General features: G+C 68.9%; 64 protein-coding genes (2 of these 64 only partly in view). 35 read left to right on the top strand and 29 right to left on the bottom strand.

Annotated elements, in window-relative coordinates:
* Positions 1-1,087: the 5' portion of a methylmalonyl-CoA mutase gene (scpA, locus tag IG04_RS0121740; protein ID WP_030478518.1), read on the bottom strand. It extends 1,049 nt beyond the left edge of the window; only the first 1,087 of its 2,136 coding nucleotides appear in the window; it begins with the start codon at positions 1,085-1,087; its stop codon lies beyond the left edge, outside the window.
* On the bottom strand, positions 1,084-2,880 hold the full coding sequence (locus IG04_RS0121735; RefSeq protein WP_036015342.1) for a methylmalonyl-CoA mutase family protein: 1,797 nt from the start codon (positions 2,878-2,880) through the stop codon (positions 1,084-1,086). The genes scpA and IG04_RS0121735 overlap by 4 nt, the downstream gene beginning before the upstream one ends.
* 90 nt (positions 2,881-2,970) lie before the next feature.
* Here IG04_RS0121735 and IG04_RS0121730 point away from each other — a divergent pair, with 90 nt between their 5' ends.
* The 3 genes from IG04_RS0121730 to IG04_RS0121720 are packed head-to-tail and all read left to right on the top strand — an operon-like array spanning position 2,971 to position 7,032.
* On the top strand, positions 2,971-4,608 hold the full coding sequence (locus IG04_RS0121730; protein WP_051770340.1) for a serine/threonine-protein kinase: 1,638 nt from the start codon (positions 2,971-2,973) through the stop codon (positions 4,606-4,608).
* Between the two features lie 34 nt (positions 4,609-4,642).
* On the top strand, positions 4,643-5,434 hold the full coding sequence (locus IG04_RS0121725; protein WP_030478515.1) for a purine-nucleoside phosphorylase: 792 nt from the start codon (positions 4,643-4,645) through the stop codon (positions 5,432-5,434).
* A complete protein-coding gene (locus tag IG04_RS0121720) occupies positions 5,431-7,032 on the top strand; it encodes a phospho-sugar mutase (RefSeq protein ID WP_030478514.1) in 1,602 nt (533 codons plus the stop codon). The genes IG04_RS0121725 and IG04_RS0121720 overlap by 4 nt, the downstream gene beginning before the upstream one ends.
* Here the strand turns inward: IG04_RS0121720 and IG04_RS0121715 are convergent.
* Together IG04_RS0121715 and IG04_RS0121710 are read right to left on the bottom strand one after the other, a co-directional pair.
* The gene (locus IG04_RS0121715) at positions 7,025-7,369 is read right to left on the bottom strand and encodes a hypothetical protein (RefSeq protein WP_245815910.1); all 345 of its coding nucleotides are present in this window, start codon (positions 7,367-7,369) and stop codon (positions 7,025-7,027) included. The two genes, IG04_RS0121720 and IG04_RS0121715, sit on opposite strands and share 8 nt — an antisense overlap.
* 21 nt (positions 7,370-7,390) lie before the next feature.
* The gene (locus IG04_RS0121710) at positions 7,391-8,017 is read right to left on the bottom strand and encodes a class I SAM-dependent methyltransferase (protein WP_245815908.1); all 627 of its coding nucleotides are present in this window, start codon (positions 8,015-8,017) and stop codon (positions 7,391-7,393) included.
* A 20-nt stretch (positions 8,018-8,037) separates the two neighbouring features.
* Between IG04_RS0121710 and IG04_RS0121705 the strand changes: the two genes are divergently transcribed.
* Positions 8,038-8,505 (top strand): hypothetical protein, encoded by a 468-nt coding sequence (locus IG04_RS0121705; protein WP_144065200.1) that lies wholly within the window; start codon positions 8,038-8,040, stop codon positions 8,503-8,505.
* Complete coding sequence (locus tag IG04_RS0121700) at positions 8,505-8,957, top strand: flavodoxin family protein (RefSeq protein WP_030478510.1); 453 nt, start codon at positions 8,505-8,507, stop codon at positions 8,955-8,957. Before IG04_RS0121705 ends, IG04_RS0121700 begins: the two co-directional genes overlap by 1 nt.
* A 70-nt stretch (positions 8,958-9,027) precedes the next feature.
* Here the strand turns inward: IG04_RS0121700 and IG04_RS0121695 are convergent, their stop codons facing one another.
* Genes IG04_RS0121695 through IG04_RS0121680 form a run of 4 tightly spaced genes read right to left on the bottom strand, consistent with a single transcriptional unit; the run spans position 9,028 to position 11,027 of the window.
* On the bottom strand, positions 9,028-9,942 hold the full coding sequence (locus tag IG04_RS0121695; RefSeq protein ID WP_051770378.1) for an aldo/keto reductase: 915 nt from the start codon (positions 9,940-9,942) through the stop codon (positions 9,028-9,030).
* A 47-nt stretch (positions 9,943-9,989) separates the two neighbouring features.
* Positions 9,990-10,367, bottom strand: coding sequence for a MerR family transcriptional regulator (locus IG04_RS0121690; protein ID WP_030478508.1), 378 nt, complete (start codon positions 10,365-10,367; stop codon positions 9,990-9,992).
* 34 nt (positions 10,368-10,401) lie between these two features.
* Complete coding sequence (locus IG04_RS0121685) at positions 10,402-10,788, bottom strand: type II toxin-antitoxin system death-on-curing family toxin (protein ID WP_030478507.1); 387 nt, start codon at positions 10,786-10,788, stop codon at positions 10,402-10,404.
* Positions 10,789-10,820: 32 nt separating this feature from the next.
* Complete coding sequence (locus tag IG04_RS0121680; RefSeq protein WP_030478506.1) at positions 10,821-11,027, bottom strand: ribbon-helix-helix protein, CopG family; 207 nt, start codon at positions 11,025-11,027, stop codon at positions 10,821-10,823.
* Positions 11,028-11,082: 55 nt separating this feature from the next.
* Here IG04_RS0121680 and IG04_RS0121675 point away from each other — a divergent pair, with 55 nt between their 5' ends.
* Positions 11,083-11,682 (top strand): TetR/AcrR family transcriptional regulator, encoded by a 600-nt coding sequence (locus tag IG04_RS0121675; RefSeq protein WP_030478505.1) that lies wholly within the window; start codon positions 11,083-11,085, stop codon positions 11,680-11,682.
* Between the two features lie 91 nt (positions 11,683-11,773).
* On the opposite strand, the gene IG04_RS0121670 is transcribed toward IG04_RS0121675, so the two are convergent.
* Both IG04_RS0121670 and upp read right to left on the bottom strand, forming a co-directional pair.
* Positions 11,774-13,072: a glycoside hydrolase family 18 protein gene (locus IG04_RS0121670; RefSeq protein ID WP_030478504.1), complete on the bottom strand. Its 1,299-nt coding sequence runs from the start codon at positions 13,070-13,072 to the stop codon at positions 11,774-11,776.
* Positions 13,073-13,186: 114 nt separating this feature from the next.
* Positions 13,187-13,810: a uracil phosphoribosyltransferase gene (upp, locus tag IG04_RS0121665; RefSeq protein WP_030478503.1), complete on the bottom strand. Its 624-nt coding sequence runs from the start codon at positions 13,808-13,810 to the stop codon at positions 13,187-13,189.
* A 139-nt stretch (positions 13,811-13,949) separates the two neighbouring features.
* Here upp and IG04_RS0121660 point away from each other — a divergent pair, with 139 nt between their 5' ends.
* The 9 genes from IG04_RS0121660 to IG04_RS0121625 all read left to right on the top strand — a co-directional run bounded on the left by IG04_RS0121660 (position 13,950) and on the right by IG04_RS0121625 (position 20,564).
* Positions 13,950-14,942, top strand: coding sequence for a Gfo/Idh/MocA family protein (locus IG04_RS0121660; protein ID WP_030478502.1), 993 nt, complete (start codon positions 13,950-13,952; stop codon positions 14,940-14,942).
* A gap of 79 nt (positions 14,943-15,021) precedes the next feature.
* A complete protein-coding gene (locus IG04_RS0121655) occupies positions 15,022-15,633 on the top strand; it encodes a winged helix-turn-helix domain-containing protein (RefSeq protein WP_030478501.1) in 612 nt (203 codons plus the stop codon).
* A 28-nt stretch (positions 15,634-15,661) separates the two neighbouring features.
* On the top strand, positions 15,662-16,096 hold the full coding sequence (locus IG04_RS0121650; protein WP_030478500.1) for a hypothetical protein: 435 nt from the start codon (positions 15,662-15,664) through the stop codon (positions 16,094-16,096).
* A gap of 112 nt (positions 16,097-16,208) precedes the next feature.
* Positions 16,209-16,406, top strand: coding sequence for a hypothetical protein (locus tag IG04_RS0121645; RefSeq protein WP_030478499.1), 198 nt, complete (start codon positions 16,209-16,211; stop codon positions 16,404-16,406).
* Positions 16,407-16,425: 19 nt separating this feature from the next.
* Complete coding sequence (locus IG04_RS0121640) at positions 16,426-17,070, top strand: DUF1707 SHOCT-like domain-containing protein (protein WP_030478498.1); 645 nt, start codon at positions 16,426-16,428, stop codon at positions 17,068-17,070.
* A gap of 49 nt (positions 17,071-17,119) precedes the next feature.
* Positions 17,120-17,263, top strand: a complete 144-nt coding sequence (locus IG04_RS46620; RefSeq protein WP_157512965.1) for a hypothetical protein — start codon at positions 17,120-17,122, stop codon at positions 17,261-17,263.
* Positions 17,264-17,319: 56 nt separating this feature from the next.
* A complete protein-coding gene (deoC, locus tag IG04_RS0121635) occupies positions 17,320-18,276 on the top strand; it encodes a deoxyribose-phosphate aldolase (protein WP_030478497.1) in 957 nt (318 codons plus the stop codon).
* Between the two features lie 4 nt (positions 18,277-18,280).
* Positions 18,281-19,708 carry an aldehyde dehydrogenase family protein gene (locus IG04_RS0121630; protein WP_030478496.1) on the top strand — a complete coding sequence of 476 codons (1,428 nt, stop codon included), beginning with the start codon at positions 18,281-18,283 and terminating at the stop codon, positions 19,706-19,708.
* Complete coding sequence (locus IG04_RS0121625; RefSeq protein ID WP_030478495.1) at positions 19,701-20,564, top strand: aldehyde dehydrogenase family protein; 864 nt, start codon at positions 19,701-19,703, stop codon at positions 20,562-20,564. The genes IG04_RS0121630 and IG04_RS0121625 overlap by 8 nt, the downstream gene beginning before the upstream one ends.
* Positions 20,565-20,569: 5 nt before the next feature.
* On the opposite strand, the gene IG04_RS0121620 is transcribed toward IG04_RS0121625, so the two are convergent.
* From IG04_RS0121620 to IG04_RS0121610, 3 genes are read right to left on the bottom strand one after another with little or no spacing between them, the layout of a single operon-like run.
* Entirely contained in the window at positions 20,570-20,776 is a 207-nt protein-coding gene (locus IG04_RS0121620) for a helix-hairpin-helix domain-containing protein (protein ID WP_030478494.1), read from the bottom strand.
* A complete protein-coding gene (locus IG04_RS0121615) occupies positions 20,773-21,399 on the bottom strand; it encodes a response regulator transcription factor (protein ID WP_030478493.1) in 627 nt (208 codons plus the stop codon). The genes IG04_RS0121620 and IG04_RS0121615 overlap by 4 nt, the downstream gene beginning before the upstream one ends.
* Positions 21,396-22,526, bottom strand: coding sequence for a sensor histidine kinase (locus IG04_RS0121610; protein WP_051770338.1), 1,131 nt, complete (start codon positions 22,524-22,526; stop codon positions 21,396-21,398). Before IG04_RS0121610 ends, IG04_RS0121615 begins: the two co-directional genes overlap by 4 nt.
* A 108-nt stretch (positions 22,527-22,634) precedes the next feature.
* Between IG04_RS0121610 and IG04_RS0121605 the strand changes: the two genes are divergently transcribed.
* The 4 genes from IG04_RS0121605 (at position 22,635) to IG04_RS0121590 (ending at position 26,595) form a co-directional block, all read left to right on the top strand.
* On the top strand, positions 22,635-23,321 hold the full coding sequence (locus tag IG04_RS0121605; protein WP_030478491.1) for an ABC transporter ATP-binding protein: 687 nt from the start codon (positions 22,635-22,637) through the stop codon (positions 23,319-23,321).
* The gene (locus IG04_RS0121600) at positions 23,318-25,489 is read left to right on the top strand and encodes an FtsX-like permease family protein (RefSeq protein WP_030478490.1); all 2,172 of its coding nucleotides are present in this window, start codon (positions 23,318-23,320) and stop codon (positions 25,487-25,489) included. The genes IG04_RS0121605 and IG04_RS0121600 overlap by 4 nt, the downstream gene beginning before the upstream one ends.
* Positions 25,490-25,566: 77 nt before the next feature.
* Positions 25,567-26,088 (top strand): VanZ family protein, encoded by a 522-nt coding sequence (locus tag IG04_RS0121595; RefSeq protein WP_051770337.1) that lies wholly within the window; start codon positions 25,567-25,569, stop codon positions 26,086-26,088.
* A 48-nt stretch (positions 26,089-26,136) separates the two neighbouring features.
* Positions 26,137-26,595, top strand: coding sequence for a hypothetical protein (locus tag IG04_RS0121590; RefSeq protein ID WP_030478488.1), 459 nt, complete (start codon positions 26,137-26,139; stop codon positions 26,593-26,595).
* A gap of 227 nt (positions 26,596-26,822) precedes the next feature.
* Here IG04_RS0121590 and IG04_RS0121585 read toward each other — a convergent pair whose 3' ends face one another.
* Entirely contained in the window at positions 26,823-27,359 is a 537-nt protein-coding gene (locus IG04_RS0121585) for an SMI1/KNR4 family protein (RefSeq protein ID WP_084400905.1), read from the bottom strand.
* Between the two features lie 92 nt (positions 27,360-27,451).
* Between IG04_RS0121585 and IG04_RS0121580 the strand changes: the two genes are divergently transcribed.
* From IG04_RS0121580 to IG04_RS0121550, 7 genes are all read left to right on the top strand, one after another.
* Positions 27,452-27,778 carry a type VII secretion target gene (locus IG04_RS0121580; protein ID WP_030478486.1) on the top strand — a complete coding sequence of 109 codons (327 nt, stop codon included), beginning with the start codon at positions 27,452-27,454 and terminating at the stop codon, positions 27,776-27,778.
* Positions 27,775-28,947 (top strand): C40 family peptidase, encoded by a 1,173-nt coding sequence (locus tag IG04_RS0121575; RefSeq protein ID WP_030478485.1) that lies wholly within the window; start codon positions 27,775-27,777, stop codon positions 28,945-28,947. The genes IG04_RS0121580 and IG04_RS0121575 overlap by 4 nt, the downstream gene beginning before the upstream one ends.
* 85 nt (positions 28,948-29,032) lie before the next feature.
* Positions 29,033-29,386: a YbaB/EbfC family nucleoid-associated protein gene (locus tag IG04_RS0121570; RefSeq protein WP_051770372.1), complete on the top strand. Its 354-nt coding sequence runs from the start codon at positions 29,033-29,035 to the stop codon at positions 29,384-29,386.
* Complete coding sequence (locus tag IG04_RS0121565) at positions 29,374-29,820, top strand: YbaB/EbfC family nucleoid-associated protein (RefSeq protein WP_030478483.1); 447 nt, start codon at positions 29,374-29,376, stop codon at positions 29,818-29,820. Before IG04_RS0121570 ends, IG04_RS0121565 begins: the two co-directional genes overlap by 13 nt.
* Before the next feature lie 54 nt (positions 29,821-29,874).
* Positions 29,875-31,089 (top strand): hypothetical protein, encoded by a 1,215-nt coding sequence (locus IG04_RS0121560; RefSeq protein WP_030478482.1) that lies wholly within the window; start codon positions 29,875-29,877, stop codon positions 31,087-31,089.
* Between the two features lie 87 nt (positions 31,090-31,176).
* The gene (locus IG04_RS0121555) at positions 31,177-31,920 is read left to right on the top strand and encodes a GntR family transcriptional regulator (protein WP_030478481.1); all 744 of its coding nucleotides are present in this window, start codon (positions 31,177-31,179) and stop codon (positions 31,918-31,920) included.
* A gap of 2 nt (positions 31,921-31,922) precedes the next feature.
* Positions 31,923-32,897 (top strand): dTDP-glucose 4,6-dehydratase, encoded by a 975-nt coding sequence (locus tag IG04_RS0121550; RefSeq protein ID WP_030478480.1) that lies wholly within the window; start codon positions 31,923-31,925, stop codon positions 32,895-32,897.
* Here IG04_RS0121550 and IG04_RS0121545 read toward each other — a convergent pair.
* On the bottom strand, positions 32,887-33,975 hold the full coding sequence (locus IG04_RS0121545) for an adenosine deaminase (RefSeq protein ID WP_030478479.1): 1,089 nt from the start codon (positions 33,973-33,975) through the stop codon (positions 32,887-32,889). The genes IG04_RS0121550 and IG04_RS0121545 overlap by 11 nt on opposite strands.
* Before the next feature lie 359 nt (positions 33,976-34,334).
* Here IG04_RS0121545 and IG04_RS0121540 point away from each other — a divergent pair, with 359 nt between their 5' ends.
* Both IG04_RS0121540 and IG04_RS0121535 read left to right on the top strand, forming a co-directional pair.
* Positions 34,335-35,780 (top strand): coiled-coil domain-containing protein, encoded by a 1,446-nt coding sequence (locus IG04_RS0121540; RefSeq protein WP_063758298.1) that lies wholly within the window; start codon positions 34,335-34,337, stop codon positions 35,778-35,780.
* A 182-nt stretch (positions 35,781-35,962) separates the two neighbouring features.
* Positions 35,963-37,411, top strand: a complete 1,449-nt coding sequence (locus IG04_RS0121535) for a serine/threonine-protein kinase (RefSeq protein ID WP_030478477.1) — start codon at positions 35,963-35,965, stop codon at positions 37,409-37,411.
* On the opposite strand, the gene IG04_RS0121530 is transcribed toward IG04_RS0121535, so the two are convergent.
* The 6 genes from IG04_RS0121530 to IG04_RS0121505 all read right to left on the bottom strand — a co-directional run bounded on the left by IG04_RS0121530 (position 37,408) and on the right by IG04_RS0121505 (position 44,190).
* Positions 37,408-38,682, bottom strand: coding sequence for a thymidine phosphorylase (locus IG04_RS0121530; RefSeq protein WP_030478476.1), 1,275 nt, complete (start codon positions 38,680-38,682; stop codon positions 37,408-37,410). The two genes, IG04_RS0121535 and IG04_RS0121530, sit on opposite strands and share 4 nt — an antisense overlap.
* The gene (locus IG04_RS0121525) at positions 38,679-39,068 is read right to left on the bottom strand and encodes a cytidine deaminase (protein WP_030478475.1); all 390 of its coding nucleotides are present in this window, start codon (positions 39,066-39,068) and stop codon (positions 38,679-38,681) included. Before IG04_RS0121525 ends, IG04_RS0121530 begins: the two co-directional genes overlap by 4 nt.
* The gene (locus IG04_RS0121520; protein ID WP_245815905.1) at positions 39,061-40,314 is read right to left on the bottom strand and encodes an ABC transporter permease; all 1,254 of its coding nucleotides are present in this window, start codon (positions 40,312-40,314) and stop codon (positions 39,061-39,063) included. Before IG04_RS0121520 ends, IG04_RS0121525 begins: the two co-directional genes overlap by 8 nt.
* Positions 40,311-41,384 (bottom strand): ABC transporter permease, encoded by a 1,074-nt coding sequence (locus IG04_RS0121515; RefSeq protein ID WP_030478473.1) that lies wholly within the window; start codon positions 41,382-41,384, stop codon positions 40,311-40,313. The genes IG04_RS0121520 and IG04_RS0121515 overlap by 4 nt, the downstream gene beginning before the upstream one ends.
* Positions 41,384-42,964, bottom strand: a complete 1,581-nt coding sequence (locus IG04_RS0121510) for an ABC transporter ATP-binding protein (RefSeq protein WP_030478472.1) — start codon at positions 42,962-42,964, stop codon at positions 41,384-41,386. The genes IG04_RS0121515 and IG04_RS0121510 overlap by 1 nt, the downstream gene beginning before the upstream one ends.
* 92 nt (positions 42,965-43,056) lie before the next feature.
* Complete coding sequence (locus tag IG04_RS0121505) at positions 43,057-44,190, bottom strand: BMP family lipoprotein (protein WP_030478471.1); 1,134 nt, start codon at positions 44,188-44,190, stop codon at positions 43,057-43,059.
* A 545-nt stretch (positions 44,191-44,735) separates the two neighbouring features.
* Here IG04_RS0121505 and sdhC point away from each other — a divergent pair.
* From sdhC to IG04_RS0121485, 4 genes are read left to right on the top strand one after another with little or no spacing between them, the layout of a single operon-like run.
* Positions 44,736-45,158, top strand: a complete 423-nt coding sequence (sdhC, locus tag IG04_RS0121500) for a succinate dehydrogenase, cytochrome b556 subunit (RefSeq protein ID WP_030478470.1) — start codon at positions 44,736-44,738, stop codon at positions 45,156-45,158.
* A gap of 2 nt (positions 45,159-45,160) precedes the next feature.
* A complete protein-coding gene (locus IG04_RS0121495) occupies positions 45,161-45,568 on the top strand; it encodes a succinate dehydrogenase hydrophobic membrane anchor subunit (protein ID WP_030478469.1) in 408 nt (135 codons plus the stop codon).
* 22 nt (positions 45,569-45,590) lie between these two features.
* Entirely contained in the window at positions 45,591-47,345 is a 1,755-nt protein-coding gene (sdhA, locus tag IG04_RS0121490; RefSeq protein ID WP_030478468.1) for a succinate dehydrogenase flavoprotein subunit, read from the top strand.
* Positions 47,345-48,127: a succinate dehydrogenase iron-sulfur subunit gene (locus tag IG04_RS0121485; RefSeq protein ID WP_030478467.1), complete on the top strand. Its 783-nt coding sequence runs from the start codon at positions 47,345-47,347 to the stop codon at positions 48,125-48,127. The genes sdhA and IG04_RS0121485 overlap by 1 nt, the downstream gene beginning before the upstream one ends.
* Positions 48,128-48,321: 194 nt before the next feature.
* Here IG04_RS0121485 and IG04_RS0121480 read toward each other — a convergent pair whose 3' ends face one another.
* Together IG04_RS0121480 and IG04_RS46615 are read right to left on the bottom strand one after the other, a co-directional pair.
* Positions 48,322-49,236, bottom strand: a complete 915-nt coding sequence (locus IG04_RS0121480) for a hypothetical protein (protein ID WP_245815903.1) — start codon at positions 49,234-49,236, stop codon at positions 48,322-48,324.
* Between the two features lie 39 nt (positions 49,237-49,275).
* Positions 49,276-49,410 carry an LPXTG cell wall anchor domain-containing protein gene (locus IG04_RS46615; protein WP_084590025.1) on the bottom strand — a complete coding sequence of 45 codons (135 nt, stop codon included), beginning with the start codon at positions 49,408-49,410 and terminating at the stop codon, positions 49,276-49,278.
* Between the two features lie 4 nt (positions 49,411-49,414).
* Here IG04_RS46615 and IG04_RS0121470 point away from each other — a divergent pair, with 4 nt between their 5' ends.
* Entirely contained in the window at positions 49,415-49,621 is a 207-nt protein-coding gene (locus IG04_RS0121470) for a hypothetical protein (RefSeq protein ID WP_030478465.1), read from the top strand.
* Positions 49,622-49,633: 12 nt separating this feature from the next.
* Entirely contained in the window at positions 49,634-49,852 is a 219-nt protein-coding gene (locus tag IG04_RS46610) for a hypothetical protein (RefSeq protein WP_157512959.1), read from the top strand.
* Positions 49,853-49,949: 97 nt separating this feature from the next.
* On the opposite strand, the gene IG04_RS0121460 is transcribed toward IG04_RS46610, so the two are convergent.
* Complete coding sequence (locus tag IG04_RS0121460) at positions 49,950-50,300, bottom strand: hypothetical protein (RefSeq protein ID WP_030478463.1); 351 nt, start codon at positions 50,298-50,300, stop codon at positions 49,950-49,952.
* 8 nt (positions 50,301-50,308) lie between these two features.
* On the bottom strand, positions 50,309-50,536 hold the full coding sequence (locus tag IG04_RS0121455) for an SCO4848 family membrane protein (protein WP_030478462.1): 228 nt from the start codon (positions 50,534-50,536) through the stop codon (positions 50,309-50,311).
* Positions 50,537-50,597: 61 nt separating this feature from the next.
* Here IG04_RS0121455 and IG04_RS0121450 point away from each other — a divergent pair, with 61 nt between their 5' ends.
* Positions 50,598-51,854, top strand: a complete 1,257-nt coding sequence (locus tag IG04_RS0121450) for a D-alanyl-D-alanine carboxypeptidase family protein (protein WP_030478461.1) — start codon at positions 50,598-50,600, stop codon at positions 51,852-51,854.
* A gap of 57 nt (positions 51,855-51,911) precedes the next feature.
* Here IG04_RS0121450 and yhjD read toward each other — a convergent pair whose 3' ends face one another.
* The 4 genes from yhjD to IG04_RS0121430 all read right to left on the bottom strand — a co-directional run.
* Positions 51,912-52,898: an inner membrane protein YhjD gene (gene yhjD / locus IG04_RS0121445; RefSeq protein ID WP_030478460.1), complete on the bottom strand. Its 987-nt coding sequence runs from the start codon at positions 52,896-52,898 to the stop codon at positions 51,912-51,914.
* A 24-nt stretch (positions 52,899-52,922) separates the two neighbouring features.
* On the bottom strand, positions 52,923-53,948 hold the full coding sequence (gene trpS, locus IG04_RS0121440; protein WP_030478459.1) for a tryptophan--tRNA ligase: 1,026 nt from the start codon (positions 53,946-53,948) through the stop codon (positions 52,923-52,925).
* A gap of 27 nt (positions 53,949-53,975) precedes the next feature.
* Positions 53,976-54,167, bottom strand: coding sequence for a hypothetical protein (locus tag IG04_RS0121435; RefSeq protein ID WP_143027658.1), 192 nt, complete (start codon positions 54,165-54,167; stop codon positions 53,976-53,978).
* 123 nt (positions 54,168-54,290) lie between these two features.
* On the bottom strand, positions 54,291-54,399 hold the 3' end of the coding sequence (locus tag IG04_RS0121430) for a bifunctional FO biosynthesis protein CofGH (protein WP_030478457.1). It continues 2,414 nt past the right edge of the window; 109 of the gene's 2,523 nt are visible here — the last part of the coding sequence; the start codon falls outside the window, past its right edge — the gene reads right to left on this strand; it ends in the stop codon at positions 54,291-54,293.

Below are 54,399 nucleotides of genomic sequence, written 5' to 3'. Positions count from 1 at the left end.
TGGGGAGCGCGAGAGCTTCGTCGAGTGCGTTGGTGTGCAACGACTGCGTGTGCCCCTGCGTCGCCGCCATCGCCTCGACGCACGTGCGCGCGACGTTGTTGAAAACGTCCTGCGCGGTAAGGCTCCAACCGGAGGTCTGGCAGTGTGTGCGCAGGCTGAGCGACTTCTGGCTCTTCGGTTCGAAGTCGTTGACCAGCTTCGCCCAGAGCAGGCGCGCGGCCCGCATCTTGGCGATCTCCATGAAGTAGTTCATGCCGACCGCCCAGAAGAAGCTCAGGCGTGGCGCGAACTTGTCGACGTCCAGCCCCGCCTCCCGGCCGGCGCGGATGTACTCGACGCCGTCCGCGAGCGTGTACGCCAGCTCCAGGTCGGCCGTCGCCCCGGCCTCCTGCATGTGGTAGCCGGAGATGGAGATGGAGTTGTACTTCGGCATGCGCTGGGAGGTGAAGGCGAAGATGTCGGAGATGATCCGCATCGACTGCTTCGGCGGGTAGATGTAGGTGTTGCGGACCATGAACTCCTTGAGGATGTCGTTCTGGATCGTCCCCATGAGCTGCTCCGGCTTCACCCCCTGCTCCTCCGCCGCCACCACGAACAGCGCGAGGATCGGCAGCACCGCGCCGTTCATCGTCATCGACACGGACATCTTGTCCAGCGGGATGCCGTCGAACAGCGTGCGCATGTCGTAGATCGAGTCGATCGCCACACCGGCCATGCCGACGTCACCGGCCACGCGCGGGTGGTCCGAGTCGTAGCCGCGGTGCGTGGCGAGGTCGAACGCGACGCTCAGACCCTTCTGCCCGGCCGCGAGGTTGCGGCGGTAGAAGGCGTTCGACTCCTCGGCCGTCGAGAAACCCGCGTACTGGCGCACGGTCCACGGCTGGTTGACGTACATCGTCGGGTAGGGGCCGCGGAGGAACGGCGCCACGCCCGGATAGGTCCGCAGGAAGTCCAGACCCTCCACATCGGACGGACCGTAGACCGGCTTGACCGCGATGCCCTCCGGCGTCTCCCACGACGGCAGGTCGGTCTCGTACTTCGCCTGCGGGAGAGGGCCGAGGTCGATGTCCGCGAAGTTGGGGATCATCGCTCCACTCCCTTAGCTTCTTTTACGGCAAGGAATGCGTAAGTGCTGTTCAGGATTTCGAGCGCCGGGCAGCCCGTGAAGACGAAGCCGTCCACGTCCGCGTCGGTCTTCTTGCCTGCCAGGAGTACCCGCTCGGCACCGGCCTGACGCAGCGCCTCGACGGTGGCGACCGCCTGGTCGGCGTAGCTGGTGTCGCTGCCGCACAGGACGGCGACCTTCGCGCCGGACTCCCTGAACTTCCGCGCCACGTCCTCGGCGGTCCTGGTCGGGCCCGCGTTCGGGGTGGCGAAACCACCGGCGTTGAAGAGGTTCGCGGCGAAGGTGGCCCTGGCGGTGTGGGCGGCGACCGGGCCGAGGGTGGCCAGGAAGACCTGGGGGCGTTCGGGCTGGGCGTCGGCGAGGTCGCGCAGCTCTTCGAAGGCCTGGGCGTAACGGACCCGCGGCAGCCCGAAATTGTCGGACCTGGTTGAGAGAATTGGGATGGGGGGTGCGTCCCCCCAGGGGGCCTGCGAATCGGAATCGATTCCGGGGGCGCGATCGGCTCCGGGGGCGGGGTCGCGGACGACCGGCTTCTCGGCGAGGTTCGGGAACTCGCTCACCCCCGTGATCGGGTCGCTGCGATCCGCGAGCCGAGCCGACCGGGCCGCCCAGGTGGCGGCGATCCGCGAGGCGACCAGCTCCCCCGCCGAGTCGATCCCGCCCGCTCGTTCGATCTCCTGGAACCAGCCCCAGGCCTCGACGGCGAGGGCGTCCGTCAGCTTCTCGACGTACCAGGACCCGGCGGCCGGGTCGATCACCTCACCGAGGTGCGACTCCTCCAGCAGCAGGTTCTGCGTGTTGCGCGCGACGCGCCGGGCGAACTCGTCCGGCAGTCCGATGGCCGCGTCGAACGGCTGCACGGTCACCGAATCGGCCCCGCCGAGACCGGCGGCCAGCGTGGCGATGGTGGTGCGCAGCATGTTCACCCACGGGTCGCGGCGGGTCATCATCGCCGACGACGTCACGGCGTGCTGGACCTGCACGGCCTCGACGCCGGACACCTCGGCGACCCGTGCCCACAGCCGGCGAGCGGCCCGCAGCTTCGCGATCGTCATGAACTGGTCGGCCGTCGCGGCGTACCGGAACTCGAGCTGCGCGAAGGCCTCCGCGTCCGAGAGGCCCGCCTCGGTCAGCGCTCGCAGGTACGAGACCGCCAGCGCCAGAGAGGCGCCCAGCTCCTCGGAGTCGGAGCCGCCGGCGTCGTGGAACGGCAACGCGTCCACCACGACGGTCCGCAGCCCCGGGAACTGCGCGCGTGCCTGCTTGATGACGTCGAGAGCTTCACCCGAAGGTGTCAGAGCCAGGTTGCCGCGCACGTCGGAGGCCAGCACCGGCGCCTGGTCATAGATTCGCAGCATCGTGCGCGCGGCCTCGACGGAACCGTCGAGCACGATCGGCGCGAGGTCGAGGTAGACGCCGTCCAGCAGGCGCTCCAACGACGAGGCCGGCACGGCGAGCCACAGCGACGTGACGCCGCCCTCCAGGTCGTTCATGAGCGCGACCGGGTCGGCGACGGCGTGGCGCTGGCGGATGTCCCAGCCCTGCTTCACCGGCGCGAGCGCGTACGGCTCCAGGGCGTCGTCGAGGGTGTAGAGCGGCTGGAGTTCGATGCCGTCGTACGTCTTCGTGACCAGCGAGTCGAAGCTCGCTCCGGTCTTGGAGAGGACAGCATCGACCAGCTCACGCCATTGCTCCCTCGACGCGGCGGGGAACTCGTTCGGGCGGAATTCGGCGGGCAAGGCCAACTCCATCATGCGTTGCAGTGTTACCGACAGGTACCTACACGGCTATGTGAGGTTCACCGCCGTTAACGATGCAGTCAGTGTGTCAGGAACAATCGAGGCGTGGACAAGGCTGACCTGAAGCGCCTGATCGCGGAGCGGTATCAGTTGCTGCACGTGCTCGGCCAGGGCTCGATGGGCACGGTGTGGGCCGCCCGCGACGAGGTGCTGGGCAGGCAGGTGGCCGTGAAGGGCATCCTGCACACCCCGGGCATGCCCGATGTCGAGGCCGCGCACCTGCGGGAACGGACCATGCGCGAAGCGCGTGCCGTCGCCGCGCTGTCCCACCCGAACCTCGTGACGCTCTACGACGTCGTCCAGCACGACGGCGACCCGTACGTGGTGATGGAACTCGTGCCGTCGCGCAGCCTCGGCGAGGTGCTGCAGGAGCAGGGCTGCCTCACCGAGAAGCAGGGCGCGGCGGTGCTGGACGCGATCGCGGCGGCGCTGGAGTCGGCGCACCGGGCCGGCATCACGCATCGGGACGTGAAGCCCGGCAACGTGCTCATCGCCGACGACGGGCGGGTCAAGCTCACCGACTTCGGTATCGCGCGCAACGTCGCCGAGGCCACCATGACCGCGCGCGGCATCACGCTCGGCACTCCCGCCTACATCGCGCCCGAGGTGGCGCAGGGCGGCGACGTGTCGGCGGCCGCGGACAGGTGGTCGCTGGGCGCGACGATGTGGGCCGCGATGGCCGGCGAGCCGCCGTACGTGGGCAAGAACGTCATGCAGACGATCAACGCGGTGATCAACGGCGACGTGCCGGTGCCGGCCGGTGCCGGTCGGCTCGCGCCGGTGATCAGCGGGTTGATGCGCAAGGAGCCGACCGAACGCCTGTCGCTCGTCGACGTCCGCAAGCAGGTCTACCAGCTGCTGCCGGAGCCTGGCACGGACGCGTTCGAGGTCCGTGCGGCGGTGCAGCCGCCGATCGTCGTGCGGCCCAAGCCCAGGATCGAGCCGGACGCGCCGCTGGCCGACGACCCCGGCCCGCTGCCGTTCCTCGTCACGAAGCCGCTCGGTGCCCCGCGGCGGCGAGGGCGGCTGACCTCGGCGTTCGTGCTGGTCGTGGCCGTGCTGCTGTTCGTCGCGGGTTCCGGCGGAGGGTTCGCACTGACCAGGTTCGCCGCGGGGGCCTCACTGCTGCCACCGACCGAGCAGACCCTGCCCACCCTGCCGACCCTGCCCACGTCGGCGACGCTGCAGCCCCGCACCGCGTCGGCCGTGCTGGCGAACGGCGACCAGGGCGGCAAGTTCACGCTGCACGTCGAGCAGAGCTGGTCGGCCTACGCCGAGCAACGGTCAAGCAACCAGCGCCTGCCGGCCTCGGCGATGGTGCACTTCGTGTCCGGCAGCGGCGCCTACGAGGCGACGGTGCAGCGGTTCCCCGAGTACTACCCGAAGCGCGACATCAAGATGTACGTCGCCGGGGTGCAGGCGCGCTGGCCCGGCAGGTTCTTCGGCGGCGAGATGGTGCCGACCCCGGACCTGGCGGGGCCGCACAGCGAGGCCAGCGTCCAGTTCATCTACCGGACGGTCGAGGGTGACGAGCCGAACGCGCTGCGGAGGTCGCACTTCTCGCGCGTGCTGCCGCACGGCAACGACCTGTGGGTGGTCGAGGTCGTGGTGCCGACCGAGCAGGAGGACGAGGCGCGCGTACGGCTGTTCGACGCGATCGCCTCGACGTTCGCCCCGGTGTGAGCCGTCTCCCCGGGAGACGGCTTAAGCTCTCGCGGTGACTCCAGAAGAGCTGGCCGGCAAGGCCGCGGAAGAGATCCAGAGCCGCACCGGCAACACGAAGCACGACATCGCCATCGTGCTCGGCTCCGGCTGGCGACCCGCCGCCGACGTGATCGGCGAGCCGGTCACCGAGATCCCGGTGGGCGAGCTGACGGGCTTCGAGGCGCCGACCGCGCTCGGCCACGGCGGCACCATCCGTTCCGTCGAGGTCGGCGGCAAGAAGGTCCTCGTCGTGCTCGGCCGCACCCACGGCTACGAGGGCAAGGGCGTCCAGAAGGTCGTGCACGCCGTGCGCACCGTCGCCGCCGCGGGCGTGTCGTCGGTCGTGCTGACCAACGCCGCCGGTGGCCTGCGGCAGGGCATGGCCGTCGGGCAGCCCGTGCTGATCTCCGACCACCTCAACCTGACCACGCTGTCGCCGCTGGTCGGCGCGCGGTTCGTCGATCTCACGGACCTGTACTCGCCGCGGCTGCGCAAGGTCGCGCAGGAGATCGACCCGTCGCTGGAGGAGGGCGTGTACGCGGGGCTGCCCGGCCCGCACTTCGAGACGCCCGCCGAGATCCGGATGCTGCGCACGATGGGTGCGGACCTGGTCGGCATGTCGACCGTGCACGAGGCGATCGCCGCGCGTGCCGAGGGCGTCGAGGTGTTCGGACTGTCGCTGGTCACGAACCTCGCGGCGGGCATCACCGGTGAGCCGCTGAACCACCAGGAGGTGCTGGAGGCCGGTGCCGCCGCCGCTCAGCGCATGGGCACGCTGCTGCGTGAGCTGGTGGACCGGGCATGAGCCTGACGCCGGCACTGCGTGACGCGACGTTCCGGTGGATCGCCGACGACCCGTCCGACGCGACTCGCGCCGAGTTGCAGGGCGTGCTGGCGCGGGCGATGGGCGGCGACCCCGCCGCGGCGGAGGACCTCCAGGACCGCATGGCCGGTCCGCTGACGTTCGGCACCGCCGGACTGCGCGGGCCGGTGCGGGCGGGCACGAACGGCATGAACGTGGCCACGGTCGTCCGCACGACGGCCGGCCTGGCGTCGTGGCTCGGAGCACCCGGTCTGGTGTTCGTCGGGCGCGACGCGCGGCACGGCTCGGAGGAGTTCGCCACCGCCGCCGCCGAGGTGATGGCGGCGGCCGGTTTCGACGTGCGGGTGCTGCCGGAACCGTTGCCCACGCCGGTGCTGGCGTACCTGGTGCGCGCACATGGCGCGGTGGCGGGAATCCAGATCACCGCGTCGCACAACCCGCCCGCGGACAACGGGTACAAGCTCTACCTGACCGGTGGTTCGCAGATCGTGCCGCCCTCGGACGGCGAGATCGAGAAGGCGATCGAGGCGGTTCCGGCCGCGGTCTCCGTGCCGCGGAACGCCACGTACACCACGGTCTCGGACGCCGAGGTCGACGCGTACCTGGAGCGGGTCGCGTCGTTGCCCACCGGTCAGGCGCGTTCGCTGAAGATCGCGCTGACGCCGATGCACGGCGTGGGTGGCGCGTTCGCCGTGGAAGCGTTGCGGCGCGCGGGTTTCACCGACGTGCACGTGGTGCGGTCGCAGGCCGTGCCGGACCCGGACTTCCCGACCGTGGTGTTCCCGAACCCCGAGGAGCCCGGCGCGTCCGACGAGCTGCTTTCCCTTGCGGCGTCGGTGAACGCGGACCTGGCCATCGCGCTGGACCCGGACGCGGACCGGTGCGCGCTGGGTGTCGACGACGGCGGGACGTGGCGGATGCTGCGCGGCGACGAGACGGGCGTGCTGCTCGGCTCGCTCGTGTTGTCGACCACCGAGTCCACGGATCCGTTGGTGGCGACGACGATCGTGTCGTCGTCGCTGCTCAAGTCGATCGCGGCCGCGCACGGCGCCCGGTACGCGGAGACGCTGACGGGCTTCAAGTGGCTGGCGCGCGCGGGCGAGGGCCTGGTGTTCGCCTACGAGGAAGCGCTGGGCAACTGCGTCGATCCCACGCACGTCGCCGACAAGGACGGCATCTCGGCCGCCGTCGTCGCCGCTGACCTGGCCGCCGGCCTGAAGGCGTCCGGCCGCACGTTGCTGGACGCGCTGGACCAGCTCGCGGCGGACCACGGCCTGCACCTGACCGACCAGGTCTCCCTGCGGTACACCGATCTGAGCCTGATCGGCGCGACGATGGCACGGCTGCGCTCTTCGCCGCCTGCCGGCTTCGAGTCGGAGGACCTGCTGCCCAGCGCGGACGTGCTGCGCTGGACGGCGGACGGCGTGCGCGTGATCGTGCGCCCGTCCGGCACCGAGCCGAAGCTCAAGGCGTACCTGGAAGTCGTCGAGCCGGTCACGGACGGACTGGAGTCCGCCCGTGCGTCAGGCCAGGCCCGGTTGACTGAACTGCGGGAACGGGTGACTGGGCTCGTCAGCTAGCTGTCGTCGCCAGCGCGTACGTCAACGCGAGCGCGGCAAGGACGAAAGCCCCGCCGGCCACGAGGTAGGCCCTTCTGGTCGGCGGGGCCACCGCGTTGCGGCGTCCCTCGGTGACCGCCGCGACGGCGATCCGCCCGAAGATGTACGCGATCGTGCAGAGCCCCACGCCGAGTCCGAACAACATCGTGTTGATGTCCCACGGGCTGTGGTCGAACCCCGGCCACACCGACGCGAACAGAGGCCCGATCCCGATCATCCCGATGCTGACCGCAAGGCCGAAACCCCAGGTGATGCGGCGCTGACGAGGACTGGTGTGCATTAGGGCGGTGGTCTTCATGGTCCCTCCTGTGTACACCCTTCAGGACGCGCTTCCGGCTGCGGGGTTCCGTTTGCTGAGCAACAGGAACGCCTGCGGCCCGCCTTCGTCCACACCCTTCTGACGTTGCAGCCGTGCCACTTCGTTGAACCCGGCCCTGGTCGCGTTCGTCACGGTCTCGTCGATGTCGTGCCAGTGGACGTGGAGGTCGACGTCGTGGCCGTACGCGTGGGTGAGATGCCCCTTCCGGTTACCCAGTTTGAAGGCGTGCAAGAGGTACCCGCCGGGCTTCACGACCCGGTGGAACTCCTGCCAGGGCACCTCTTCAGCCGGCATGTGGACCGTGGAGTACCAGACGACGGCGCCGCCGAGGCTGTCGTCGGCGAGGTCGAGCTCTGTCATGTCGCCCTGGGTGAACGTGAGGTGCGGGTACAGCTTCCTCGCCTGTTCGAGCATGCCGTCGGACAGGTCGACGCCGAACGCGTCGAGGCCCAGTTCGTGCAGGTGTTGCGTGATGCGGCCGGTACCGCAGCCGATGTCGCCCACGGGGCCTTCGGTGAGCTCGGCGAACGCGCGCATGATCGCGGCGTCGAGCGGGCGGCCGTCGTGCGCGTCCGGGATGAGTTCGGCGTAGCTGGCGGCGACAATGTCGTAGGAGGCGCAGGTCATGGTCATCTATGTTGCCGCCCATGGACTACACGCGGCGCGATTTCGCGCAGGCGGTGCTCGACGCACACCCCGGCAGCAAGCGCGGCCTCGACATGTTCCGGGACGGGTTCAGCGAGGACATGAAGAAGCACCAGGTCCGAGTGCGCGACGGCCTGTTCAAGGCCTTCGGCGTCGACCCCAAGGATCACGCCGCGCTGAACATGATGCTGCAGGCGACGCTCGAGTCGAACGCGGCGATCAGGGGGCCGATGAGCACCTTCGGCGAAGCCGGCCTGCTCATCCGCAAGCTGGAAGGCACCGGAGTCCTCGACAAGGTGGACGAGATCGGGGCGCTGAACAAGATGTCGAGGAAGGCGCACCTGGACGTCATCGACGAGCTGATCGAGCTCATGGGTCCTACCGTGGACGTGGTGACCTCAGCGGACCTGAAGGCGATCGGCGTGGACGACACCCCGCCGGACAGCCAGGACTACGAGATGGACTACTGATGGCACGCCTGCTGCTGGTCCACCACACGCCGTCGCCCGCCCTGCAGGCGATGTTCGAGGCCGTCGTCGCCGGCGCGTCCACCCCTGAGATCGAGGGCGTCGAACTCGTGCGCAGGGCCGCGTTGTCCACAACCGCGGTGGATGTCCTGGAGGCCGACGGCTACCTGCTGGGCACGCCCGCGAACCTCGGCTACATGAGCGGTGCGCTGAAGCACTTCTTCGACACCATCTACTACCCGTGTCTCGACTCCACGCGCGGCAGGCCGTTCGGGCTTTATGTACACGGCAACAACGACACGACCGGCGCGGTGCGCAGCGTGGAGACGGCCACGACCGGGTTGGGCTGGGAGAAGGCGGCGCAGCACGTGGTCGTCACCGGCGAGCCGTCGAAGGCGGACCTGGAGGCGTGCTGGGAGCTCGGGGCCACCGTCGCGGCCCAGTTGTCCACATGAACCCAGGGTTGTCCACAGCCTGTTGTCCCCAACCTGTGGACAACCCTGAGGATACATTCGAACGTATGTTCTAGCGACCGATCGAGCTCATGTCGGGATACCGGTCCCCTGCCACGGCGGACGCCGGCACAGCGGCCTCGATCGCGGCCAGATCGGCTTCCGACAGCTCCAGGGCGGCCGCCGCCACGTTCTCCTCCAGGTACCTGATCCGCTTGGTCCCCGGGATCGGCACGACGTCCGAGCCGCGGTGCTGGACCCAGGCCAGCGCGAGCTGACCGGCGGTCACGCCGCGTGCCTCGGCCAGGGCGCGGAGCTCGGCGACCATCTTCAGGTTCGCGTCGAGGTTGGCGCCGGAGAAGCGCGGGTTCACGGACCGGAAGTCGCCTTCGCCGAAGTCGGCAGACGACGCGAAACGGCCGGTCAGCACGCCACGGCCCAGCGGCGAGTACGGCACGAGGCCGATGCCCAGCTCACGGGCGGTGGGCACGATCTCGGCCTCGATGTCGCGCGACCACAGCGACCACTCGCTCTGCAGCGCCGTGATCGGATGCACGGCGTGGGCGCGGCGCAGCGTCTGAGCGCCCGCCTCGGACAGGCCGAGGAACCGCACCTTGCCCTCGGTGACCAGCTCGGCCATCGCGCCGACGGTCTCCTCGATGGGCGTGTCCGCCGGCACCCGGTGCAGGTAGTACAGGTCGATCACGTCGGTGCCGAGCCTCTTCAGCGAACCTTCGACCGAGGACCGCACGTACTCGCGGTCGCCGCGCACGCCACGACGTTCGCCGTCACGCACGATGCCGAACTTCGTGGCCAGCACGACGTCGGAGCGACGGCCCGCGATCGCGCGGCCCACCAGTTCCTCGTTCAGGTGAGGCCCGTACATGTCGGCCGTGTCGAGCAGCGTGACACCGAGCTCGAGGGCCCGGTGGATCACCGCGACCGACTCCGCCTCGTCGCCGGCGCCGTAGAACTCCGACATTCCCATGCAGCCGAGGCCCTGCGGCCCGACCTGCAACGATCCCAATGAACGGCTCACGCCGTCGCCTCCAAGTCACGCTCGACCACCGCGTAGTGGTCGATCTTGTAGTCGAGCACCTCCAGGCACGTCTGCAGCTCCGCGATGCGGGCGCGGACGTCGGTGCGGTGCTCGACGAGGATCTGCTTGCGGCGGCCTGCCGTCAGGTCGCCGTGGTGCCTGAGCTGCGCGAACTCGCGCATCATGCGGATCGGCATGCCGGTCGTGCGCAGGCGCGTCACGAAGGCCAGCCAGCCGAGGTCCTCCTCCGAGTAGCTGCGACGCCCGCCCGAGTCCCGTGCGGGCGGGTCGACGAGCCCGATTCGTTCGTAGTAGCGCAAGGTGTCGATGGACAACCCACTGCGCTGCGCGGCTTGGGCTATCGAGTAACTCACGGGCTCGACGCTATGACCTGGAGTGCACTCTAGGTCAAGCGGAATCCTTCGAGATGCCCCACGCTTCGAGATGGCCGGCCATCTCCGGCACGTCGATCTTGTCGCGGCCGAGGGAGCGGACGAGGTCCAGCGCGTCGTCCTCGGCGGCGTCGATCCAGTAGCCGTTGATGTCGCACATCGTGACGGCGGCGATCCAGGCGAGCCGCCAGTTGCCCTCGACGAGAGGGCGGGTCCGGACGATCGAGTCGAGCAGGGCGGAGGACTTCAACCACAGCGTGTCGTAGGCCTCCACGCCGAGCACGGTGGCGCGGGGACGGTAGGCCGCCGTGTCCAGCAGGCCGATGTCCCTGACGAGGAGATCGCCTCCGGTCACGGCCGTGGCCAGCACTAAGAGGTCCCCGGCGTCGAGGTAGGAGATCACGGCATCCAGTTGATCACAGAGGTCTGACAGTTTCAGGAAGATCCGAGCCTATCCAAAAGACCTCGGTACTTGGGCAGGACTCGCCCGAGCACCTCGCCGAGCTTCTCCTCCTGCTGCATGCGCTGGTAACGATCCGCGATCGCCAGCCGCACGACCTCCTGCTTGGAGCGCCCCTCGGACTGCGCCAGTTCGGCGAGCCGCAGGTTCTCCTCCTCGGTCAACCGCAAGGTCATCGCCATGGAGTGACGGTATCAACCTGATACCACACAGGCCAGCGGCCGTTAGGATTGCGTGATGCCCAGGCCCAAGACCCACGACGACGCTCTGCGACGGCGACTGCTCGAACGGGCGGGCGAGTTGCTCAGCACCGAGGGCCCCGCCGCGGTGAGCCTGCGCAAGATCGCCACCGACGTCAACACCTCGACGACGGCGGTCTATTCCCTCTTCGGCGGAAAACCAGCGCTGCTCGAGGCGCTCTACGAGGAGGCGTTCACGCAGTTCGGGACGAGCCTCGCGGCGGTCCCGGTCACCGACGACCCCGCGGAGGACCTGCTGCAGATCGGGCTCGCGTACCGGCGCAGCGCGCTGCGGGACCCGCAGTTCTACTCGGTGCTCTACTCGAAGGTCGTCGAGCACACGTCGGAGATGAGCCGCGCGGCGGGCAGGACGTTCGCGCCGGTGATCAACGCGGTGCGGCGCGCGGTGGAGCAGGGGGTCTATCTCGCGGAGGACCCCGAGCAGATCGCGATGTCCATGTGGGGCATCGCGCACGGCCTGGTGAGCCTGGAGCTCAACGGGAACCTGCCGCCCGGCGTCAACGCGGCCGCCACCTACGAACTGGCGTTGCGCGCGCACGGCAGGGGCTGGCGCACGGAAACCGGGAAATCCCTTTGAACACCACGGAATCCGGGGAGGCGGCCGCCGCGAAACCTCCCCGGACCCGCTGAACTGTCCGGTTAGGACAGTCCGTCTCGGTGGTGCGGCCTTACTTCAGAGCTCCGTCGAGCGCCTTGATCAGTTCACCCTGCGGCGTGTCACCGTCGAGCGACCAGATCATCGCGCCGCCGAGCCTGCGGTCGTTGATGTAGCGAGCCTTCCGCTTCATCTCGGTCGCGTCGTCGTAGGTCCACCAGGTCTTGCCGTCGTAGATCCACGCGAAGCCGGCCTTCCCGTCGCGGTAGATCTTGTACGCGCTGCCGGGCTCGGAGAGCTTCGCCTTGATGCGGTGGAAGTCCTCGTAACCGGCCTCGTACTTCGCGGGCGCCGGCACACCGGTGCCGAACAGGCCGTTGCGCGTGCCGGGGGCGACGCCGTCCCAGCCGCGGCCGTAGAACGGCACACCGAGCACGGCCTTCGACCGCGGGGCACCGCGCGAAAGCCACGCGTTGACCGTCACCTCGGAGCTGAACTCGAACTCCGACGGGTCACCCTTCGGCACCCGCAGCGCGGACTGCTGGTTCGCCGGGGCGTCCCAGGCACCGTGGTAGTCGTAGCCCTGCAACGTGCCGAACGTGAGGTAGCAGAACACCTTCCTGACCTCGAAGCCCGCGTCGACCTGCTTCGGGTCGGCCGGCAGGAACGCGGTCAGGTCGCGGTTCCAGCCCATCTGCCTGCGGTACTCGGCGAGCAGCTTGGTGAAGTTCTGCTTGTCCTCGGGACGCACGACGTTGGGCGGGGCCATGTTGCCGTTGCTGCCGGGCCACTCCCAGTCGAGGTCGATGCCGTCGAAGACGCCCTTCGCGGCACCTTCCGGCAGACCGGGCAGGTCGCCCTTGATCCACATGTCGGTGCACGACTTGACGTGCGCGGCACGCGACTCGGGCGTCAGCGCGGCGTTCGAGAAGTAGCGCGAGCCCGTCCAGCCGCCCAGCGAGATGTTGATCCTCAGCTTGGGGTACTTGGCCTTGAGCTGCTTGAGCTGGTTCAGGTTGCCCGCCAGGACCTGGCCGGCCTCGTCCGCCTTGCCGTTCACGGACTGCTCGGCGGTGTGCGGCATCTGCCAGTCGGCCCACGGGTCGGCGCTGACGCACTTGCCGGCCTCGTCGAGGAAACCGAAGGCGTAGTTCAGGTGCGTGAGCCGTGCGGCGGCCCCGCTGTCCACGAGGTTTTTGACCCGGAAGTTCCGGTCGTACACGCCCCACTGGATGAAGTACCCGACGGTGCGGGTCTTCGAGTAACCGTGGTGCCCATTGGTCTCGACGTCGGCGTTCGCGGGCGCAACGGCCAGCGACGCGGACAGGGCGCCGACCGCGAGAGCGGCGACACCCCATCTCCGTCTGGACATAAAAATGAGCCTCCTAAGTCACGGTGCCAATTTCTGGCGAGCAGCGGCGAGTGTGGTCCACAGCACGATAGGCCTGAGGTCTAGACCACTGCTACGTCCGATCGGAGGTATGTCCTAAACCGCCCCGTACAGACGGTCACCGGCGTCGCCCAGGCCGGGCACGATGAAGCCGGAGTCGTTCAACCGCTCGTCGACCGAGGCCGTGACGAGGCGGCACGGGAGCGTCGAGTCCTCGAGGTGGTTGATCCCCTCGGGCGCCGCGAGCACGCAGATCGCCGTCACGTCGGTCGCGCCGCGCTGGGTCAGCAGGCGGATCGTGTACTCCATCGAACCGCCCGTGGCGAGCATCGGGTCGAGCACGAACACAGGGCGTCCGGCGAGGTTCTCCGGCAACGACTCCATGTACGGCGTCGGCAGCAACGTCTCCTCGTCGCGTGCCAGGCCCACGAACCCCATCTGGGCGTCCGGGATCAGCTTCTGCGCCTGGTCGGCCATGCCCAGCCCGGCCCGCAGCACGGGGACGAGCAGCGGCGGGTTCGCGAGCTTGTAGCCGGTGGTACGAGCTACCGGGGTGTGCGTGCGGTCTTCCTTCAGCGGCGCCTCGCGCATCGCTTCGTAGACCAGCATCACGGTCAGTTCCTGCAGCGCGGCACGGAATGCGGCATTGTCCGTGCGCGCGTCACGCATCGTTGTGAGTCTCGCCTTGGCGAGTGGATGATCGACGACCAGGACGTCCATGCTCGACACCGTAACCGCTGGGGAGGAGCTTGGGGCGAACCGTTCCCGCCTGTCCTGAGTGGACCGTGCACCAGGTGGTCAACAGAGACCGACCTGATGGAGTAAACGCCGTTAACTAGATGGGTGTAGGGTCGACCACGTGACAGACCACGTGCGCATCGGAGTGCTCGGCGCGGCCATGATCACGCCGTCCGCTGTCATCCGCCCGGCCCGCTCTTCGACGGTCGCCGAGGTCGTGGCGGTCGCCGCGCGCTCGGCCGCCAAAGCCAAAGCGTTCGCCGACAAGCACGGCATCGCCCGCGTGCACGGCTCGTACGAGGACCTCCTGGCGGACCCGGCAGTCGACGCCGTCTACAACCCGCTGCCCAACAGCCTGCACGGCAAGTGGACGCTGGCCGCGCTCGAGGCCGGCAAGCACGTGCTGTGCGAGAAGCCGTTCACCGCGAACGCCGACGAAGCCGCGTCCGTGGCCAAGGCCGCCGACGCGTCCGGCCTGGTGGTGATGGAGGCGTTCCACTACCGCTACCACCCACTGGCGCTCCGCGTCGCCGAGATCATGCGGTCCGGCGTGCTCGGCCCGTTGCGCCACGTCGAGGCTTCGGTCTGCTTCCCGCTGCCGATGTTCTCCAACATCCGTTACGACTATTCGCTCGCGGGCGGCGCGATGATGGACGCCGGCTGCTACGCCGTGCACATGGCACGACTGCTGGGCGGCGAAGAACCCGAGGTGCGGTCGGCGAAAGCGTTGCTGCGCGGGCCTTCCATCGACCGCGCGATGCGTGCCTCCCTGCGTTTCCCCTCCGGCCACACGGGTTCCGTGCACGCGTCGCTCTGGTCGTCGACGGTGCTCAAGCTGTCGATGAAGGCGATCGGTGAGAACGGCACGCTGACCGTCCTCAACCCCCTCGGGCCGCAGACGGTGCACCGGTTGTCGTTGAAGCTCAAGGACAAGAGGTCGTCGGAGACGTTCGGCAAGCGCGCGACGTACGCCTACCAGCTCGACGCGTTCACCGACGCCGTGCTGCACGGCAAGCCGTTCCCGACGACCGCGGACGACGCGGTGAAGAACATGACGGTGATCGACTCGATCTACCGGGCGGCCGGTCTGCCGCTGCGCCGGCCGACTCCGTAGAGCAACGGCGAGCAGAGAGTGTCGAGATCGCACCGGAGGCCACTTGACGTTTCGCATAAACCGAAGATATCTTCAGTTTATGCGAAGTAACGCACCCGCGCTGCTTCCCGTCCTGCGGTCCAAGCTGCAGGCAGGCATCCTCGCGGCCCTCCTGCTCAACCCTGACCAGGAACTCTCGCTCACCGACCTCGCAAGACGGGCCGGCGGCTCGCTCAGTGGTGTCCACAACGAGGTCGAACGCCTGCAGCAGGCGGGGATCCTCGCGTCGCGCCAGGTGGGCAGGACGAGGCTGGTCCGGGCGGGCACGAGCGCACTCGTCGAACCCCTGACCAGGCTGGTCGAGCTGGCGTTCGGCCCACAGCAGATCGTCACCGAGGAGTTCGGAGAGCTACGCGGCGTGGCCGAGCTCCTGATCTACGGCTCGTGGGCGGCACGGCTGCACGGCGAACCAGGCCCCGAGCCGCACGACATCGACGTGATGGTGGTGGAGTCGATCGAAGATCCAGTCGATCGGGCGGACGTGTACGCCGCCGCCGATCGTGCGGAGAAGCGTCTCGCGAAGGCGGTCAACCCGACAGTCGTGAGCGCTCGGCGTTGGGCCACCCGATCGCAGGACGATGCATTGCTGCAGGAGATCTCCACCCGACCGGTGGTCAAGATTCCTTTGGGTGCAGCCGAAATCCAGGCGTGAGCATTCCAAGTGGCCAAGAGGCGCTGCCATGATCGACGCGCTGCTGGCGAAGCGTCAACTCGAACGCATCAGCGGTGCCGCAGCGGTCGCGGAACCGTGGCTGCGCCAAGCACAACGCCGACTCGACACGGCTAAGCAGATCGCCGACGACGACCCTGAATCCGCCTTCATCCTCGCCTCTGACGCGGCCCGGTTCGTCGGTACCGCTCTCCTTGCCCAGCAAGGGCTCCGGCCGACACAGGCCGGCGGACATCTGGCGGTGTCGGACGCGACGCGCGAACAGTTCGGCGGCCCCTTTGCCCAACTCGGCACGTTGCGACGGCGGCGGAACGAACTGGAGTACCCCGCGTTTCCCGGCGAGCAAGTCGAAGCGTCGGAAAGCCGAGCCGCGATCACCACAGCGAATTCGCTGGCCGACGCCGCACGCCAACTCATCGATCACCTGGGTATCTACTCGAGTTGAGGCTTCCGACGACCACCTGATCAGGGGGCCGCACAACCCGATCCGGGAGTAAAGAATCGACATAGCGACTCCGAAGAGTCTCATAGCCAGTTGAGACGCGGAGGTACGAACGGTGACGATCGAACAGAAGCCCGTCCAGCAGTTGTGTGAATCCCCGCTGGTCATCCTGGGTGTTTCGGGGTCACTCGCTGTGTTGATCGGTGTGCTCCCGCTGGCGTGGGGCTACAGCCCCGCACTCGCGGCGGCACTCGCCGCACTCCTCTTGATCGCTTTCGCGATCACCGTCAAGTACGCACCGAACCGCAAGTGAGAGCTTTAGACTCGATCGGGTGAGCGACGAGCTGGTACCGGCTGACCAGAGTCACCTGCGCGCCTCGGACGCGGACCGGGAACGGATCGCGCAGGTGCTGCACAAGGCGACCGCCGAAGGCCGCCTCGACATCCATGAACTGGACGAGCGGCTCGGGGCGGTCTACGCGGCGAAGACGTACGGCGAACTCGTCCCCATCACCGCGGACCTGGTGCTGAGCGGGCTGCCGCAGACCCCCGCCGTGCCGCAGTACCAGCCGGCGGTGAGCGACCGCATCGGCGGCCAGCCGGGCAGCGCGGTGTCGGTGGCGTTCTGGTCGGGCGTCAACCGCAAGGGCGGCTGGGTCGTCCCGCGCATGCACAACGCCGTCGCGATCATGGGCGGCATCGAGATCGACCTGACCCACGCCAACTTCGCCGAGGCCGAGGTGACGATCAGCTGCTTCGCGTTCTGGGGCGGCGTGGAGATCCGGGTGCCCGACGACATCAACGTCAAGGTCGACGGGTTCGGGTTCATGGGCGCGTTCGAGGAGCAGCTGCCGAGCCGCCGCCACATCCCAGGCGCGCCGACCGTGCGGATCACCGGACTGGCGATCATGGGCGCCGTGGAGGTGAAGGGCCCCAAGAAAAAGAAGAAGGGCATCCTGCGCGAGTTGCTGGAGTGAGCTGTGTTTTGAACTGTGTTTTGAACGAGTAGGCAGTACAGGCAGGGCGTTGCCCAAGCGAGCGCCGGGGCGCCTGCGGCGGCCCCGCGACGCGTTCGCCGAGCACTCCGAGGAACTGGGTCGCCTGGGCGCGATCGTCCTCGTCGGCAGGAGCGGCGAACAGACCGTCAGGGCGGCCTCTCCTGCCCTCTGAGCTGGGCGAACGTCGTCACTTAGGACGGGCGTCCCATTCCGCTTAGACTCGCGGTCATGGCTGCTCCAACGACACTGCCGTCGGCCCTGGCTGACGCCGTGCGCGACGAATCGTCGCTGCGGCGTTTCCTGCACGGGCTCCCCGGCGTCGACCAGGTCGGCGTCGAGCAACGAGCCGCGGGCCTCGGCACGCGGAGCATCAAGAAGGCCTCCAAGCTGTACGCCATCGACCTGGCGATCAGCATGGTCGACCTCACCACGCTCGAAGGCGCGGACACGCACGGCAAGGTGCGCAGCCTCGCCGCGAAGGCCCGCAGGCCCGACCCCGAGCGGCCCGACGTGCCGAAGGTCGCGGCTGTCTGCGTCTACCCGGACATGGTGAAGACGGCGGCCGACGACCTGGTGGGCACCGGCATCAACGTCGCCAGCGTCGCGACCGCGTTCCCCAGTGGCCGCAGCACGATGGACATCAAGCTGGCCGACACCCGGTTCGCCGTCGAGCAGGGCGCGGCCGAGGTCGACATGGTGATCGACCGCGGCGCGTTCCTGAGCGGCCGGTACGGGCAGGTGTTCGAGGAGATCGTCAAGATCAAGGAGGCGTGCGGGGACGCGCACCTCAAGGTCATCCTGGAGACCGGCGAGCTCGTGACGTACGACAACGTGCGCCGCGCGTCGTGGCTCGCGCTGCTGGCCGGTGGTGACTTCATCAAGACGTCGACCGGCAAGGTGCAGCCCGCCGCGACGCTGCCGGTGACGCACGTGATGCTGCAGGCCGTGCGGGACTGGAAGGACCAGACCGGTGAGCTGCGCGGGGTGAAGCCCGCGGGTGGCATCCGCACGACCAAGGACGCGATCAAGTACCTGGTGGCCGTGCACGAGGTGGCCGGTCCGGAGTGGCTCGACCCGAACCTCTTCCGGTTCGGCGCGTCGACGTTGCTCAACGACCTGCTCATGCAGCGTCGGACCCAGTTGGACGGCCACTACAGCGGCCCGGACTACGTGACGGTGGACTGAAGACATGTGGGAATACGCACCCGCGCCCGAGTCGCGGGACATCGCGAACCTCAAGCCGAACTACCGGATGTTCGTCGACGGCAAGTTCGTCGAGGGCTCCGGCGAGCCGCTCAAGACCATCAACCCCGCCACCGAGGAGGTGCTCGCGGAGGTCTCGACGGCGAGCGAGTCCGATGTGGACACCGCGGTCAAGGCCGCGCGCAGGGCCTACGACCGCGTGTGGTCGAAGATGCCCGGATCCGAGCGGGCCAAGTACATCTACCGGATCGCGCGGCAGATCCAGGAACGCGGCCGTGAGCTCGCGGTGCTGGAGTCGCTCGACAACGGCAAGCCGATCAAGGAGTCGCGCGACGTCGACGTCCCGACGGCGGCCTCGCACTTCTTCTACCACGCCGGCTGGGCGGACAAGCTCGGCTACGCGGGCTACGGCCCGGACCCGAAGCCGCTGGGCGTCGCGGGCCAGGTGATCCCGTGGAACTTCCCGCTGCTGATGGCCGCGTGGAAGATCGCGCCGGCGCTGGCGTGCGGCAACACGGTCGTGCTCAAGCCCGCCGAGACCACCCCGCTGACCGCGCTGGTGCTCGCGGACATCATCCAGCAGTGCGACCTGCCGCCGGGTGTCGTCAACATCATCCCCGGTGCCGGTGACGTCGGTGCCGCGCTGGTCGGGCACGCGGACGTCAACAAGGTCGCCTTCACCGGCTCGACCGACGTCGGCAAGGTCATCCAGGGCCAGCTCGCGGGCACGTCGAAGAAGCTCACGCTGGAACTGGGCGGCAAGGCGGCGAACATCGTGTTCGACGACGCGCCGCTCGACCAGGCCGTCGAGGGCATCGTCAACGGCATCTTCTTCAACCAGGGCCACGTCTGCTGCGCCGGATCCCGGCTGCTGGTCCAGGAGTCCATCGCCGACGAGCTGATCGAGAAGCTGCACGCACGCGTCAGCACGCTCCGGGTCGGCGACCCGCTGGACAAGAACACCGACGTCGGCGCGATCAACTCCCGCGAGCAGCTCACCAAGATCAAGGAGCTGACCGAGTCGGGCGAGGCCGAGGGCGCGACCCGCTGGACGTCCTCGTGCCCGTTGCCGGACAAGGGTTTCTTCTTCGCCCCGACCGTCTTCTCCGGGGTGTCGCAGGCGATGCGCATCGCCCGCGAGGAGATCTTCGGCCCGGTCCTGTCCGTCCTGACCTTCCGCACGCCGGAAGAGGCCGTGGCCAAGGCGAACAACACGCCGTACGGCCTGTCCGCCGGTGTCTGGACCGACAAGGGCTCGCGCATTCTCTGGATGGCACAACGCCTGCGCGCCGGCGTCGTCTGGTCCAACACGTTCAACCGCTTCGACCCGACCGCCCCGTTCGGCGGATACCAGGAGTCGGGCTTCGGCCGTGAGGGCGGCCGCACCGGTCTGGAGGCCTACCTCGATGTCTGATCGCATCACGGTCGCGAAGACCTACAAGCTCTACATCGGCGGCAAGTTCCCGCGCTCCGAGTCGGGCCGCAGCTACCCGGTGACGGACGCGAAGGGCACGTTCCTCGCGAACGCCGCCCAGGGCTCCCGCAAGGACGCCCGGGACGCGGTCTCCGCCGCCCGCAAGGCTTTCGCGGGCTGGTCCGGCACCACGGCCTACAACCGGGGCCAGGTCCTGTACCGGGTGGCCGAGGTGCTGGAAGGCCGCCGCGAGCAGTTCATCGCCGAGGTCGCCACCTCGGAGGGCGTCCCGGCGAAGAAGGCGCAGTCCCTCGTGGACACCGCCATCGACCGCTGGGTCTGGTACGCGGGCTGGACCGACAAGATCGCGGCCGTGCTGGGTTCCTCGAACCCGGTGGCGGGCCCGTACTTCTCGTTCTCCACCCCGGAACCGACGGGCGTGGTCGCCGTGCTGGCCCCGCAGCAGTCGTCGTTGCTGGGCCTGATCTCGGTGATCGCACCGGTGATCGCCTCCGGCAACACGTGCGTGGTCATCACCTCGCAGGACCGCCCGCTCCCCGCCATCACGCTGTCCGAGGTGCTGGCCACGAGTGACGTCCCCGGCGGCGTGGTCAACATCATCACCGGCCGCACGGCGGAGATCGCCCCGTGGCTCGCCTCGCACGGCGACGTGAACGCGCTGGACCTGACCGGGGCGCCGGAGTCGATCCGCGCGGACCTGGAGCGGTCGGCGGCGGGCACCGTGAAGCGCGTGCTGCGCAACAAGCAGAACGAGGACTTCGCGGTCACGCCGGACATGTCCCGCCTGCGCGCGTACCTGGAGACGAAGACGGTCTGGCATCCGATGGGTGTCTAGGGAACCTAGTCGGCGGCGTAGGCCTTGCCCTGCGCCGCCAGCTCCTCCCCCAGGATCCTGACGGCCTTCGGGCCGATGCCGTGGATCTGCAGCAGCGTCCTCGCCGACGCCTCGGTCAGCGAGTCGTACGTCGTGTACCCGTTCGCGACCAGCTCACGGTTGGCGACCTTGCCGATGGCGCGCGGGAACTCGGATCCCGGTTGCTCGCTCACGAGTGCACCAGCCCTGCCCTCCACGCCCACGAGGCGATCCCGACGCGGTTGCGCACGTTCAGCTTCGTCTGCACCGACGCCAGGTGGGTCTTCACCGTGGACAGCGACAGGAACAGCGACGACGCGATCTCCTGGTTGCTGAGGCCACGAGCCACCTCCCGGACCACGTCCTGCTCCCGAGCCGTCAGCAACGACAGGTCGGGCCGCTGGGCGGGCCGGGCGAAGTGCTCCAGCATCCGCACGGTCACCTGGGGCGAGATCAGCGCGTTCCCCGCGGCCGCGGCCCGGACGGCCTCGACGAGCAACGCCGGACCGGCATCCTTGGTCAGGAACCCGGACGCCCCGTTCTCCAGCGCCGTGTGGACGTACTCGTCCAGGTCGAACGTCGTCACCACGACGACCTTCGTGGTCGGCGACAGCTTCTTGGTCACCTCGAGCCCGTCGAGCCCCGGCATGCGGATGTCCAGCAACGCCACGTCGGGCTTGAGCTCACGGGCGGCGGTGACGGCCGCGATTCCGTCGGGGACGTCCGCGACGACGGTGATGTCCGGCTGCTTCTCCAGGATCATCCGAAATCCGACGCGGACCATCTCCTGGTCGTCGGCGATGAGAACCGAGATCACTTCGTCCTCTCCAGGGGTAGCTCGGCGAGCACCTGCCAGCCGTTCTCACGCGGGCCTGCCGAGAACAGGCCGCCGAGCAGGTCGACCCTCTCACGCATGCCTACGAGACCGTAGCCACCCTGGTTCAGCTCGTGCAGCTGACCGTCGTCGGCCACGATCACGCGCAACGCCCCACTGGACGTCCGCGAGATCTCCACGTCGATCATGGTGGGCGACACGGCGTGTTTGTGCACGTTGGTGAGCGACTCCTGGACCAGGCGCAACACCGAGCGGCCGAGCTCGGGGGCCACGTCGTCGGGCAGGTCGATGCGCAGGCGGGTCTCGAAGCCGAGTTCGCGGGTGCGTTCGACGGCCGCGATGACGTCGGCGGCGAGGTCGGTGGTGGCCGCGTCGTTCTCGCCCTGGCGCAGCGTGCCGACGAGGCGGCGCATCGCGCCCAGAGCTTCGGTGCCCGAACGGACGATGCCGGGCAGCAGGCGGTGGGCGGCGTGCGGGTCGTCGTCGGAGACCTCCAGCGCGGCCTGGGCCTGCACCAGCATGCCCGTCACGTGGTGGGCGACGACGTCGTGCAGTTCGCGGGCCAGGGCGATGCGTTCTTCCTTCTGCGCGTCGGTGACGGCGGCGGCGATCAGGCGGCCGCCTTCGGTGTCGCGGGCGCGGAAGTACAGGCCTGTGCCGACGGCCGTGAAGCCCAGGACGAGCGAGCCGAGCATCTCGTTGTAGTTGCTGCCGGAGATCCAGTTGTCGCGGACGATGGCGGCGAAGAAGCTCACGGCGACCAGCGAGCCCACCGACCACGTCGCGGACCGGCGCGGTTCCTCCCGCACGACGACCGCCGTGATGACCAGGCACGCGGCGGTCTCGGCGACGGTCAGCGGGCTCAGCAGCGTCGGCAGGTCCACGCTGAACGTCCGGATGACGAACGACGACACGAAGATCGACGCGACGGCCACCGGGATCGTGAAGGCACGCGACTTGAACGAGGTGACGGCCACGATGCACACCGGCACGCTCAACAGCCACACGAGCGCCTCGGCGCTGCCTCCCCCGCTCATCAGAAGGAGCTCGCCGAGCATCAGCAAGGCGAGAACGGCGGCGATCGGCCATTGGCCCCGATGACTGTCCACGGGAGACAACGGTAGGACCACCACACCTCTACGGCCTCGGTCATCCGGCTGATCCGGTGTGTCGTCAAGGCTGAGGTTTTACGGCTCCGCGCACGGCACCTTGAGGACATGAATTCGGTTCTGGCCGCTCGTGGCCTGGTCAAGACCTACGGCGACGTGCACGCGCTCGCCGGGGTGGACATCGACATCAAGGCCGGGGACGTGCTGGCGGTCGTCGGTCCGTCCGGATCCGGCAAGACGACGCTCCTGCACGTGCTGTCCGGCATCCTGCGCGCCGACGGCGGCGAGGTGTTCCTCGACGGGCGCGCGATCGGCGAACTGAACGAGACGGGACGCAGCGCGTTGCGGCGCACGGCGTTCGGGTTCGTCTTCCAGTCGGGGATGCTCGTGGCCGAGCTGACCGCCGAGGAGAACGCGGCGCTGCCGATGCTGCTCGCCGGCGGCTCACGCGAGGAGTCGCTCGGCGCGGCCAGGCTGTGGCTCGCGCGGCTCGGTCTGCAGGGCCTGGAGAAGCGGCTGCCGAGCCAGCTCTCGGGCGGGCAGGCTCAGCGCGTCGCGATCGCGCGGGCCCTCGCCCACAGGCCGCGGGTGATCTTCGCGGACGAGCCGACCGGCGCCCTCGACACGCGCACCGGCCAGGAGATGATGACCGCGCTCCTGCAGGCCGCGGAGGAGACCGGCGCGGCCGTCGTCATCGTCACGCACGACAAGGCGATCGCGGACCGGGCGCTGCGTGTCGTCGAGATCCAGGACGGGCGCATCGCCCAGGGGATCAACACGGGGGTGTCCGCGTGAGGATCGCTCTCGCGGTGCTGCGCAGGGACCGCCGCAGCCAGGTCGCGACCGTGCTGGTCGCACTCGGCGTGATGATCGCGGTGTCGCTGGTGCTGTGGCTCCTCGCCGCACCGAACGGCCTGCAGGCGCGCGCCGACCGCACGGCGTGGCGCGACGTGCTGGGCCAGCACGACAGAGAAGCCATTTCCGTTGCGAAGAACTTGGATTCCTACGACGGCAAGCTGGTCCAACGGTTCGACGTCGCGCGCAGGCACCAGTTCCAGGGCCACATCGAGGTCGCCGCCGGTATCACCCGGTTCCCGGAGGCGGGCGAGGTGCTGCTGTCCCCCGCCCTCGCGGACCTGGTCCGCAGCACCCCCGCGGAGAAGCTCGGCAACCGCTTCCCCGGCAGGCAGATCGCCGAACTCGGCCCGGAGGCGCTCAAGTTCCCCGGAGAGCTCGTCGCGATCATCGGTCACGAGGAGGTCCGGAACGGATTCCCGGCACCAGGTCTGGTAGGTAGCAGCGGCTCGTACCGCGACGACTACAAGGGAATGCTCTACCTCCTCACCCGCGTCGGGCTCGTGGTGCTGGTCGTGCCGTGCCTGGTGCTGGTCGCGTCGGCCGCCCGGCTGACCGCGGCGAAACGGGAACGGCGCCTCGCCGCGCTCAGGCTCGCCGGAGCGTCGCCGCGGCAGGTCGTCGTGATGACCGCGATCGAGACGGCGGTGGGCGCGGTCGTCGGCAGCGCGCTGGGGTTGCTGCTGGCACAGCCGTTCAGCCACCTCACCGCGAGAATCCCGTGGGAGGGCGGCACCTGGTATCCCGGCGACTTCGTGCCGGAGCCCGCGGTCGTGGCGGCGGTGGCCGTGCTCGCGCCCCTGCTCGTCATCGGTGCGGCGATCATGGGGCTGAGGCGCGTGGTGAACCAGCCGCTCGCCACGCAGGAGCGGCGCAAGGTCCGGTCGTGGCGGCTGCTGACGATCGCCGGTGCGCTGGGCGTGTTCTTCCTCGGGATCATGTACGCGCAGGAGGCCGGCGAATCAACCGTGGCGCTCGTCGGCCTCGGCGCGGTGGCGGTCGCGCTGGTGCTGGCGGGACCCGTGATGACCGCGTGGGTCGGCAGGTTCTTCGTCGGGCGCTGGCGTAAGCCTTCGACGCTGCTGGCCGGACGCAGGCTCTCCGGTGACCCGGTGGCGGCGTTCCGCGGCTCGGCGGGTGTCGTGATCGCGGTCTTCACCGGCTCGATGGCGCTCACGATGCTGCCGGGCCTGGAGAGCCAGGTCCCCTACCGCGACAGCACCTGGAACGAGAACGCGATCGTGGCGGACCAGGTGACGCACGACGTCACGCCGTTGCGGCTGACGACCTCGGCGCCGATCGTCACGATGCTGGACGGCACGGTGAAGAGCGGCAACCACAGCAGGTACGTCATCGTCGGGCAGTGCGCGGAGATCGCGAAGGTGCTGACCGGCCTCACCTGTCAGCCGGGACCTGCCGTGTACTCGTCCCGCTCGTTGGGGGGCGACGAGTTCAAGCCGAGCGGGCTGGACGACCTGACCGCGAAGCTGCCGGAGAAGTACGAGACGCGGCCCTTCGAGGCAGGCGGCCAGGTGGACGCGGTCATCGACAGGGAGCTGCTGCCGTCGATCGCCGGTGAGGTGTCGATGGTCGGTGTGCCGACGACGGCCGAGAACCGCGACGCCGTGCAGACCGCGCTGATCGGCACGTTGCCCGGCGTGCGGCTCACGGACGGGGAGCAGCGGGGCCTGTACGGCGACACGTTGATGGCGGATCTGCAGCGGGCCACGATCATCGGCCTCTCCATCGCGGCGGTGCTCGGCGGCATCGGCGCGGCGGTGGCCGCGGCCGGGTCGGTGATCGACCGCAGGCGCACTTTCGGCGCGTTGATCGCGGCAGGCACTCCGATTCGTGTGCTGGCTCACGCTTTGCGCCGAGAAGTGATGCTTCCGGTGTTCGCCGTCACAATCGCGGCATGCGGTGCGGGAATTGTCGTGGGCCTCGGATTGCTCACTCTGGCGCGCGGACTGGTGGGGCACGGCGAAATGCCGATCACGCCGTGGGTCGTCGCCCCGGTGGGCGTGGGCATCACGGTCGCGCTGGTAGCAGCCTTGGCGTGCGGTCCGGTACTACGTGGCATCAGCCCGAGGGATTACGCGGCGGAGTAGTACTCGGCCGGAAGTACGAGAGTGGAACTGGCCCTCAGCGCGATGTGCGCGGAGGGCCATTTTCATACCTTTGATTCATGACGAATGCACAGCTCGCGAGCATCCAGTGGGGCGTTTTCCTCTCGGTCGTTTTCCTGCTCCCGCAGCTGCTGTTCCGTCAGCTGACATTCCGCAACGCCACCATCACCGTCTACGCGAGCATGCTGTTCGCGGCGACGTTCCTGCCGTTGCAGACCGTCGCTCCGCGCCAGTCCGTGCAGCTGGTCCCGTTCCAGTGGATCGCCGACACGTTCCGCGACGGGCAGATCGCGTTCGACCAGATGACGCTGAACGTGCTGCTGTTCGTGCCGCTCGGCGCGATGCTGATGTTCTGGGGCGGGCGCACGATCGGCCAGGCCGCGCTGATCGGTTACGGCGTCTCGCTGCTGATCGAGGGCTCGCAGCTGTTGTGGGCGAACCGGATCTTCGACGTCGACGACCTGATCACGAACACCACCGGCACCGCGCTCGGCTGGCTCGGCGCGCTGGCCGCCGTGAAGGTCTACGCCCGAGTGAAGGCCGCCGCCGTGCCGCAGCGCGAGCTCGCCAGCGTGCGCTGACCTGCGGATTCCAGAAAGTCTGCAAGGGTCGTGTGGATGCTGGGCCGCATGAGAGCCAAGCGAACGATCGCCGTCATCGCCGCGTTTCTCGGCCTGACCGCGATGGCGGTGAGCCCCGCCTCGGCCGCGGCGGGCAGCTGGAAGGCGTACGGCAACACGAACCCGATCACGTCCAGTCCCCACACGTGGGCCTGCGCCGGCAGCAAGACGATCGGGACCGACGTCCTCGCGCAGGTGTGCGCGATCAGGTCGTCCAGCGGGGGCTCGGCGCAGGGCGCGGTGATCGTGCGCAACAACCGGCCCGGCCTCTTCTCCACGACGGCGATGGTGGACCTGTGGACCCAGGGCAGGGGCCAGCTCGGCATCTGGGAATGCCCGTCGTCCGGTGTCGCGGGGAACTCGTGGTCGGTGTGCTTCGGCCGAAGCCAGTCCGTGCCCTCCAGCGATCTGGCGAACTCCTTCGGGTCGGCCCGCGACGTGTACCTCGGCGTTTCAGGACTCGTCTGACCCCACGTGCACCCGGCGGCGTGAGGTGACGCTCGCCGCCGGGCCCTTCACCTGGTCATGGCCTCTAGTGGTGTGGCCCGGGACGTTGCCGGGGGAATTCGCGGTCAGACGGGTGCATCGTGGTGTCGCCCCCACGTCGTCGTACTGGTTGTACGGGGGCGTGGGGGCGGCGCCGCGAGGCGCCCTGCTGAGCGTGGATTACCTCGCCGACGTTCCGGGTCGCGCCACTAGTTGGTCCGCCAGCCCAGTTCGCCCGCCGTGTTGACCTCCGGCAGGCAGTGCCCGACCGCGCTGCGCGTCTCCAGGGCCGTCGCGACCTGGTCGAACATCTCCAGGATCGACGTCCACTCCGGCTTGACCATCTCGTTGCGCTCCTGGTCCCACTCGACCACGCAGCCGCGCAGCACGCCGGGCCGCAGGTCGACCGCGAGCACGTCGCCGGTGCCGTCGAACGCGATGGGGAGCCACTCGGGGTGGAACCCGCTGGTCGGCGCGCCCGCCTCGGAGGAGTCCACGGGCTTGCTCACGTGGGTCTCCCTGAGCACGAACGCGCGGTCGGCGCCCAGCGGCGTGTAGAAGGGCGGCAGGATCTCGGCGAAGAGCCCCTCCTCGGTGCCGCCGTAGACGCTCCACCACAGCTGTAGATCGATCGGAACCCGAAGATCCGGTAGCGCGTCATACCTCGGACGCAACACGGCGCGGGTGGCCGGAGCGTGCTCCGCCAGCCATGCCAGGATCCGGTTCCAGTGCTCGATCACACCCACCGTTCCATGATCTTGGCGGAACGACGGGCGAGGTACCGCCCATCGGGGCAGGATCGACGCGAACAGGTCACTACTGGGGGAAGAGCTTTCAGATGGCGGAAAAGGGTCTCAAGGTCGACCTCGACGCCTTGACCGGATACGCGTCGGCCGTGAGCGGTCTGGCGAGCGAGGTCGGCACGGTCGGCACCGGCACGTTGAGCGGCACGACCAGCCTGCCGGGCGACTGCTTCGGCAAGCTGGGCAACGAGGTCGGGCTCAACGCCGCGTTCCAGGCGGCCGCGCAGGCACAGCTCGACGCGCTGAAGGCCGCGTCGACGGGACTCGCCGGTCTCGGCACCGCGGTCTCGAAGGCCCGCGAGGCCTACATCGCGCAGGAAGACGCGAACAAGGCGTCGATCAACAAGGCGGCGCAGGTATGAGCGTCGAGGGGCTGCTGAGCCAGTTCATCGCGCCCATGAAGGAGAACCTCGCGAAGCTCGACGGTGACACGGGCGGCGCGACGCGTGCGGGTGACGCCTTCGGCCGTGCCCAGACCGCGATGACCGACCTCGGCACGCGGCACGCCTCGGCCTCGACCGCGGTGCTGAACACGTGGTCCGGCGACAAGGCGAACGCCTTCACCGGCCGCGTCTCGACCTTCGCCTCGGCCACGAACCTGTTGTCCTCCAACGCTTCCGCGATCAAAACCGCGGCCTCGACCGGCGTGACCGCGGTGACCGGCGGGCGCACCGCGATCCAGGGCCTCATCGACGAGTTCACGTCCAAGGCGACCCCGAAGCTCGCCGCCGCGCTCGCCCTGTCCCTCGTGGCCGGGCCGGGCGTGGTGCTGGCGGCCGTCGCCGACCTCGCCGGGATGGCCTCCGGCTACCAGAGCAAGACCACCGCCGAACTGCAGAAGGTGCGCGACCAGCTCACGCAGCTCGTCGGGCAGCTCAACGCCCTGCAGAAGCCGGACGCGGGCGCACTGGCGAAGCTCGGCGACCCGCTCGGCGGCGACGAGGGCACCACCTCGACGGCCGGCGCCTCCGACACCAAGAAGCAGGAGTCCGGTCCCAGCTCCAACTCCGGCAACGGTTCCGGTGGTGGCGGCGGCGGTGGTTCGGGCGGCGGTGGCGGCGGAGGATCGGGCGGCGGTGGAGGTGGCGGCGGCTCCGGTCCGCGCCTGCCCGTCGCGATCCCGCCGCAGCCCGGTGAGGGCGTCGGCGTGAACCTGCCGGACGGCAGCAGCGCCGAGGCACCGAACGAGACCGCGGCCAAGGCCGTGCGCAACGCGTTGTCCGCCCTGGGCACCCCGTACGTGTGGGGCGGCGCGAACCCGCCCCAGGGCACTGACTGCTCCGGCCTCACGCAGTGGGCGTACGGCGGCGCCGGGTTCGACATCCCGCGCCCGGCCTCGTCCCAGGCGATGGGCGCCTCGGTGCCGGCGGACCAGCTGCTGCCCGGCGACCTCGTGGTGTGGGACGGGCACGTGGCGATGGTGATCGGCAACGGCCAGATGGTCGAGGCCGGCGACCCGGTGCAGGTGCAGCCGATCCGCACGACGAACAGCGGGATGTCGTTCTACGGCTTCTACCGGCCCACGGGCTAGACGCGGCCGAACTCACCACGTTGTCACAGCCCGCCGCCGAAGATCCTGGAATGCGGCACACTGTCCACAACAGGGGGTGATCGGAGTGGACGACGACGTCCAGCGCGCCGCGCGGAAGGTGCGCGATGTCGAGCAGGCGGTGTCGGAGCACGTCACGCGCAGTGGTCCCATCACAGGACGAGCGTCCTCTCCGGACGGTGCGGTGACCGTGGTCGCCACGCCCGGCGGTCCACCGCGGCAGATCTCGGTGAGCCCGGCCGCGTTGCGGATGGGCCCGCAGGGGCTCGCCGCCGAGATCATGCGCGTCGCCGACAAGGCCCAGCGCACCGCGAACACCCGCCTGCACCAGACGCTGGACCGCGTGGTCGACCCGCGCGAGCTCACCGCGCTGGGTGTCGAACGCGGTCAGGACGAGGACGACTTCGGGTGGCAGCGGTGAACGAGGAACGGATGCGGGCCACCGAGCAGCTCCAGCGCGAGATCGGCGCCCTCACCGCCACCACCGAGCACCCGAACGGGCTGTGCATGGTCACGGCGTCGCCGAAGGGCGAGATCAAGGCCCTGCACCTGCACCCGGCGCTGCTGGGCCAGGGCGCGCAGGCGGTCGGGCAGGTCGTCACCGAGACCGTCCAGCTCGCCACGAACGCGGCCGTGCAGGCCAGCTTCAACAAGATGGCACTGGCACTGGGTGACGGAATGGCGATCGACGTCGAGTCCATCGCCGGCGACTCACCCTTTCGATCGACCTGGAACCCGGTCGTGCCCCCCAAAGACCCTGCTGAGCAGGCACCACCGGAGCGCAGGCAGAGGTCGCCGCGCGTCGAGGATCCAGACGAAGACGCTTTCTTCGAGAACCCCTTGTGGCGCCGGTGATCAGCACCGTTAGGCTCGTCGACGGCATCAGGCAGGCGTGACCGGGAGGTCAGGATGGCGCAGGACATCGTCCCCATCGAGCTGGGGCTGACGCAGGGTGACGTAGTCACGCTGTGGGCACCCCGCTGGCGCGAGAAGGGCGAGGAGTGGGAGGCGTTCCTCGGTGACGAGGAAGACCTGTTCGTCTTCCCCGACGCCGCGCACCTCGCCGCCTTCGTCCGCACCGCCGAGGAGCACGATCTGACCGATCACCCCGCGTGGCCGGTCGTGCCGTCGCTGGGCGTCGCGGACCTCTCGCCGGACGACAACCACCAGTTCGACCTCGTCGGCGTGCCCGAGCTCGTCGCGGAGGACCCGGACACCTGGACGATCGGTGAGCTCGCCGACGTCATCGCGATCGTGCGCGCTCTCGCGGACGTCTGCGACCTGGAGAAGGTCCACGAGGTGCTCGACAGCGCCGAGGGCTTCTCGCTGCTGCCGCAGGGCACGCTGCCGTTCAGCGGCCGTGACGGCGGCAAGCTGTGGGGCGAGCTGTCCGAGGTCGTCTCCGAGAAGTGGGACGAGGTCCTCGACGCGATCGACAGCGTGGTGAACACGCCGGAGGTCCCCGAGAAGGAACTCTCGGTCGCCCAGGAGGAGCTCGCCGCGCTGGAGGCCGCGACGGCCGCTGCCGCCGTCGACTCCCCGGACGAGTCCGGCGACGAGGACAAGGCCGAGCCCACGGGCTTCTGGGCCGAGGTCGGCGTCGACCCGATCAAGATCATCACGTCGGCGGGCGAGTTCTACACGCTGCGCTGCTACCTCGGCGACGACCCGGTGTTCCTGGGCCGCCGCGGCAAGATCGAGGTCTTCACCTCGCAGCGCGGCCTGAGCCGCTTCGTCGCCGAGAACGACGAGCACGACCTGGCCGAGGTCGAGACCTGGAACGACATCAAGGTCAAGGCCACCGCGGGCGAGCTCGACGTCGAGGTGAGCGACGACAACGTCTACGTGCTGACCGGCATCGCCGAGGACATGGAGGAGGGCCCCGACGCCCTCGACCCGCAGCAGCTCGACCTCGCCGTCGAACTGTTCGAGGACGCGGGCGAGTGGGCCGACGACGAGTCCGTGAAGGACGCGCTCGGCTCGTCCGAGTCGCTGGGCTGGCTCGTGTCGTTCGTCGTGTCGCCGGACCCGACGCGTCTCGCGCCGTCCGCCCCGTACGACGCCGAGGTGGCCGCGTTCCGCACGCTGCAGGCGAACTTCGAGGACCGGCTCAACACCAACTGAGCCTTCTGTCGCGAGAAGCGGGCCATCCCTGTTCGGGGTGGCCCGTTTTCGTTGGCACCGTTTGCGTCACCTGTATGATACAGATTTATGACAGGTTCTCGGTCGCAGCGCCTCGCCGCCGAACTGCGGGAACGCATCACGCTCGGCGACTACGGCCCCGGCGGCGCCCTGGAGAGCGAGGCCGAACTCGGCCGCCGCTACGAGGTCAGCCGCGTGACCGTGCGCCGCGCGTTGGAGCAACTGCGCGACGAAGGCCTGCTGGCGTCACGGAAAGGCGCCGGTTGGTACGTGGTGTCGTTCGCGCAGCCTCTGGCGCTCGGCACGTTCCAGCACGCGCAGTCGGCCGTCGCCGAAGCCGGCGTCTCGCTGGTGCGGACCGTTCTCGAGTACGGCTACCGCGAGGCCTCGGCCGGTGTCGCCTCGACGCTGGGCGTCGGCGAGATGCTGCGCGTGCGTTCGTTGCGCCGCACCGGCGACACGCCGCTGGACGTCGTGACGGAGTGGGTGCCCCTGGCGCTGGCCGCACCGGTCAGCCGCGCCGACGCCGAGTCGCCCGGCACGTGGGAGACGTTGCGCCGCAACGGGAACCAGATCACCGTCGTCCGGCAGAGCATCGCCGCCGTCGCCGCGGGCGACCTCGGTTCCCTGCTCGGCGTCACGGCCGCCACGCCGGTGTTGCTGGTGCGCCGCATCGCCCTGGACGCCGCGGAGCACCCGATCGCCCTGTCCGAGCACCACTACCTGGGCCACCGGTTCCAGCTGGAGGTCGAGTTCCGCGGCTGGCCCGGCGCGGAACCTCCCGGCGTCGCCGCGATTCCCTCGGAGGACTGACCATGCGCGTGCTCGTCACCGGTGCGGCCGGGTTCATCGGCTCGCACTTCACCCGCTACTGGCTGCGCGAACACCCCGCGGACGAGGTCATCGCCCTCGACGCGCTGACCTACCGCGGCACCCGCACGAACCTGCCCGCCGACGTGCCGTTCGTGCACGCGGACATCGCTGCCGCCGATGTCGAGGGCGTCGACGTCGTGGTGAACTTCGCGGCCGAATCGCACAACAGCCTCGCGGTGCTGGATCCCGGCCGTTTCTTCCGCACGAACGTGCTGAGCACACAGGCGTTGCTGGAGTCATGCCGTCGCGCGGGCGTTCAACGGTTTCACCACGTGTCGACGTGCGAGGTGTACGGGGATCTCGCCCTGGACGCCACCGAGGCATTCCACGAGGAGTCGCCGTACCGGCCGCGCACGCCCTACAACGCGTCGAAGGCCGGAGCGGACCACGCCGTGCGTTCGTACTTCGAGACGTTCGACCTGCCGGTGACGATCACCAACTGCGCCAACAACTACGGCCCGAACCAGTTCCCCGAGACCGTCCTGCCGTTGTTCACGACCCGCGCGTTGAACGGCGGGCAACTGCCCGTCTACGCGTCAAGCGAGAACCGCCGCGAGTGGATCCACGTGCTGGACCACTGCCGGGCGATCGATGCCGTGCTGCGGGACGGCGTCGTCGGCCGGACCTATCACGTGGGCACCGGCGTGGAGGCGAGCGTCGACCAGATCGCCGACCTCGTGCTGGACGAGCTCGGGCTGCCGCTCTCGCGCAAGCAGATCGTCGCCGACCGGCCCGGCCACGACCGGCGCTACCTGCTGGACTCGTCGCGGATCGGCCGCGAGCTCGGATGGCGCCCGGAGATCGGCTTCGAAGCCGGGGTCCGGGACACCATCCGCTGGTACGCGGCCAACCGCGCGTGGTGGGAGCCGCTGCTCAAGCTCAGCCCGGTCGACGAGAGCGCGTGGGCTACCCGGTGAGCGCCGCGTAACCCGGCTTGACCAGCTCGTTGATGATCGCCAGCCGCTCGTCGAACCCGATGAACGCCGACTTCATGGCGTTGATCGTGAGCCACTGCAGGTCCGCCCAGCCGTAGCCGAACGTCTCGACCAGCGCGGCGAACTCGCTGGAGAGCGAGCAGTCGCTCATCAGGCGGTTGTCGGTGTTGACGGTGACGCGGAACCGCAGCTTCGTGAGCAGGCCGATCGGGTGCTCGGCGAGCGTCGGCGCGGCACCGGTCTGCAGGTTGGAGGTCGGGCACATCTCCAGCGGGATGCGGCGGTCGCGGACGTAGGCGGCCAACCGTCCCAGCTGGACGGTGCCGTCGCCGGAGACCTTGATGTCGTCGACGATCCGCACGCCGTGGCCGAGCCGTTCGGCGCCGCAGTGCTGGATCGCCTCCCAGATGGACGGCAGGCCGAACGCCTCACCGGCGTGGATGGTGAAGTGCGCGTTCTGCCGGCGCAGGTACTCGAACGTGTCGAGGCCCCTGGTGGGAGGGAACCCGGCCTCGGGGCCCGCGATGTCGAAGCCGACGACGCCGAGGTCGCGGTAGCGGACGGCGAGCTCGGCGATGCGCAGCCAGCCCTCGTTCTGGCGCATCGCGCACAGCAGGGTGCCGACGCGGATCTTGCGGCCGGTCTCGGCGACACGGGCGGAACCGAGGCGGAAGCCCTCCTGGACGGCCTCGACGACCTGCTCCAGCGAGAGGCCCTTGTCGGTGTTCAGCTCGGGGGCGTACCGGATCTCGGCGTACACGACGCCGTCCGCGGCCAGGTCCTCCACGGCCTCCGCGGCGACGCGGACGAGGGCGGCCTCGTCCTGCATGACACCGCACGTGTGGGCAAAACCTTCGAGGTAGCGCACGAGCGAGCCGGAGTTGGCATTGTCGCGGAACCAGCCGCCAAGGACGCCCGCGTCTGTGGTGGGCAGGCCCTGGTAGCCGGAGGCATCGGCGAGTTCGATCACCGTCTGCGGGCGGAGGCCACCGTCGAGGTGGTCGTGCAACAGCACCTTCGGCGCGCTGCGGATGGTCTCCAAGGTAAGCGGCGTGGACATTGCTACACGTTACTCCAGGCGACACGCCGCTTCAGTGCTGGCCGAAATGATCTTGCCGACGATATGATCATTTGTCGGTACAACGTCGTTGCAGATCCGTGATCAGCAACTTTCTGCAACCAATGCGAGGCTTGAGTCACCCCAAGGTAGGAACATCATCGGGCGTTACTGCCTGCTTCCAGGCGGTAACTTGGCGTTGAGAGTAGTCAGGTAGCCTGATCGGGTTAGTTGCCCATCCGTACCCGGCCGTTCTCTGGCAGGGGTGGTACAGCGACGTCCCGTGACGCGGATAGGCTCCCGTGGTCTCCCCCTCCCCTGGACGAAGGCACTCAGCCGTGACAGAGAACAACAACTCCACGATGTCCTTCGATCGGATGCGCAACATGCTCACGCGCGCCGCGGAGATCCGTGAGAGCGAGCAGCAGCAGATCTTTGACGCGCTGGACGAGATCCACGCCCGGATGTCGCCTCTGGAGTCGCTGGGTTCGGTTCGCAAGCGCCTGTCGGAGCTGCCGGACCGCACCGAGGTCAGCGTTCTCGCTGAGCGCCTGGACGAGGCCCTCGCCAAGCTGGAGGCCCAGGACAACGCCGTCGCCGACATCGGTCGCGCGGTCGACGCCCTGGTGGACAAGCTCGCCAAGCCCTTCGCCCAGCTGGACGGCCGCCTCGACGGCGTCGCCGGCCGCTTCGAAGGCGTCGCCGGTCGCATGGACGGCCTGGAGGACAAGCTCTCCAGCATCCACAAGCGCATCGACGACCTCGACGGCCACCTGGACAAGCAGGACGGCAAGGTCGACGCGATCCCGGCCGCCGTCACCAACCCGCTGCGCGAGCGCGTCGAGGCCCTCGAAGCCGCGCTGCGCGGCCGTCTCGACGAGGTGGACGAGGGCGTGCACGAGCACCTCGACGGCACCCGTGAGGCCCTGCAGAAGATCCTCGCCGAGTCGTTCTCGAGCGTGCACGGCCGCGCCGACGAGCAGCGTGACGCCTTCGCCGCCGCCCGCACCGAGCTGACCACCGCCATCGCCGAGAGCCGCGGGGAGCTGGCCGGGGCGATCGCCGACAGCCGCGACAAGCTGACGTCCACCCTCACCGGCAACCACAACCAGCTGGCGGCGTCGCTCGCCGAGACCCGCACCGAGCTGTCCGGCGCCGTGGCGGAGACCCGCGGCGAACTGGCCGGTGTCGTGGCGGAGACCCGCGACTCCCTCGTCGGTTCCCTGGCCGAGACGCGCGACTCGCTCGCCGGCTCGCTGGCCGAGACCCGCACCGAGCTCGCGACGGCCGTCGCCGACACCCGCGAGGTCGTGGGCGGCAAGCTCGACGAGGCCCGCACCGCCCTGTACGCGGCGATCGAGCAGTCCCGCGACCAGGTCGACTCGGCGGACCGCCTGGAGGCCCTCGCCGGCCGCCTGGAGCAGGTCACCTCGAAGCTCGACACCATGACGGACCGCCTCGACAAGGTCGAGGACGGCTTCGCCACCCGCATCTCCGAGCTCGGTGGCTCCGTCGACGCGAGCCTGTCCAAGGTCGCCGAGACCGTCGGCGCCCGCCCGGACGCCGACGCGCTGCAGTCCCTGGTCCGCAAGTCGAACCAGGAGTCGGAACTGCGCATCGGCGGCCAGCTGGACGAGGCCATGGCCACCTTCGCCGAGCTCATCCTCGGCGGCGGCTCGCCCACCCCGCCCCCGCCGCCCACCGCCCTGCCGCGCCCGCAGCGCCGCACCCGCAAGAACGGCGGCCCGAAGCCGGCGAACGGCGGCAAGGACATGGACGACGACGACCTGGCGGCCGAAGGCGCCTGATCGTCTGACCACTGCGAACGACCCTGGAGCAACGTTGCTCCAGGGTCGTTCGGCGTTTGCGGTGAACCTCTGTCAGCTGACACACGTGACCATGGCGAGAGCGCTCACACGGCTCATGGCTATGCTCGCCGCCAGCTGGGGGTGACCAAAAGGGAAGCCGGGGGCGTCCGGAAGGGAAGTCCGTGCAGCAACAGCGACTCGTCGCCAACCGCTACGCACTGCTCGCCGAGCTCGGCCGGGGTGCGATGGGTGTCGTGTGGCGTGCTCAGGACCAGGTACTCGGCCGCGCGGTCGCGCTCAAGGAGCTGCACCCGCCGCAGGGCATCGCCGCCGAGGAACGCCACGTGCTCGAGGAGCGCATGCTCCGCGAGGCGCGCACGGCGGGCCGGCTGAACCATCCTGCCGTGGTCACGGTCTACGACATCGTCCGCGAGAACGACCGCACCTACCTCGCGATGGAGCTCGTCGACGCGCTCGACCTCGCCACCATCGTGCAGAAGCACGGCCCGCGCGACTCGACCTGGATGGCGGGCGTCGCGTTGCAGGTGCTCGGCGCGCTGGAGGCCGCGCACTCGGCGGGCATCGTGCATCGGGACGTCAAGCCCAGCAACATCATGGTGCGTCCGGACGGGGCCGTGAAGCTCACGGACTTCGGCATCGCGCAGGCGACGGACGACCCGCGGCTCACGCACAACGGCGGCATCGTCGGCTCGCCCGCGTACATGTCGCCGGACCGGCTCCACGGCTGGGAGGCCTCGCCGGCGTCGGACCTGTGGGCGCTCGGCGTCACGATGGCGCACGCGGTCGAAGGTGTCAGCCCGTTCGAACGCACGTCCACCGCGTCGACGTTGCACGCGGTCATGAACGAGCCGCCGGTGCTGCGGCAGGCCTCGCCGGCGCTGGCCGACGTGATCCGCGGCTTCCTGACGGTCGATCCGAACCGGCGCCTGACCGCGCCGCACGCCCGTCACATGCTGACGGCGATCGCCCAGGGTGCCCCGGCGGTTCCGTTGCCGCGCAACAAAAAGAGCACGGCCGTCAAGATCGCCGCCGTGGTCGTGGGCGTCGCGGTGCTCGCGGGTGCCGCGTTCGCCGGCTACCAGGCCTTCAAGCCCGAGAGTTCCAACGCGGGCCAGAACACCGGCACCAACCAGCCCTCGGAGAACTCCACCGAGTGGACCGAAGCAGCGTCGTTGCCGGTGGGCGCACCACTGCCGTCACGACGTATCGCCACGTTCGGGCGCGGCGGCGACGTGCCCGAGTGGAACCTCTCCGGCACGCAGTGCGCCAAGGACTTCCTCACGCAGGGGTCGCCGGTGCGGACGGACGTGCCGTGCAACGGGCCGCACGGCATCCAGCTCTTCTCGGCCGCGACCCCGTTGTGGGACAAGCCGAAGGACATCGCCTACCCCGGCACGAAGTGGCTCGCCGACTTCACCGAGAACTACTGCACCGAGCAGTTCAAGGCCATCGAACCGAACATCAAGGAGCCCATCGGCTTCACCGGGCTCGTCCCCACCCAGAAGGAGTGGGAGGCCTACAACGACGCCGCCACGCCGGGCCGCCAGGAGGTCCTGTGCGTGCTGTGGAAGCAGGACAGGTCGCCCCTGGCGGGCTCGCTCGTCGGCTAACCGCGGATGGTGTCGATCACCAGCGGTGAACGCTCCGGCGCGGCATCCCGAACCTCGTAGGCGCCTTCCAGCGCCTGCAGGGCTCCGTCGACCGCGTCCGGGGTGTCGGTGTACAGCTCCAGCAACGGCTGCCCGGCCTCGACGGAGTCCCCCGGCTTGGCCAGGCAGAGCACGCCGGCACCGAACTGCACCGGGTCTTCCTTGCGGGCCCGACCGGCACCGAGCCGCCACGCCGCCACCCCGACGCCGTAAGCGTCCAAAGTGGACAGAACACCGGTGGCAGGTGCCGTCACCACGTGCTTGTGCGAGGCGACGGGAAGGGAGGCATCCGGATCGCCGCCCTGGGCCCGGATCATCCGCGCCCACACCTCGTAAGCCTCACCGGAAGCCAGCACGGCGGCCGGATCAGCAGAGATCCCGGCCAGCGACAGCATCTCGGAAGCCAGCGCCACCGTCAGTTCGACGACGTCGGCAGGTCCGCCGCCGCGCAGCACGTCGACGGACTCCGCCACCTCGACCGCGTTGCCGACAGCGCGTCCCAGAGGCACGGACATGTCGGTCAGCAGAGCCGAGATCCGCACGCCGTGCTCGACGCCGATCGCCACCAGGGCCTCGGCGAGAGCGCGGGCAGAGGCCAGGTCCTTCATGAACGCGCCGGAGCCGACCTTCACGTCGAGCACCAGTGACTCGGCGCCCTCGGCGATCTTCTTCGACATGATCGAGGACGCGATCAGCGGAATCGCCTCGACGGTTCCGGTGACGTCCCGCAACGCGTAGAGCTTGCGATCGGCCGGAGCAAGTCCTTCGGTGGCAGCGCACACCACGGCACCGACCGAGGAGAGCTGGGACAGGATCTCCTCGGTGGACAGCGCGGCTCGCCACCCCGGGATCGACTCCAGCTTGTCCAGGGTGCCGCCGGTGTGGCCGAGACCGCGGCCGGACAGCTGCGGCACGGCAGCGCCACAGGCCGCGACGAGAGGCGCCAGCGGCAGCGTGATCTTGTCGCCGACACCGCCCGTCGAGTGCTTGTCCACGGTCGGCCGGTCGACCTGCAACGCCAGCCGCTCGCCGGACGAGATCATCGCCTGCGTCCAGCGCGCGGTCTCCGCCGCCGTCATGCCGTTGAAGAAGATCGCCATGGCCAGCGCGGACATCTGCTCGTCCGCGACGGCACCGCGCGTGTACGCGTCGATGACCCAGTCGATCTGCGCGTCCGACAGCACCGCGCCGTCACGCTTGGCGCGGATGACGTCCACCGCCGAGAAGCTCATGGCAGGTCCTCCGGTCCGAACGCGTCCGGCAGCACCGACGACATCGGCAGCACCCCGGAAGGCGTGTCCACCAAGCAGTCGCGGCCGCCCAGCTCGTACAGCACCTGACGGCACCGGCCGCACGGCATCAGCAGCTCACCGGCACCGGAACGACACGCCACCGCGACGAACCGGCCGCCACCCGTGAGCTGCAGCTGACCGGCCATTGCACACTCGGCGCAGAGACCGACGCCGTACGAGGCGTTCTCGACGTTGCAGCCCGTCACGATGCGGCCGTCGTCGCACAACGCCGCGGAACCGACCTGCAGCCCCGAGTACGGGCAGTGGGCGAACGACGCCGCTTCCACCGCCCGTGCCCGCAGCAGGTCCCAGTCGACCTCAGCCACGGCGGTACACCAGACCGTCGGCGGCCGGCATTCGCAACCGTTGCGATGCCACGGCCAGCACGGCCAGCGTCACCATGTGCGGCGCGTAGGACACGAACTCGCTGGGGATCTCGTCGAGGCTGATGTACAGCAGGTACATCAGCACGGCCACGAAGATCGCCGCCGCCGCGGAGAACCACTTCCGGCGGATGAGCTGCCAGACCACGATCACACCGAGCAGCAGCACCACGCCGTAGACCAGCGCCAGCACCGTCTCGCCACCCGAACGCAGCTGCAGGCCGTCGGCGTAGCCGAACAGCGCCGCACCGCCCAGCAGGCCACCGGGCCGCCAGTTGCCGAAGATCATCGCAGCGAGGCCGATGTAGCCGCGGCCGCCGGTCTGCCCCTCCAGGTACGACAGCTGGCCGGGGTTGAGCACCAGCGCGGCACCACCCAGGCCGGCGAGACCACCGGAGACGATCACGGCGACGTACTTGTGGAAGTACACCTTCACGCCCAGCGAGTCCGCCGCGTGCGGGTTCTCGCCGACCGAGCGCAGGCGCAGACCGAAACGGGTGCGCCAGAGCAGGTAGTACGACAGCGGCAGCAGCAGGATCGCGATCATCGTCAGCGGCGAGACACCGGTGACGAGGCCGCGCAGGATGCCCGCGACGTCCGAGATGAACAGGCGCTGCCCGGCTTCGAGCTCGCCGAGCCAGTCGCCGAGGCCCGCCGCCGAGAACGTGTCGAACGACTGGACCGGCGGCGACTGCCGAGGGTTGCTCGACAGCGGCAGGAAGATCAGCGTCGACAGGTACTTCGTCAGGCCGGCGCCGAGCAGGTTGATCGCCACACCGGAGACGATGTGGTTGACGCCGAACGTGACCGTGGCGACCGCGTGCAGCAGGCCACCCAGCGAACCGAACACGACGGCCGCGACGAGAGCGGCCCACGGGCCCCACTGGTAGCCGGCCCACGCCGCGCCCCAGGTACCCATGATCATCATGCCTTCGAGGCCGATGTTGACCACGCCGGCGCGTTCCGCCCACAGGCCGCCGAGACCGGCGAGCAGGATCGGCAGCGCGAGCCGGACCGCCGTCTGGGTCGTACCGGACGACGTGAGCTGCGGGAACCCGGTCTGCATCGACGTGATCGACAGCAGTGCGATCGCGCCCGCGACACCGAGCATGGCCACGGCCCAGCCGGGCACCTTGCGCTTGCGAGGCGCCGCCGGGATGTGCGGCTTCTCCTCCAACGTCGAGATCACGCCGCACCTCCGACAGTTCCGAGCTCACGGCCGACGCGACGCTGCTCCGAGGCGAGCTCGAAGCGGCGCACCACCTCGTAGGCGACGACGACCGACAGGACGATCGAGCCCTGCATGATGGTGACGATCTCCCTGGGCACACCGACGTTGTCAAGTGCGAGACCCGACTTGTCGAGGAACGCCCAGAGCAGTGCGCCGAACGCGATACCACCGGGGTGGTTGCGGCCGAGCAGCGCGATCGCGATGCCCGAGAAGCCGATGCCCGCGGTGAAGTTCAGGCTGAACGTGTGGTCGCGGCCGAGCAGTTCCGGCAGCGAGATCAGGCCCGCGATGGCGCCCGAGAGCAGCATCGAGACCAGGATCATCTTCTTGGCGTTGACGCCACCCGCGGACGCCGCGGTGGACGACTCGCCCGACGCGCGCAGCTCGAAGCCGAAGCGGGTCTTGTTCATCATGATCCAGTAGCCGACGCCGAGGGCGATGGCCACGAAGATGAAGCCGAACACCGTGCCGCCGCCGGCGAACGAGATGCCGGGCATCCAGCCGCTCTCCGGGATCTCCGCGGTGCGGATGTTGTTGCCCCGCAGCTCACCGAAGACGTCGCGACGGATCAGGTAGGCGGACAGGCCGATCGCCAGGCCGTTCATCATGATCGTCGAGATGACCTCGTTGACGCCGCGCGTCACCTTGAGGATCGCGGGGATCGCGGCCCAGGCGGCACCGGCGAGGGCGGCCGCGATGATGATCACCAGCGTGTGGATGCCGGTGGGCAGCGCGATCGAGCCGCCGACCACGGCCGCCACGACGGCCGCGACGCGGTACTGGCCCTCGACACCGATGTTGAACAGGTTCATCTGGAACCCGATCGCCACCGCGAGCGCCGCGATGTAGTAGATGCCCGTCGAGTTGAGGATGTCGACGGCCGTCGTGCCCTTGCCGACCTGCGACACCATCGCACCGAACGCGCTGAGCGGGTTCGCGCCGGAGATGACGAGCGCGACGCCGCACAACAGCAGTGAGAAGACGATCGCCAACGCGGGCGGCAGGAGTTTGCCGCGCAGGTGTCCCATCAGTTCTCGCCTTCCTCGACGACAGCGGTCTCCTGGACCGCTGCGCTCGTGCTGCCCGCACCGGTCATCGCACTGCCGAGGTCCTCCGGCGTGACGGTGCTCGGGTCGGCGTCGGCCACCAGGCGTCCGCGCAGCATGACCTTGATCGTGTCCGACAGGCCGATCAGCTCGTCCAGGTCGGCGGAGATCAGCAGCACGGCGAGACCGGCGGCACGGGCGCGCTTGATCTCGTCCCAGATCAACGCCTGCGCGCCGACGTCCACACCGCGGGTCGGGTGCGACGCGATCAGCAGCACCGGGTCGCCGGACAGTTCCCGGCCGACGACGAGCTTCTGCTGGTTGCCACCGGAAAGCGCGGCCGCGGGCACGTCGATGCCGGGCGTGCGGACGTCGAAGTCCGCGACGATCCGCTCGGTGTCCTTCTTCGCGCCGTCGGTGTCGAGCCAGATGCCCTTGGCCGTCGGCCTGCGGGTCTGGTAGCCGAGGATCCGGTTGTACCAGAGGGGTTGCGTGAGCAGCAGGCCGTGCCGGTGGCGGTCCTCCGGGATGTAGCCGATGCCCGCCTCCCTCCGGCCGAGCGTGCCCAGCTTGGTGAGGTCCTTGTCCAGCAACGTGATCGTGCCGCTGCCGGCCTTGCGCATGCCCATGATCGTCTCGACCAGCTCGGTCTGGCCGTTGCCCTCGACACCGGCGATGCCGACGACCTCGCCGGAGCGCACCACCAGGTCGACGTCCTCGAGGATCGCGCGCGAACCGTCCGGCGTCTTGAGCGTGAGGCCCTTGACGTCCAGCATGACCTTGTCCGTGACGGTGGACTCGCGGGTCTCCGGGCTGGGGAGCTCGCTGCCGACCATCATCTCGGCGAGCTGGCGCGACGACACGGTCTTCGGGTCCGCGGTGCCCACTGTCGTGCCGCGGCGGATCACCGTGACGGAGTCCGCGATCGCACGGACCTCGTCGAGCTTGTGCGAGATGAACAGGAACGTGTAGCCCTGCTCCTGCATGCCGCGCACAGTGTCGAAGAGCTCGTTGACCTCCTGCGGCACGAGCACGGCGGTCGGCTCGTCCAGGATGATCACCTTGGCGCCGCGGTAGAGCACCTTGAGGATCTCGACGCGCTGGCGGTCCGCGACGCCGAGCTGCTCGACCAGCACGCCGGGGTCGACGTTCAGCCCGGTCTTGCCGGAGAGCTCGATGATGCGCGCGCGGGCCTTCTTGCCGATGCCGTGCAGGGCCTCGGCACCCAGGACCACGTTCTCCTGGACGGTGAGGTTGTCGGCCAGCATGAAGTGCTGGTGCACCATGCCGATCCCGGCCTTGATGGCGTCGGACGGGGTGCGGAACCGCACCTGCTCGCCGTTCACCTCGATGGTGCCCTCGTCCGGCGGCTGCATGCCGTAGAGGATCTTCATCAGGGTGGACTTGCCCGCGCCGTTCTCACCGCACAGGGCGTGTACCTCGCCACGGCGGACGGTCAGGTGGACGTCGCTGTTGGCGACCACACCTGGGAATCGCTTGGTGATGCCTGTGAGCACCACCGCGGGGTGTTCGTCCGTCCCAACGGACGTGGAACTGCTCATCGTCGAGTGCTCCTCCTACCACGCACCAGGCCCTGTGAGGGCGAAATCCTCACAGGGCCCGGCACGTGCGAACGACTAAGCGAACTGACGGACTACGGCTTATCCGCGACCTTGATCTTGCCCTCGATGATCTGGGCCTTGTAGCCCTCGAGGATTCCCTGCAGCTTCGCGTCGATCTTGCCACCCGACGTGGAGTAGCCGACACCGTTCACCTTCAGGTCGAAGACCTTCGGCAGCGAGGCGATGTCGTTCTTGGCGACGGCCTTGACGAAGTCGTAGACCGCGACGTCGACGCGCTTGAGCATGGACGACACGATGACGTCCTTGGTGTCGGCGACGGTCGCCTGGTTGTACTGGTCGGAGTCGACGCCGATGGCCAGCACACCCGCCTGCTTGGCAGCCGAGAAGATGCCCTTACCGGAGGCACCGGCGGCCTGGTAGATCACGTCGGCGCCCTTGTCGATCTGGCCCTTCGCGGCTTCCTGGCCCTTCGGGGCGTCCTGGAAGCCCGTGAAGTCACCGGCCGGCGTGATGTACTTCTTCTCCATCTGGATCTTCGGCGCGGCGGTCTTGGCCCCCTGGGCGTAGCCGGCCTCGAACTTCTGGATCAGCGGGATCTCGACACCGCCGACGAAGCCCACGTGGCACTTCTTGCTCTGGTACGCGGCGATGACGCCGGCCAGGAAGGAGCCCTCCTGCTCGGCGAACAGCAGCGGCGTGACGTTGGCAGCGCCCTCGACGGACCCGTCGACCAGGCCGAACTTGACGTTCGGGAACTCGGCGGCGACGAGCTTCATCGACTCGGCGTAGGCGAAGCCGACACCGATGATCGGGCTGAAGCCCTCGGACGCCAGCTGGCGCAGACGGGTCTGCTTGGCGGACTCGTCCTCGTTCGGGGCGGCGGAGAGCTCGCGCGTGTTCTCCTTCTTCACGCCCATGTCCGCGATGGCCTTGTCGAGACCGGCGGCGGCGGAGTCGTTGAACGACGCGTCGCCACGGCCACCGATGTCGTAGGCCAGACCGATCTTCAGCGCGCTCGCGTCCACCTTGTCACCGTTGGCGGCGCTGGTGTTCGAGGTAGCAGGCGCGCTCGGGGCCTCGGCGAACTCGCAGGCGGCACCCGTGCCGTTACCCGCGTTGTTGCTCCCGCCACCCGAGTCCTTCGCGCAGGCGGCCATTGTCATCACGCTGGTCAACGCGATCGCGGCAACCGCGACACCACGCATACGACGACGCACGGCTCGTCTCCTCCCTGAGGTTCCTCCCCAACGTCATTGTTGGGTCCTAGAGGCGGCACCGTACCTCTTAGTAACCAACCCCGTTGCCGTCAGCACCTACAAAGACCCCTATCGGTTACGCATTCGACGCTTTGGCCGCACCAGTGGTGATCAGTCGTGTTCGGCGCGTGGTGAATCGTCCTCTTCGGGCCGTTTCCCCAGTCCGATCTTCGTCCAAACGGCCCAGTTTCGCTTCTCGTTGAACCGGTCTCGGGCTCTCGCTCGTGCAGAAGATGGCAAGTGCCCTTGCCGACGACGGCGGCCCGGACCAAGGCGGAGGTCCGGGCCGCCGTCCTGCGTTCGTGACCGTTTTGTGGCGTGGACCGCATTTCGGAATCGATCAAGACCGCTTGGCCGATCGACAGCGTGTCTCATCGATCACAGAGCGGGTGCGCCTGCTGGGTTGGTTCCAACGTGCGGGACTAGGATTTTCCGGTCATGGTCGGGAAGAACTGTTGCCGACCCACCACCACTGACGTTGGAGGTCGCGGCGCATGACCAGCGCAGGCGCACCCGAGCGGTCGGGCACCACCCGAGGGGGTGGGACGCTCTACCGCGGTGATCTGGGCATGTGGTCCTGGGTCGCCCACCGGATCACCGGTGTCCTCACGTTCTTCTTCCTCTTCACCCACGTGCTCGACACCGCCCTCGTGCGGGTGTCGCCCAACGCGTACGACGCGGTGATCGAGACCTACAAGAACCCGATCGTCAACCTCTTCGAGGTCGGCCTCGTCGGCGCGGTTCTCTACCACGCGCTCAACGGGATCCGGGTCATGCTGGTCGACTTCTGGGAGAAGGGCGCCAAGTACCAGCGGGTCATGCTCTGGAGCGTGCTGGCCGTCTGGGTCGTCGTGATGATCCCCGGCACCTACTTCATGCTGGCGCGCACGATCTCCGAGCTGGTTGGGGGCCACTGACCATGTCGCTCGCACTCGACAAGCCCCGTTCGCAGCGCCGCCCCGCGGCCCGCCGCGGCAACGGCGAGCTCTACAGCTGGCTGTTCATGCGCCTGTCCGGGCTACTGCTCGTGATCCTGGTGCTGGGCCACCTGTTCATCATGAACATCCTCGACGGCGGCATTCACCGCATCAACTTCGGCTTCGTGGCCGGCCGGTGGGCATCGCCGTTCTGGCAGTTCTGGGATCTCTCGATGCTCTGGCTCGCACAGATCCACGGCGGCAACGGCGTCCGGACGATCATCAACGACTACGCCCGCAAGGACGCCACCCGGTTCTGGTTGAAGATGCTGCTCTACGTCTCGATGGTGCTGATCATCGCGCTCGGCACGTTCGTGATCTTCACCTTCGACCCGAACATCTCGAACTGACCCGCGCGGGGAGCCCACCACAATGCAGTTCCACAAGTACGACGTAGTCATCATCGGCGCTGGTGGTGCCGGAATGCGCGCGGCGATCGAGTCCGGCCAGCGCGCCCGCACCGCGGTGCTCACCAAGCTCTACCCCACGCGTTCGCACACCGGCGCGGCCCAGGGCGGCATGTGCGCCGCCCTCGCCAACGTCGAGGAGGACAACTGGGAGTGGCACACCTTCGACACGATCAAGGGCGGCGACTACCTGGTCGACCAGGACGCCGCCGAGATCATGGCGAAGGAGGCGATCGACGCCGTTCTCGACCTCGAGAAGATGGGCCTGCCGTTCAACCGGACGCCCGAGGGCAAGATCGACCAGCGCCGGTTCGGCGGCCACACGCGCAACCACGGTGAAGCCGCCGTGCGCCGCGCCTGCTACGCCGCGGACCGCACCGGCCACATGATCCTGCAGACGCTCTACCAGAACTGCGTCAAGCACGGCATCGAGTTCTTCAACGAGTTCTACGTGCTCGACATCTGCCTGACCGAGACGGAGAACGGCCCGGTCTGCACCGGTGCCGTCGCCTACGAGCTCGCGACCGGCGAGATCCACGTCTTCCAGGCCAAGTCCGTCGTGTTCGCGACGGGTGGCTTCGGCAAGGTCTTCAAGACCACGTCGAACGCCCACACGCTGACCGGCGACGGCATGGGCATCGTCTTCCGCAAGGGCCTGCCCCTGGAGGACATGGAGTTCTACCAGTTCCACCCGACCGGCCTCGCCGGTCTCGGCATCCTGCTGACCGAGGGTGCCCGCGGCGAAGGCGCGATCCTGCGCAACGGCTCGGGTGAACGGTTCATGGAGCGCTACGCCCCGACCATCAAGGACCTGGCGCCGCGCGACATCGTGGCCCGTTCGATGGCCCTCGAGGTGCTCGAAGGCCGTGGCGCCGGCCCGAACAAGGACTACGTGCTGCTCGACTGCACGCACCTCGGCGCCGAGGTGCTGGAGACGAAGCTGCCGGACATCACCGAGTTCGCGCGCACCTACCTGGCCGTCGACCCGGTCGTCGAGCCCGTCCCGGTGTACCCGACCGCGCACTACGCGATGGGTGGCATCCCGACGAACGTCCACGGCGAAGTGCTGCGGGACAACGACAACGTCGTTCCCGGCCTGTACGCCGCGGGTGAGTGCGCCTGCGTCTCCGTGCACGGCGCGAACCGCCTCGGCACGAACTCGCTGCTGGACATCAACGTCTTCGGCCGCCGCGCGGGCATCGCCGCCGCGGAGTACGCGCTGTCGCGTGACGAGCACGTCGAGCTGCCGGAGAACCCGGCCGCGTCCGTCGAGGCCCAGGTCGCCCTGGCGCTGTCGGAGCACGGCCAGGAGCGCGTGGCGGACATCCGCACCGAGCTGCAGGCCACCATGGACGCCAACGCGTCCGTGTACCGCACCGAGGACACGCTGAAGACGGCGATGCACGACGTGCAGGCCCTCAAGGAGCGTTACGCCCACATCTCCGTCCAGGACAAGGGCAAGCGCTTCAACACGGACCTGCTGGAGGCCGTCGAGCTCGGCTTCCTGCTGGAACTGGCCGAGGTGCTCGTGCACGGTGCGCTCGCGCGCAAGGAGTCCCGCGGCGGTCACGCCCGCGAGGACTACCCGAACCGCGACGACACGAACTTCATGCGCCACAGCATGTTCTACAAGCAGGGCGACGGTCTGGCGGCGGACATCCGCATGGACTTCAAGCCCGTGACCTTTACCCGGTACAAGCCGATGGAGCGCAAGTACTGATGACCGCCACCGCTGAAACCACTGCAGGCTCGCGCGGCTCCCAGCCGCCCGTTCCGGACGGCGCTGTCACGGTCACCGTCAAGATCCGCCGGTTCAACCCGGAGATCGATGACGAGCCGCGCTGGGACTCGTTCGACATCCCGGCGCTCCCGTCGGACCGCGTGCTGAACCTGCTGCACCACATCAAGTGGTACGTCGACGGCACGCTGACCTTCCGGCGTTCCTGTGCACACGGCATCTGCGGCTCGGACGCCATGCGCATCAACGGCGTGAACCGCCTGGCGTGCAAGGTGCTGCTGAAGGACCTGCTCGAAAAGGGCGACAAGCACACCACGATCACCATCGAGCCCATCAAGGGCCTGCCGGTGCACAAGGACCTGCTCGTCGACATGGAACCCTTCTTCGAGGCGTTCCGCGCGGTCAAGCCGTACCTCGTGACCTACGGCAACGAGCCGACGCGCGAGCGCATCCAGTCCGCCGCCGACCGCGAACGGTTCGACGACACGACGAAGTGCATCCTGTGCGCCTGCTGCACCACCTCCTGCCCGGTCTACTGGACCGAGGGCTCGTACTTCGGCCCGGCGGCGATTGTGAACGCGCACCGGTTCATCTTCGACTCGCGTGACGAGGGCGCTGAGGAGCGGCTCGACATCCTCAACGACATCGACGGCGTGTGGCGGTGCCGGACCACCTTCAACTGCACCGACGCGTGCCCGCGTGGCATCCAGGTGACGAAGGCGATCCAGGAAGTGAAGCGCGCGCTGCTGTTCAAGCGCGTCTGAGTTTTGCTGCTTTTCGAGGCGCCGCGTTCCCGCTGGGGGCGCGGCGCCTCGTCGTTGGCGGGGATGATCCCTTGGGCGTGAGCGGGTCGGGTTTCGTTGGTTGGTCGCGTTCCAGCGTGGTGGGTCGCGTTCCGGGCGTGCGGTCACCTTGCCGGGGTGGGCGCGTGGGTCATGACGGAACAGCGCGTGGTTGCTCAGGTCACCTCCACGATGTGCACCGGCGGACGCGGTCTGGCGGCGGCCGCCCGATGCGCCGCCTTGAGCTCGCGCGCCACCGCGTCCGGGTTGTCGCGCAGGCGCGTCGGCAGCGTCTGCACCACAAGGATTCCCGCTGCCGCGTAACGGCTGTTGCGGGCGAGGGTGCGTTCGTAGTCGCGCGGGCCGTAGTGGAACGCGCGGGAGTCGATCTCCCAGGCCAGGCCCACGGCGTCGTACCAGGCATCGGGTCTGCCGATGATGACGCCGTCGGGACCGGCGATCGTGGCGTTCCAGTGCGGTGTGGTCAGACGGATCCTGCGGGACAGACGTCTGGCGTCCCGTTCCGCCACCGATTCCGCGCGACCCAACTCCTTCAGAACGGCTCGGACGAGCTTCGTGCCGAAGCGGTTCGTGCGGGCCTCCGCCTGGCGGTCTGCGGGCGTGCAGCGGCCTCGTTGGATGGCGGCGGCGATGAGTGCGGTGGCCTCGTCCGCGGAGCGCATGAAGCGGCAGGCGTCCACCACGGCTCTGGCCGCGGACACCACCGGAAAGCCGCCCACGTCGGACGAGGCGGGTACGGGTGAGGCTCGTTCCAGGACCAGCGTGCCGCTGCCTCGTGCCGTGCCTGGCACCAGCAGGTGGATTTCCTGGGCACCGGCGGGCAGGCCGTGGCGACGACAGGCCTCCGCCCCGGTGACCACGGCTCCTGGGCCTGCGCGCAGGAGGGCCGCGGTCAGCTGTTGGTCCGGGGTGGGCGGGCCGTTGTGCAGCAGCACCACACCTGGGTACATGCGCTGCCACGGCCCGCCCGAGGCGCACCTCCGCCACGGGTTGCCGACACCCAGTGACTTCAGGGTGCCGGCACTGATGACGCCGAGATCGCTGCGTTCGCGCAGGTGTTCGATTCGCACGTCATCAGTGTGACGAGGAGCACCGACAGTTTTCGGCGGTCAGCGCCGGGGCAGTCGCCTGGCGCGGTCGAGCAGCATCAGAGCCGTGCCGCCGACCAGGAGCAGGACGCCGAGCAGCAGCATCCACGTGGTCGAGGCGCCGGTGTTGGCCAGGCGGTTTTCCTGGTGGACCACGGGCGTGACCGAGGTGGTGGTCACCGGTGGCGTCGTCGGCGGAGTGGTGATCTTCGACGTGGTGGTCGTCGTCACCGGCGGCGTCGTCGTGGACGACGTCGTCGAGGTGGTGGTCGACGTCGTGGTCGAGGTCGACGTCGGCGGGGTCGTTGTCGTAGAGGACGACGTCGTGGTGGTGGTCACCGGTGGCGTCGTCGTGGTGGTCGTGTAGGGGGTGGTGGTCGTGGTCGTGCACGGCGTGGTGGTCGTCGTCGGCGGGGTGGTCGTGGTCGACGTCGGAGGCTCTTCACCTCGCGGCGACGGCACGCGCCATCCCGGCCGTTCCTTCGGGCACCACGCAGCGGCGCACACCTGGCCATCCCCGGAGGCCGAGGCCTCCGGGGCGGCACCGTGCAGCGAGACGAGCGTCAACACTGCCCCGGCGGTGAGCACACCGATATAGGCGATACGTGACATGCCACGGATGGTTGCGCGCAGGTACAACACCTGGTGCGAAAAGCGCCCCTACGTCACCCGGCAGTGCGGGCGACATCCCCCGATCAGGTCCAGAAGACCGCGACACCCACGTTCAGGACGACCAGTGAAGCGGCCGTCGGCAGCAGCCAGGACGGGGCCTTGGGCTTGTTGACGTTGATCGCCACGACGACGGCGATGGCGACGACGACCAGCAGCTTCACGCCGATCTTGATGTGGTCGTACTTCACCGAGTCGACCAGCGGGTCGATGCCGACCAGCGCGACACCGGTGAGCAACTGCAAGGCCGCACCGTGCAGCCAGCCCTTGTTGACCGGCGCGTCCTTGCCGGCCCTGGCCTGCAACATGATCATCGCGACCAGCATGCCCATGCCGAGCAGGTGCAGGAACACCAGCAGCAGGCGTACGAACTCCACAGCTTTTCCTATCGACGTCGAGTGGCCAGGAAACCCCGCACGCCCAGCACGCCGATGACGGTGCCGAACACGAGCGAGGCGATCACGAGCACCAGGTGCACCGTGAAGAAGGCGGTAGGTCCGTCGCTAAACGAACGTGGGTCCTTCCAGATGTTCTTCAGGAACGTGGGCCAGATCACCCACGACCACACTCCGAAAGCCACCAGGAAGAGTGACATCGGGCGCGAGAGCTTCACGTTCACCAGTATCAGACGTGGTGCGTGCAAGCGGCTAAACGGGGGTGGATAGCCTGAACGTGTGCCCTTCCCAAAACGGCTCATCGTCGCCCTGGTCCTCGCAACGGCCACAGCCGCGTTCGCCGCACCGACCGGCACCGCACAACAGGCCGCCGGCTCGGCACAGTGCGCGAACCGCGAGACCCCGCCGCCACCGGTGGACACGTCCGAGCAGCCGGCGCCGGGCCAGAAGGCCCCGACCGCGCTCGAGGTGCCGGAGAAGCCCATCGGCGGTGACCGGCTCGGCGAGTGCGGCCTGATCCTGCCGCCGAACTCGGCGCAACCGCCCAGTGGCATCACCGCGGCCTCGTGGCTGCTCGCGGACATGGACAGCGGCGCCGTCATCGCCGCGTACGACCCGCACGGCCGTCAGCGCCCCGCCAGCATCATCAAGGTGCTGCTCGCGATGGTCGTCGCCAAGGAACTGCGTGGCGACCACGTCGTCACCGCCAGCGCCGAGGACACCCAGCAGGAATGCACCTGCGTCGGACTGAAGGACGGCGGCCAGTACACGGTCCGCCAGCTGCTGCACGGCCTGTTGCTCACCTCGGGCAACGACGTGGCGCACACACTGGCCCGTCAGCTCGGCGGCGTGCCGAACGCCCTGCGCAAGATGAACGCCATGGCCAAGGAGCTCGGCGCCCTCGACACCCGCGCCGTGACCCCGTCTGGCCTCGACGGTCCCGGCACCAGCACCTCGGCCTACGACGTCGCCCTGATCTTCCGCGGCGCGATGAAGTACGACGAGTTCGCGCAGGCCATCAAGCTGCAGCAGTCGCAGTTCCCCGGCCGCAACGGCGGCACGATCATGCTGCAGAACGACAACCGCCTGCTCCAGAACTACCAGGGCGCGCTCGGCGGCAAGACCGGCTTCACCGACGACTCGCAGCACACCTACGTGGGCGCGGCGGAACGCAACGGCCGCCGTCTCGTCGTGGCGTTGCTGCGCGGCCAGCAGACGCCCACGCGCATCGACGCCCAGGCCGCGAAGCTGCTCGACTACGGCTTCGCCATGGGCCCCGGCGGCGTGGGCAAGCTCGTCGACGGTGCCCCGCAGCCGAAGCAGAACGTCGTTCCCACGCAGAGCACCGGCACCCAGGACGACGCAGCCGCCGTCGACTCGCGCACGGGCCGCCCCACGCCCACCGCGTTCGGCACCGTCGGCCTGCCGATCACGGCCGTGGCGGGCATCGGCCTGCTGGCCGGGCTCCTGCTCTTCATCCGCAGCAAGCGCGCCAAGGCCGCGCGGGCACGCCGGCAGGCGGCACAGGGCGTCTGAGGCACCAAAGACGACGGCCCCAGCGCACGCGCGCTGGGGCCGTTCGCGTTCTGCACGCTACTTGCGGCGCCAACGAAGGCCGAGCACCGCGCCGACCACCGCTCCAGCACCGAGCATCAACGACGGCGAGGGTCCGGACCGCATCTCCACCACGGGCGAGATCACCGCGGGCGGCGGTGCCTGGACGACCTCCGGCTCGCGGTTCTCCTTGGCCGTGGCCGTCCAGGCCGTGATGAACAGGATGAACTGCGCCACGAGGTTCGCGAACACCAGCACACCGATCACCGACCCGAACGCGGCCGAGGTCGGCGACTTCGTCGTGAACGACAGGAAGATCGTGGCGGCCTGTTTCAGCACCTCGAAGCCGATCGCGCCCGCGAGTGCCCCGCGCAGCGCCGAACGCCAGCTCACGGGTTTGCGCGGCAGGCGCGCGAGCACCCACAGGAACACCAACCAGTTCGCGACCAGCGACAGGACGATCGTGCCGATGCGCAGCAGGACGTGCGCCCAGCCGGCGTTCTCCAGTCCCAGCCACTCCAGGACCTGCTCCGCGAAGCCGGTGCCGAGCGCCGTGATGCCGAACGACAGCAGGATCGCCAGGCCCAGGCCGATCAACGCCAGCAGGTCGCGCCACAGCGTGCCGAAGAACGGCAGGTTCTCCTTGGCGTGACCCCACTGCGCGGTCAGGGCGTCGCGGAGGTTGCCCATCCAGCCGAGGCCGGAGTACGCGGCGCCGAGCAGACCGATGATGCCGACCGTGCCCTTGGACTCCAGGGCGGTGTTCACGGCCTCGTTGACCTGCTCGCTGAGCTGCTTGTCCGGCACCGCCTCGGCGATGGCCCCGCGCAGGTCGGCCAGCAGGTCCGGCTGCGACTGCAGCACAAAACCGGCGACCGCGAAACCGATCATCAGGATCGGCACGAGCGACAGCACGCTGAAGTACGTCACCGCGGCGGCGTAGTGCGTGCCGTACCGCTCGGTGAAGCGCTCGTAGGCCAGCATGATGTGGTCGAGCCACGCGTACTTCCGCCGCCACTTGTCCACGTGCGAAACGCTAGTGCAAGTGCACTACTCAGGCAGCACAAAGCCGATCTTGTCGTACGTACGGCGCAACGTGGTGGAGGCGACCTCACGTGCGCGCTCGGCGCCGCGGGCCAGGATCTTGTCCAGCGACGCCACGTCGTCGAGGTACATCCGGACGCGTTCCTGCACCGGCGTGACCCATTCGGTGAAGACCTCGCCGAGGTCCTTCTTCAGGTCGCCGTAGCCCTTGCCGTCGTAGTCGAGGACCAGCGACTCGACCGTCCGGCCGGTGAGGGCCGAGTAGATCGTCAGCAGGTTCGAGACGCCCGGCTTGTTCTCGACGTCGAAGATGATCTCGCGGCCCGTGTCGGTCACCGCGGAACGGATCTTCTTGGCCGAGCGCTTCGGGTCTTCCAGCAGCTCGACGACACCGCCGGGCACCGACTTGCTCATCTTCGCCGTCGGGTCCTGCAGGTCGAAGATCTTGGCCGTGTCCTTGACGATGTACGCCTCGGGCAGCCGGAACGTCTTGCCGTGGCGCGAGTTGAAGCGCGTCGCGAGGTCGCGCGTCAGCTCCAGGTGCTGGCGCTGGTCCTCACCGACCGGCACGTAGTGCGCCTGGTACAGCAGGATGTCCGCGGCCTGCAGGATCGGGTACGTGAACAGGCCCACGCCGACGGACTGCTCCTGGCGCGCGGACTTGTCCTTGAACTGCGTCATCCGCGCCGCCTCGCCGAAGCCGGTGAGGCACTGCATGATCCAGCCGAGCTGGGCGTGCTCCGGAACGTGCGACTGCACGAACAGGGTCGCCCGATCCGGGTCGATGCCCAGCGCGAGCAGCTGCGCGGCCGAGACGCGCGTGTTCTGGCGCAGTTCCTTCGGGTTCTGCTCCACGGTGATCGCGTGCAGGTCGACGACGCAGTAGAACGCGTCGTGCGCTTCCTGCAGCGCCACCCACTGCCGCACCGCACCCAGGTAGTTGCCGAGGTGGAACGACCCGGCCGTCGGCTGGATGCCGGACAGGACGCGGGGACGCTTTACGGGCTCTGCAGGCGCGTTCTCCGTGGACACGAACGGAATCTTCCCAGACCGGGTGGATCAGTTGTGCGCGGTGTCCTGCTGGACCAGGTCGATGCGCTGGTTGGCAGCCACGACGGGAGCCGGCTTGCGCCGCTTCACCAGGCCGTACACCAGACCACCCACGCCCGCGGTGACCGCGATCAGACCCACGGGACCAGCAGCGGTACCGGTCATGCTGCTCTCGACCGCCGCGCTCAGAACCAGACTCATGCCGTGCACTTGCCGAGCCTCCCCAAGGCACAGACTCACCCCGGAACGGGTGAACCTTGCTGACTGATTGGCCGCCAAGCTACCGGTGGCCGGTAGCGTCTATGCGCCAAATCAGACTATCGGTCACGGATGATCGGTTCGCACTCGCCCATATGTCGTAGTCCGCTGACGGGCGTTACGCCCTGCTAGTGAAGCCAGGGTTTCAAGCTCACTCACAGTGCGCGCCGACCCG

This window comes from Lentzea albidocapillata (assembly GCF_000719115.1).
In the GTDB taxonomy this organism is placed as follows: Bacteria; Actinomycetota; Actinomycetes; order Mycobacteriales; family Pseudonocardiaceae; genus Lentzea; species Lentzea albidocapillata.
The sequence above is the reverse complement of the archived record's forward strand: the minus strand, read 5'-3'. Positions and strand labels throughout refer to the sequence as shown.

What these genes read in the sequence shown, in the direction of transcription:
- IG04_RS0121485 (WP_030478467.1), top strand. Translation starts at nt 47,345, where the DNA reads ATGACCGCCACCGCTGAAACCACTGCAGGCTCGCGCGGCTCCCAGCCG.
- deoC (WP_030478497.1), top strand. Translation starts at nt 17,320, where the DNA reads ATGGCTGCTCCAACGACACTGCCGTCGGCCCTGGCTGACGCCGTGCGC.
- IG04_RS0121695 (WP_051770378.1), bottom strand. Translation starts at nt 9,942, where the DNA reads ATGGGAATGTCGGAGTTCTACGGCGCCGGCGACGAGGCGGAGTCGGTC.
- IG04_RS0121715 (WP_245815910.1), bottom strand. Translation starts at nt 7,369, where the DNA reads ATGAAGACCACCGCCCTAATGCACACCAGTCCTCGTCAGCGCCGCATC.
- IG04_RS0121545 (WP_030478479.1), bottom strand. Translation starts at nt 33,975, where the DNA reads ATGTCCACGCCGCTTACCTTGGAGACCATCCGCAGCGCGCCGAAGGTG.
- IG04_RS0121590 (WP_030478488.1), top strand. Translation starts at nt 26,137, where the DNA reads ATGAGAGCCAAGCGAACGATCGCCGTCATCGCCGCGTTTCTCGGCCTG.
- IG04_RS0121650 (WP_030478500.1), top strand. Translation starts at nt 15,662, where the DNA reads ATGATCGACGCGCTGCTGGCGAAGCGTCAACTCGAACGCATCAGCGGT.
- IG04_RS0121670 (WP_030478504.1), bottom strand. Translation starts at nt 13,072, where the DNA reads ATGTCCAGACGGAGATGGGGTGTCGCCGCTCTCGCGGTCGGCGCCCTG.
- IG04_RS0121515 (WP_030478473.1), bottom strand. Translation starts at nt 41,384, where the DNA reads ATGGGACACCTGCGCGGCAAACTCCTGCCGCCCGCGTTGGCGATCGTC.
- IG04_RS0121710 (WP_245815908.1), bottom strand. Translation starts at nt 8,017, where the DNA reads ATGACCTGCGCCTCCTACGACATTGTCGCCGCCAGCTACGCCGAACTC.
- IG04_RS0121735 (WP_036015342.1), bottom strand. Translation starts at nt 2,880, where the DNA reads ATGATGGAGTTGGCCTTGCCCGCCGAATTCCGCCCGAACGAGTTCCCC.
- IG04_RS0121555 (WP_030478481.1), top strand. Translation starts at nt 31,177, where the DNA reads ATGACAGGTTCTCGGTCGCAGCGCCTCGCCGCCGAACTGCGGGAACGC.
- IG04_RS0121595 (WP_051770337.1), top strand. Translation starts at nt 25,567, where the DNA reads ATGACGAATGCACAGCTCGCGAGCATCCAGTGGGGCGTTTTCCTCTCG.
- IG04_RS0121575 (WP_030478485.1), top strand. Translation starts at nt 27,775, where the DNA reads ATGAGCGTCGAGGGGCTGCTGAGCCAGTTCATCGCGCCCATGAAGGAG.
- IG04_RS0121625 (WP_030478495.1), top strand. Translation starts at nt 19,701, where the DNA reads ATGTCTGATCGCATCACGGTCGCGAAGACCTACAAGCTCTACATCGGC.
- IG04_RS0121630 (WP_030478496.1), top strand. Translation starts at nt 18,281, where the DNA reads ATGTGGGAATACGCACCCGCGCCCGAGTCGCGGGACATCGCGAACCTC.
- sdhA (WP_030478468.1), top strand. Translation starts at nt 45,591, where the DNA reads ATGCAGTTCCACAAGTACGACGTAGTCATCATCGGCGCTGGTGGTGCC.
- IG04_RS0121675 (WP_030478505.1), top strand. Translation starts at nt 11,083, where the DNA reads ATGCCCAGGCCCAAGACCCACGACGACGCTCTGCGACGGCGACTGCTC.
- IG04_RS0121540 (WP_063758298.1), top strand. Translation starts at nt 34,335, where the DNA reads ATGTCCTTCGATCGGATGCGCAACATGCTCACGCGCGCCGCGGAGATC.
- IG04_RS0121680 (WP_030478506.1), bottom strand. Translation starts at nt 11,027, where the DNA reads ATGGCGATGACCTTGCGGTTGACCGAGGAGGAGAACCTGCGGCTCGCC.
- IG04_RS0121505 (WP_030478471.1), bottom strand. Translation starts at nt 44,190, where the DNA reads ATGCGTGGTGTCGCGGTTGCCGCGATCGCGTTGACCAGCGTGATGACA.
- upp (WP_030478503.1), bottom strand. Translation starts at nt 13,810, where the DNA reads ATGGACGTCCTGGTCGTCGATCATCCACTCGCCAAGGCGAGACTCACA.
- IG04_RS0121530 (WP_030478476.1), bottom strand. Translation starts at nt 38,682, where the DNA reads ATGAGCTTCTCGGCGGTGGACGTCATCCGCGCCAAGCGTGACGGCGCG.
- IG04_RS0121655 (WP_030478501.1), top strand. Translation starts at nt 15,022, where the DNA reads ATGCGAAGTAACGCACCCGCGCTGCTTCCCGTCCTGCGGTCCAAGCTG.
- IG04_RS0121495 (WP_030478469.1), top strand. Translation starts at nt 45,161, where the DNA reads ATGTCGCTCGCACTCGACAAGCCCCGTTCGCAGCGCCGCCCCGCGGCC.
- IG04_RS0121435 (WP_143027658.1), bottom strand. Translation starts at nt 54,167, where the DNA reads ATGAGTCTGGTTCTGAGCGCGGCGGTCGAGAGCAGCATGACCGGTACC.
- sdhC (WP_030478470.1), top strand. Translation starts at nt 44,736, where the DNA reads ATGACCAGCGCAGGCGCACCCGAGCGGTCGGGCACCACCCGAGGGGGT.
- IG04_RS0121720 (WP_030478514.1), top strand. Translation starts at nt 5,431, where the DNA reads ATGAGCCTGACGCCGGCACTGCGTGACGCGACGTTCCGGTGGATCGCC.
- IG04_RS0121605 (WP_030478491.1), top strand. Translation starts at nt 22,635, where the DNA reads ATGAATTCGGTTCTGGCCGCTCGTGGCCTGGTCAAGACCTACGGCGAC.
- IG04_RS0121510 (WP_030478472.1), bottom strand. Translation starts at nt 42,964, where the DNA reads ATGAGCAGTTCCACGTCCGTTGGGACGGACGAACACCCCGCGGTGGTG.
- IG04_RS0121560 (WP_030478482.1), top strand. Translation starts at nt 29,875, where the DNA reads ATGGCGCAGGACATCGTCCCCATCGAGCTGGGGCTGACGCAGGGTGAC.
- IG04_RS0121550 (WP_030478480.1), top strand. Translation starts at nt 31,923, where the DNA reads ATGCGCGTGCTCGTCACCGGTGCGGCCGGGTTCATCGGCTCGCACTTC.
- IG04_RS0121580 (WP_030478486.1), top strand. Translation starts at nt 27,452, where the DNA reads ATGGCGGAAAAGGGTCTCAAGGTCGACCTCGACGCCTTGACCGGATAC.
- IG04_RS0121705 (WP_144065200.1), top strand. Translation starts at nt 8,038, where the DNA reads ATGGACTACACGCGGCGCGATTTCGCGCAGGCGGTGCTCGACGCACAC.
- IG04_RS0121700 (WP_030478510.1), top strand. Translation starts at nt 8,505, where the DNA reads ATGGCACGCCTGCTGCTGGTCCACCACACGCCGTCGCCCGCCCTGCAG.